General features: G+C 66.5%; 32 protein-coding genes, 1 tRNA gene and 3 pseudogenes. 21 read left to right on the forward strand and 15 right to left on the reverse strand.

The window, feature by feature from the left end; translation table 11 throughout:
- The 3 genes from VQ03_RS03825 to VQ03_RS03835 all read left to right on the forward strand — a co-directional run.
- The coding region (locus tag VQ03_RS03825) for an ABC transporter ATP-binding protein (protein ID WP_048449542.1) at window positions 1-917 on the forward strand (917 nt) is incomplete at its 5' end.
- 111 nt (window positions 918-1,028) lie between these two features.
- Window positions 1,029-2,042 (forward strand): extracellular solute-binding protein, encoded by a 1,014-nt coding sequence (locus VQ03_RS03830; RefSeq protein WP_425350028.1) that lies wholly within the window; start codon window positions 1,029-1,031, stop codon window positions 2,040-2,042.
- A 117-nt stretch (window positions 2,043-2,159) separates the two neighbouring features.
- Window positions 2,160-3,836 carry an ABC transporter permease gene (locus VQ03_RS03835; RefSeq protein ID WP_048449560.1) on the forward strand — a complete coding sequence of 559 codons (1,677 nt, stop codon included), beginning with the start codon at window positions 2,160-2,162 and terminating at the stop codon, window positions 3,834-3,836.
- A gap of 3 nt (window positions 3,837-3,839) precedes the next feature.
- On the opposite strand, the gene VQ03_RS03840 is transcribed toward VQ03_RS03835, so the two are convergent.
- The gene (locus VQ03_RS03840; protein ID WP_048449561.1) at window positions 3,840-5,192 is read right to left on the reverse strand and encodes an extracellular catalytic domain type 1 short-chain-length polyhydroxyalkanoate depolymerase; all 1,353 of its coding nucleotides are present in this window, start codon (window positions 5,190-5,192) and stop codon (window positions 3,840-3,842) included.
- A gap of 32 nt (window positions 5,193-5,224) precedes the next feature.
- A complete protein-coding gene (locus tag VQ03_RS03845) occupies window positions 5,225-5,689 on the reverse strand; it encodes a CopG family transcriptional regulator (protein WP_083467760.1) in 465 nt (154 codons plus the stop codon).
- Window positions 5,690-5,908: 219 nt separating this feature from the next.
- Between VQ03_RS03845 and VQ03_RS03850 the strand changes: the two genes are divergently transcribed.
- The 8 genes from VQ03_RS03850 (at window position 5,909) to VQ03_RS31475 (ending at window position 16,140) form a co-directional block, all read left to right on the forward strand.
- Complete coding sequence (locus VQ03_RS03850; protein ID WP_053078389.1) at window positions 5,909-7,204, forward strand: adenylate/guanylate cyclase domain-containing protein; 1,296 nt, start codon at window positions 5,909-5,911, stop codon at window positions 7,202-7,204.
- Between the two features lie 11 nt (window positions 7,205-7,215).
- Entirely contained in the window at window positions 7,216-8,139 is a 924-nt protein-coding gene (locus VQ03_RS03855) for an amidoligase family protein (protein WP_048449543.1), read from the forward strand.
- 195 nt (window positions 8,140-8,334) lie between these two features.
- Entirely contained in the window at window positions 8,335-9,363 is a 1,029-nt protein-coding gene (gene trpS, locus VQ03_RS03860) for a tryptophan--tRNA ligase (RefSeq protein WP_048449544.1), read from the forward strand.
- A gap of 202 nt (window positions 9,364-9,565) precedes the next feature.
- Window positions 9,566-10,591: an LLM class flavin-dependent oxidoreductase gene (locus VQ03_RS03865; RefSeq protein ID WP_048449545.1), complete on the forward strand. Its 1,026-nt coding sequence runs from the start codon at window positions 9,566-9,568 to the stop codon at window positions 10,589-10,591.
- Window positions 10,592-11,065: 474 nt separating this feature from the next.
- Window positions 11,066-12,262 carry a metallophosphoesterase gene (locus VQ03_RS03870; RefSeq protein WP_048449546.1) on the forward strand — a complete coding sequence of 399 codons (1,197 nt, stop codon included), beginning with the start codon at window positions 11,066-11,068 and terminating at the stop codon, window positions 12,260-12,262.
- Between the two features lie 700 nt (window positions 12,263-12,962).
- On the forward strand, window positions 12,963-13,862 hold the full coding sequence (locus VQ03_RS03875) for an alpha/beta hydrolase (RefSeq protein WP_048449547.1): 900 nt from the start codon (window positions 12,963-12,965) through the stop codon (window positions 13,860-13,862).
- Between the two features lie 61 nt (window positions 13,863-13,923).
- Entirely contained in the window at window positions 13,924-15,582 is a 1,659-nt protein-coding gene (locus VQ03_RS30840) for a Tle-like phospholipase domain-containing protein (protein WP_053078390.1), read from the forward strand.
- 297 nt (window positions 15,583-15,879) lie between these two features.
- Complete coding sequence (locus VQ03_RS31475; protein ID WP_245291951.1) at window positions 15,880-16,140, forward strand: hypothetical protein; 261 nt, start codon at window positions 15,880-15,882, stop codon at window positions 16,138-16,140.
- Window positions 16,141-16,884: 744 nt separating this feature from the next.
- On the opposite strand, the pseudogene VQ03_RS34445 reads toward VQ03_RS31475, so the two are convergent.
- Window positions 16,885-17,193 (reverse strand): annotated as a pseudogene (locus VQ03_RS34445) (SOS response-associated peptidase); the annotation flags it as partial.
- Between the two features lie 823 nt (window positions 17,194-18,016).
- Between VQ03_RS34445 and VQ03_RS31480 the strand changes: the two are divergent.
- Both VQ03_RS31480 and VQ03_RS31485 read left to right on the forward strand, forming a co-directional pair.
- Window positions 18,017-21,064, forward strand: coding sequence for a DUF4214 domain-containing protein (locus VQ03_RS31480; RefSeq protein ID WP_167376054.1), 3,048 nt, complete (start codon window positions 18,017-18,019; stop codon window positions 21,062-21,064).
- A gap of 389 nt (window positions 21,065-21,453) precedes the next feature.
- Window positions 21,454-21,639: pseudogene (locus VQ03_RS31485) on the forward strand (helix-turn-helix domain-containing protein); the annotation flags it as partial.
- Here VQ03_RS31485 and VQ03_RS35215 read toward each other — a convergent pair.
- A complete protein-coding gene (locus VQ03_RS35215; RefSeq protein WP_053078391.1) occupies window positions 21,549-21,740 on the reverse strand; it encodes a hypothetical protein in 192 nt (63 codons plus the stop codon). The pseudogene VQ03_RS31485 and the gene VQ03_RS35215 overlap by 91 nt on opposite strands.
- Before the next feature lie 802 nt (window positions 21,741-22,542).
- Between VQ03_RS35215 and VQ03_RS32660 the strand changes: the two genes are divergently transcribed.
- Complete coding sequence (locus VQ03_RS32660; RefSeq protein WP_048449548.1) at window positions 22,543-32,268, forward strand: FG-GAP-like repeat-containing protein; 9,726 nt, start codon at window positions 22,543-22,545, stop codon at window positions 32,266-32,268.
- 198 nt (window positions 32,269-32,466) lie between these two features.
- Here the strand turns inward: VQ03_RS32660 and VQ03_RS31530 are convergent.
- Window positions 32,467-32,730, reverse strand: a pseudogene (locus tag VQ03_RS31530) (IS701 family transposase); the annotation flags it as partial.
- 1,078 nt (window positions 32,731-33,808) lie between these two features.
- Here VQ03_RS31530 and VQ03_RS32670 point away from each other — a divergent pair.
- A complete protein-coding gene (locus VQ03_RS32670; protein WP_157063942.1) occupies window positions 33,809-34,534 on the forward strand; it encodes a hypothetical protein in 726 nt (241 codons plus the stop codon).
- A gap of 19 nt (window positions 34,535-34,553) precedes the next feature.
- Here VQ03_RS32670 and VQ03_RS03905 read toward each other — a convergent pair whose 3' ends face one another.
- On the reverse strand, window positions 34,554-35,453 hold the full coding sequence (locus VQ03_RS03905; RefSeq protein WP_245291952.1) for a GIY-YIG nuclease family protein: 900 nt from the start codon (window positions 35,451-35,453) through the stop codon (window positions 34,554-34,556).
- A gap of 225 nt (window positions 35,454-35,678) precedes the next feature.
- Here VQ03_RS03905 and VQ03_RS31535 point away from each other — a divergent pair, with 225 nt between their 5' ends.
- Window positions 35,679-36,359, forward strand: a complete 681-nt coding sequence (locus VQ03_RS31535) for a ribonuclease H family protein (RefSeq protein WP_083467755.1) — start codon at window positions 35,679-35,681, stop codon at window positions 36,357-36,359.
- Between the two features lie 869 nt (window positions 36,360-37,228).
- Here the strand turns inward: VQ03_RS31535 and VQ03_RS32675 are convergent.
- Complete coding sequence (locus VQ03_RS32675) at window positions 37,229-37,366, reverse strand: hypothetical protein (RefSeq protein ID WP_157063943.1); 138 nt, start codon at window positions 37,364-37,366, stop codon at window positions 37,229-37,231.
- Window positions 37,367-38,071: 705 nt separating this feature from the next.
- Between VQ03_RS32675 and VQ03_RS03910 the strand changes: the two genes are divergently transcribed.
- The 4 genes from VQ03_RS03910 (at window position 38,072) to VQ03_RS03920 (ending at window position 45,065) form a co-directional block, all read left to right on the forward strand.
- Window positions 38,072-38,629, forward strand: a complete 558-nt coding sequence (locus tag VQ03_RS03910) for a recombinase family protein (RefSeq protein ID WP_048449551.1) — start codon at window positions 38,072-38,074, stop codon at window positions 38,627-38,629.
- Window positions 38,630-39,166: 537 nt separating this feature from the next.
- Window positions 39,167-40,726, forward strand: coding sequence for a type I restriction-modification system subunit M (locus tag VQ03_RS03915; protein ID WP_048449552.1), 1,560 nt, complete (start codon window positions 39,167-39,169; stop codon window positions 40,724-40,726).
- Window positions 40,723-41,889 carry a restriction endonuclease subunit S gene (locus tag VQ03_RS31540; RefSeq protein WP_083467756.1) on the forward strand — a complete coding sequence of 389 codons (1,167 nt, stop codon included), beginning with the start codon at window positions 40,723-40,725 and terminating at the stop codon, window positions 41,887-41,889. Before VQ03_RS03915 ends, VQ03_RS31540 begins: the two co-directional genes overlap by 4 nt.
- Before the next feature lie 56 nt (window positions 41,890-41,945).
- A complete protein-coding gene (locus tag VQ03_RS03920; protein ID WP_245291953.1) occupies window positions 41,946-45,065 on the forward strand; it encodes a type I restriction endonuclease subunit R in 3,120 nt (1,039 codons plus the stop codon).
- A 68-nt stretch (window positions 45,066-45,133) separates the two neighbouring features.
- On the opposite strand, the gene VQ03_RS03925 is transcribed toward VQ03_RS03920, so the two are convergent.
- The 4 genes from VQ03_RS03925 to VQ03_RS32680 form a co-directional block, all read right to left on the reverse strand.
- Window positions 45,134-46,873 (reverse strand): site-specific integrase, encoded by a 1,740-nt coding sequence (locus tag VQ03_RS03925; RefSeq protein ID WP_083467757.1) that lies wholly within the window; start codon window positions 46,871-46,873, stop codon window positions 45,134-45,136.
- Between the two features lie 97 nt (window positions 46,874-46,970).
- Window positions 46,971-47,060 (reverse strand) — tRNA-Ser (locus tag VQ03_RS03930).
- A gap of 564 nt (window positions 47,061-47,624) precedes the next feature.
- Window positions 47,625-47,849, reverse strand: a complete 225-nt coding sequence (locus tag VQ03_RS03935; protein WP_157063944.1) for a hypothetical protein — start codon at window positions 47,847-47,849, stop codon at window positions 47,625-47,627.
- A 29-nt stretch (window positions 47,850-47,878) separates the two neighbouring features.
- Entirely contained in the window at window positions 47,879-48,307 is a 429-nt protein-coding gene (locus VQ03_RS32680; RefSeq protein ID WP_157063945.1) for a hypothetical protein, read from the reverse strand.
- A 394-nt stretch (window positions 48,308-48,701) separates the two neighbouring features.
- On the opposite strand from VQ03_RS32680, the gene VQ03_RS03940 reads away from it, so the two are divergent.
- Complete coding sequence (locus VQ03_RS03940; protein ID WP_048449556.1) at window positions 48,702-49,079, forward strand: VOC family protein; 378 nt, start codon at window positions 48,702-48,704, stop codon at window positions 49,077-49,079.
- A 93-nt stretch (window positions 49,080-49,172) separates the two neighbouring features.
- Here VQ03_RS03940 and VQ03_RS03945 read toward each other — a convergent pair whose 3' ends face one another.
- From VQ03_RS03945 to VQ03_RS03960, 4 genes are all read right to left on the reverse strand, one after another.
- Complete coding sequence (locus VQ03_RS03945) at window positions 49,173-50,603, reverse strand: adenylate/guanylate cyclase domain-containing protein (protein ID WP_053078393.1); 1,431 nt, start codon at window positions 50,601-50,603, stop codon at window positions 49,173-49,175.
- A 92-nt stretch (window positions 50,604-50,695) separates the two neighbouring features.
- Complete coding sequence (locus VQ03_RS03950) at window positions 50,696-51,700, reverse strand: peptide ABC transporter ATP-binding protein (protein WP_048449566.1); 1,005 nt, start codon at window positions 51,698-51,700, stop codon at window positions 50,696-50,698.
- A 20-nt stretch (window positions 51,701-51,720) separates the two neighbouring features.
- A complete protein-coding gene (locus VQ03_RS03955; protein WP_048449557.1) occupies window positions 51,721-52,761 on the reverse strand; it encodes an ABC transporter ATP-binding protein in 1,041 nt (346 codons plus the stop codon).
- Window positions 52,762-52,770: 9 nt separating this feature from the next.
- The coding region (locus VQ03_RS03960; protein ID WP_048449558.1) for an ABC transporter permease subunit at window positions 52,771-53,417 on the reverse strand (647 nt) is incomplete at its 5' end.

Below are 53,417 nucleotides of genomic sequence, written 5' to 3' on the forward strand. Positions count from 1 at the left end.
GCACCCTGCTGCGGGTGGTGGCCGGGCTCGAGGCGCCGGATGCCGGCACGGTGCGGCTCGACGGGCGCCTCGTCGCCGGGCCGGGAACCGCCGTGCCGCCGGAGCAGCGCGGCGTCGGCCTGATGTTCCAGGACTACGCCCTGTTTCCCCATCTCACCGTGCGGGAGAACATCCGCTTCGGCCTCAAGGGCCAGCCGCCCGCCGCCCGCGAGGCGGCCGACGAGCTCCTGGCCCAGGTCGGCCTTGCGGCCCATGCCGACAGCTACCCCCAGACCCTGTCCGGCGGCGAGCAGCAGCGCGTCGCCCTGGTGCGGGCCTTGGCGCCGGGGCCGCGGCTGCTGCTCCTCGACGAGCCGTTCTCCAACCTCGACCGGCGCATGCGCGACCGGGTGCGGGAGGACACCGTGGCGCTCCTGCGCCGCACCGGCACCACCGCCCTGATGGTGACGCACGATCCCGAGGAAGCCCTGGCGGTGGCGAGCCGCATCGCCCTGATGCGCCGCGGCCGCATCGTCCAGGTCGCCACCGGCGAGGCCCTGTACCGCTGCCCCGAGAGCCTGTTCGCGGCCCGCTTCCTCGCCGATGCCGCCGAGATCCCGGCCCGCATCGCCGCCGGGCAGGCCGAGACGCCGCTGGGAGCCGTGCCGGCCCCTCACCTGCCGGAGGGCGCGGCGGTCCGGGTCTGCCTGCGGCCCGAGGCCCTGCGGGTGGTGGAGCCCGGCACGGGCATCGCCGCCCAGGTCACCCGCCGCACCTTCCTGGGGGCGGCCTGCGTCGTCCATCTCGGGGTGCCGGGGGTGGAGGGGCCGCTGCGCGCCCGCCTGCCCGGGCCGGGATCCTACGGGCCGGGTGACGCCGTCGGGGTGACGCTGGTGCCGGATTCCGTGCTCGTCCTGCCCGACGAGGAGGCGGCCTAGTCCCGAGACGTGCGGGAACTTACATTGAAACAACTAAAATCTAGCGTGCTTGCTTTTGTTTCGGGATTGCTTCTCAAGGGGATCGCCATTCTCGGGAGGCGCCCCTTGTCCCTGTCACGCACCGCGCTCGCGCTCCTCGGTCTCGTCGCCCTCGCGGCTCCTGCCCGGGCGGAGAGCGAGGTCAACCTCTACACCACCCGCGAGCCCGGCCTGATCCGCCCGCTCCTCGACGCCTTCACCAAGGCGAGCGGCGTGAAGGTCAACACGGTCTTCGTCGACAAGGGCCTGGCCGAGCGCGTCGCCGCCGAGGGCGCCCGCTCCGCCGCCGACATCGTGATGACGGTCGATATCGGCAACCTGATCGAGCTCGTCGACCGCGACCTCGCCCAGCCGGTGCGCTCGCCCACCCTCGAAGCCGCGATCCCGGCGAGCCTGCGCGACCCCGAGGGGCGCTGGTTCGCCCTCTCGACCCGCGCCCGGGTGGCCTATGCCGATCCCGACCTGCGCGACCTCGCCGGGCTGACCTACGAGGACCTGGCCGACCCGAAATGGAAGGGCAAGGTCTGCCTGCGCTCGGGCCAGCACCCCTACAACACCGCGCTCATCGCCGCCTACCTGGTCAAGCACGGCGAGGCCAAGACCGAGGCCTGGCTGCGCGGTCTGAAGGACAACCTCGCCCGCAAGGCCGGCGGCGGCGACCGCGACGTCGCCCGCGACATCGTCGCCGACCTCTGCGACGTGGGCCTGGGCAATTCCTACTATGTCGGCCTGATGCGCAGCGGCCGGGGCGGCCCGGAGCAGAAGAAGTGGGGCGAGGGCATCCAGGTGGTGCTGCCGACCTTCCAGGGCGGCGGCACCCACGTCAACGTCTCGGGCGCGGTGGTGGCGAAGTCCGCCCCGAACCGCGACAACGCCGTCAAGCTGCTCGAATACCTCGCCTCCGACGAGGCGCAGGGCCTCTACGCCAAGGCCGATTACGAGTACCCGGTGAAGCCCGGCGTCGCGGTCGACCCGCTGCTCACGGCTTTGGGCCCGCTGAAGATCGACACCACCCCGCTCGTCGAGATCGCCCGCAACCGCAAGGCGGCGAGCCTGCTCGTCGACAAGGTCGGGTTCGATCGGTAAGGCCCAGGCGGCCCCGTCTCCGGGGCATCCTCCACAGCATCCAGGACAGCGGAGCGGGCGACCACCGTGGAAGGAGGAGCTTTCGTGCCGTCGCGCCCGCCGGCGGCCCTGCGCCGGATGGGGCTGCCCGCCCGGCTCCGCTCCCCTGCGGCCGGCCGGCCGCACGGTCCCTGGCTGAGGGCCTGGACCCTCGCCGCCGGCCTCACCGCCCTCCTGGTCCTGGCCCCGGTGGCGTCCCTCGCCGTCGAGGCGCTGCAGGGCTCCGGCGGGCTCTGGCCCCACCTCCTCGCCCACGTCCTGCCCCCTTCCCTCGTCGAGACCGGCCTGCTGCTCGCCGGGGTCGGGGCGGTCGTCGTCGTGGTCGGCACCGGGGCGGCCTGGCTCGTCGCCGCCTACGAGTTCCCGGGGAGGCGCCTGCTCGACTGGGCGCTGCTGCTGCCTCTCGCCGTGCCGACCTATATCGGGGCCTATGCCTATCTCGACCTCCTGCACCCGGTCGGCCCGGTGCAGAGCGCGGTCCGCGCCCTCCTCGGCTATGCCCGTCCCCGCGACCTGATCCTGCCGGACCTGCGCTCGCTGCCCGGCTGCATCCTGCTCCTCGGCTTCGTGCTCTATCCTTACGTCTACCTGCCGACCCGGGCGCTGTTCCTGATGCAGTCGGCGACCCTGGTCGAGGCCGGGCGCAGCCTCGGGGCCGGGCCGGGAGCGGTGTTCCTGCGGGTCGCCCTGCCGCTGGCGCGGCCCGCCATCGCGCTCGGCGCCAGCCTGGCGCTGCTGGAGGCGCTCAACGACATCGGGGCGGCGGAGTTCCTGGGCGTCCGCACCCTCACGGTCTCGATCTACGACACCTGGGTCAACCGCTCGGACCTGGCCGGCGCCGCCGGCCTGGCGCTGGTGATGCTCGCCGCCTGCCTCGGCCTGATCGCGGTCGAGCGCCGGGCCCGGCGCGGGCGGGGCTATGCCGGGGCGGCGCAGCGCCCGCGGCGGATGAGCCGCACGATCCTCGCCGGGCCGGCGGCCCTCGTCGCCCTGGGAGCCGGCCTCGTGCCGGTCGCCCTCGGCTTCCTGGCGCCGGCGAGCTACCTCGCGGTCGAGGCCGTCAGGCGCCTGCACGTCGCCGGCCTGTCCGGGGCGATCCTGTCGGAGAGCCTCAACACCCTGCTCTATGCCGGCCTCGCGACGCTGGTGGCCACCACGCTCGGCCTCCTGGTGGCGGCGGGGCCCCGGCTCCTCGGCGGGCGCTGGCGCGGGATGCTGCTGCGCTGCGCCACCTTCGGCTACGCGATACCCGGCGCGATCCTGGCGATCGGCCTCCTGCCGCCGCTCGCCGCCCTCGACGGCCTGCTCGACGGGGCGAGCCGGGCGCTCACCGGCCTGCCCCTCGCCGCGATGGGCCTCGGGACCGGGGCGGCCCTCGTCTACGCCTACGTGGTGCGCTTCCTCGCCGTCACGACGGGCAGCAGCGAGGCGGGGCTCGCCCGGGTGCCGCGCTCGCTCGGCGACGCCGCCCGGGTGCTCGGCCGGGGACCTGCCGGCGCCCTGGCGCAGGTGCACCTGCCGCTGACCTGGCCGGCGGTGCTGGGCGGCGCCCTCCTGGTCTTCGTCGATTGCGTCAAGGAACTGCCCGCGACCCTGATCCTGCGCCCGCTCAACGTCGAGACCCTGGCGACCCACCTCTACGGCGAGGCCGCCCGGGGCACCTACGAGGACGGCGCCGTCGCCGCCCTCCTCATCGTCGCGGTCGGGCTCCTGCCGGTCGCGCTGCTGCTGCGGGTCTCGACCCCGAAGGCGTGAGGGTCAGGGCGTCCCGGCGCGGGCATGCTCCAGGAAGAACCGCAGCATCTCCGCGCTGGCATCGGGCCCGCGCGGCTCGGTGTAGGAGCCGTCGGGGCTGCCGCCGGACCAGGCATGGCCGGCCCCGTGCAGCACCCAGGATTCCACCTGCCCCTTCCCTCGCGCATCCGCATGGACCGTCCTTGTATAGGCGATCCCGCCCGGCGCCTCGCCCCGCGTCACATTCCGGGTCAGGGCCGCCCCCGGCATCGCCTGGGCGACGACCTGCTCGCCGTTGAGCGGGTTCACCGTCCGGTCGCCGTCGCCGTGGAAGACGATGGTCGGCACGGCCGGGCCCGGCCGCTTCGGGGCGGCGGCGCCCTGGCCCATCGCCGCGAGGGCCGAGGGCAGGTCCCGGGCCGCGCCGCAGGCCAGGCCCGAATGGATGCCGGCGGCCGCGAACACGTCCGGATAGGTCGCGGCCAGGATCGCCGCCGCCGCCCCGCCGGCGGAGAGCCCGGCGACGTAGACTTGGGTAGGATCGGCCCCGAACTCCTCGACCACCGCACGCGCGATCCCGGCGATCAGCGCCGGCTCGCCCGCGCCGCGGCCCTGGTCGCCGGGCTGGAACCAGTTCCAGCATTTCTGCGCGTTCGCCGACCGCTCCTGGCGTGGATAGACGACGATCGCGCCCTGCGCCTCGGCCTGCTCGTTCATCCGCGTGCCGAGGGCGAAGTCGTCGGGGTCCTGGGTGCAGCCGTGCAGCATCACCACGACCGGCAGGGCTTGCCCCGCGTGGCCGCTCGGCACGTAGACCTTGTAGGTCCGGCTGCCCGCGGTGCTGGAAAAGCTCCGCTCCTCGAACCGGGCGCCCTCCGGCACCGGCACCGGCCGGCGGGGCTTCAGGCCCTCGCCCAGGCCGTTTGCCAGATGACCCGCCAGGTTGCCGGCCAAGTTGCCGGCCAGGTTGCCCGCCAGTCCGCTCGCCAGACCGCCGGCCAGGCCCTTGCCGAAGACTCCCTCGGCCAGCCCGCCGGGCGGGTGAAAGGTCTTCAGGGCCTCAGGCAAGCCCCGCAGGGCTTCGGGCATATCCCGCAAGGCCTCGGGCATATCCCGCAGGACGTCGGACAGGTTCGGCGCGCCGGCCTCTCCCGGGACCGTCCAGGCGCCGCCCGGCTCGCCCGGGGCCACGAGGTCGATGGCGGGCTCGGCCCCCTGCGGGCCGGACGAGCGGGCGGGCTCGGCCGGCGCCGGTCGGCCCTGGATCAGCGCCACCGCCTCGGTGAGCCGGCCGGCGCGGGTGAGGCGGGTCACCTCGGCCATGTCGACGGCGGGGCCGAAGGGGCCGCCGCCGGGAAAGCCCTTGAATGCGGTCATGATCATGATCCTGTGCTGGGAGAGAGGGTCGGTCAGGCGATGCGGTCGGCGAGTGCCGCCTTGACGGCGGCGCTGGCGTGGAAGGCGCCCAGGACGTGGATCGACGCGATGGCCGCCCGGGCGAGTTCCGGCGTGACGTCGTCGGCGATGCTGGCGAGGCCGAGGACCTGGATGCTGAGCGGCGTCCCGGCCGCCCGCGCCGCCTCGAGCTCCGCCTTCGTGATGTGCGTCAGGCCGAGGCTGAGCTGGCGGCGCGCCACCGACTGGCGCAACGCCTCCTCCTGCCGGTCGAGCTGGTTGCGCACGGCCGTGCGGATGAAGTCGGCGCGGTTGGCGTAGAACCCGTCCCGCACCATCAGGTCGATGCGGCCGAGATCGACGAAGCCGAGATTGACCGTCACCTTCTCGCTGTCCGGCAGCTTGGGTCCGGGCAGCTTGGGTCCGGGCAGCCCGGGCTCGGCTACCTTGGGCCGCGTTTCTGGGCCATCTTCCGCCATCGCCATCTCCAGACCATCCAACCGGATGGTCTGGAGATGGATACGGGTGAGGCTGCCCGCAAGGGGCTCCGGGCAGGCGGAACGATGGGCGGTCCGGCCCGTTCGGCATTCCGGCACCGGCGGCGTCGCGACCCGGACCATTCGGGGGTCTTCGCCGGCGGCGGGCGAAAACCATCTTGCCTCGACGCATCCCCGTGCCCCGCGTAAGGCTGGCCCAGCATGAGCAGACGACATCCGAGCCCGCCGGACCGGGGTGGGGCGCCGCGCCTCGCCGAATACGAGCCCAACCTGGCCGAAGGTCTCGCCGCGGGCACCGCCACGCGCGTGCTGGCGATGCGGCTGGTGATGCTGCTGGTCCTGGCGGTCTCGGCCCATCTCAGCGACGGCGTGCTGCATGCCGGCAGCCACTGGTTCATCCTCGGCGGCTACGCGGCATCCTCGCTCTGGCTCGCCGTCACGGCGCGGCGGCGCAACAGCGGGCGCCTGGCCTGGATCGCCACCCTCCTCGACGGGGCGCTCGCGGCCTACATCGTGCTCGAATACATGATGGCGGCGGCCGAGGCGGCCGACGAGCCCGGCACGCTGGCGAGCCGCCTGCCGGCCTTCCTGCTGCTGCTCGAATCCGGCCTGACGCTGAGGCCGCGCCACACCGTGGTCTTCGCCGCCCTGGTGGCGGGGGTGTGGTCCGGGGCGCTCGGCCTCGGCCTGCTCGATCCGGGCCTCGGCCTGCCGCCGGCGGCGCCGCACGTCTTCGGGCTGCTCTCCTTCCTGGTGGCGAGCGCCTTCGTGATCGAGGGGTCGCTGCGCCTGCGCCGGGGCTTCGCCACGATGCTGCGCCTGGAGCACGAGCGGGCGACGCTGGCGCGCTTCGTGCCGGCGGGGATCGACCTCGTGCGGCACGACGGGCCGACGGCGCTCCGGCCCCGCCACGCCTGCCTGCTCGCCCTCGACATCCGGGGGTTCTCCGCCCTCACCCGGTGCTGGGGCGAGGCGCGGGTGCTGGACTGGCTGCTGGGCGTCCGCGCGCTCGCCCACACGGCGGTCACCGACCATGGCGGCCTCGTCGACAAGTATGTCGGGGACGGGGTTCTGGCCCAGTTCGTCGGCGGTGCGCCGGCCGAGCAGGCGGCGGCGGCCCTGGCCTGCGTGCAGGAGATCGAGGCGCGCATGCACCGGATGAACGAGGCCCGCCGGCAGGAGGGCCTGCCGTGCCTCGCCCTCACCGCCTCGCTCCATGCCGGCGAGGTGCTGGTGGGGGTGCTCGACGACGGGTTGCGGGCCGAGTTCACGGTGCTCGGCCCGGCCATGAACGCGCTCGCCCGGGTCGAGGCCCGGGCCAAGCGCGAGAACCTGTCCGTCGCGGTCTCGAAGCGCGTGATGCGGCTCCTCGGCCCGGCCGCGCCCCCGGCCCGCCGCCTGCCGCGCCGACCGGGCGAGGAGGATTGCCCGGACCTGTTCGGCCTGGATCCGGCCCCCTCGCCCGCCCCCCTGCCTGTCCCGGCTTCGGCCTCGTGAGCGCCTCCCGCATGACCGAATCGTCCAAGGCCGGCTTTCGCCTGCCGCCCCGTCCCCTGCGGGCCGACGGGACGCCGCGCCGGGTCGGCGTCGAGATCGAGTTCATGGGCCCCTCGGCCCGGGTCGCCGCCGCGGCGCTCTCCGCCGGCCTCGGCGGGCGCCTCGCCGAGGAGGATCCGCACGCCTTCCGGCTCGAAGGCACGGCGCTCGGCGACATCCGGGTCGAGCTCGACCTGCGCGCCGCCCATCCGCAGCGCCGGGCGCCGGCGCAGGGTTCGGCTCCCGGCCTGCCGGTCCGCGCCGCCGGCCGGTCGCTGGCGGCCCTCCTCGGCCCGGTGGTGCCGCGCGAGCTGATCACCGGCCCCCTCGCCCTCGATCGCCTGCCCGAGGTCGACCGCCTCGCCGCCCTGCTGCATGCCGCAGGCGGGCGAGGGCGCGGGGCGGTGCTGCTCGGCTCCCTCGGGCTCCACTTCAACGTCGAGCCGCCGGACCTCGACGCCGCCACCCTCACGGGCCTGCTCCGGGCCTACCTGCGGAGCGAGGCGGACCTGCGCAGGGCCACGGCGGCGGGCGGCTTCCTGGCCGCCCGGGGCCTGCCGCCGCCCTTTCCCGCGCCCTACATCGCGCAGGTGCTCGACCCGGCCTACCGGCCCGATCTCGACGCCCTGTCCCGAGACTACCTCGCCGCCAACCCGACCCGCCACCGCGGCCTCGACCTGCTGCCGATCCTCGCCCATCGCGACGAGGCGGGCGTGCGGGCGGCCCTGCCGCCGGACGAGAAGGTGAGCCCGCGCCCGGTGCTGCATTACCGGATGCCGCAGGCGCATGTGGGATTGGCGGGCTGGAGCCTGGCGCCGGCCTGGAACTTGTGGGTGGGGGTGGAGGAGATGGCGGCGGCGGGGAGCCCGCAGGGGGCGAGGCCGGATCCCGCTTGAGCGGCCTGCGGATCCCGCTTAAGCTTGTTCCGATGACCGAGAGCCGCTCCCCCCGCGCGACCGTCTGGTGGTGCTTCCGTTAAGGAAGCGGCCCGTCGTCATCTTGTCACGACCGATGCCGCCGTCTGGTGGGCACGGTCGTTCTGGTTCTACCGGCATCCCTCGGCGCGGCGGCTTTTCTCCGAAAGAGCCCCGATGTCCGTCGAAGCGCCGTCCAAGCCCGTCATCCTCACCGGCGACCGCACCACCGGCCCCCTGCATCTCGGCCATTACGCCGGCTCGCTGCGCAACCGCGTGGCTTTGCAGCACAGCCACTGCCAGTACCTGCTGCTCGCCGACGCGCAGGCGCTGACCGACAATGCCCACAATCCGGGCCGCATCGCCCGCAACGTGATCGAGGTCGCGACCGATTACCTGGCGGTCGGCATCGATCCCGCGATCACGACGATCTGCGTGCAATCGGCCCTGCCGGCGCTCGCCGAGCTGACCCTGCTCTACCTGAACTTCGTCACGGTGGCTCGGCTGGAGCGCAACCCGACGATCAAGGACGAGATCCAGGCCCGCGGCTTCGGCCGCGACATCCCGGCGGGCTTCCTGTGCTACCCTGCCGCCCAGGCCGCCGACATCACGGCGTTCCGGGCGACCCTGGTGCCGGTGGGCGAGGACCAGGCGCCCCTGATCGAGCAGGCGAACGAGATCGTCCGCCGCCTCAACCGGCACGCTGCCGACAAGCTCGGCCACGACCTCCTGCCCGAGGCCCGGGCGCTGATCCCGGAGGTCGGCCGGCTGCCGGGCGTCGACGGACGGGCGAAGATGAGCAAGTCGGGCGGCAACGCGGTGCCGCTCTCCGCCTCCGACGCCGAGATCGCCGCGGCGGTTCGGCGGATGTACACCGATCCCGGCCACCTGCGCGCCAGCGATCCCGGCCGGGTCGAGGGCAACGTGGTGTTCACCTATCTCGACGCTTTCGATCCCGATCCGGAGGCGGTCGCAGGCCTGAAAGCCGATTACCGACGCGGCGGCCTCGGGGATTCCGCGCTCAAGGGCCGGCTCGCGGGCGTGCTGCGCGACCTCCTCGGGCCGATCCGCGAGCGGCGGGCGGCGATCGCCCGCGATCCGGACCGCGTGATGGACGTGCTGCGGACCGGCACCGCGCGGGCCCGGACCGTCACCGCCGCCACGAGGGACGCGGTGCAGGACGCGCTCGGATTGTTCCGGCTCTAAACGCCCACCGTCCCGCTCGAGGGAACCGCCACCCTCCGGGTTCATCCCGGCCTCCGCTGCGGGTCCGCGGGATGACGCGGAGGGTGATCGGAGGCGGCGGAGGGGAACGGCGCGGGCGTCGAGCTTCCTATGCGTGGTTGCAAGCCCGTCCTTGCGCCTCCGCGCATTTCAAACCCGAACGACCGCGTCCATCTTCCCCGCCATGACACAGACCCTGCAATTCGGCCTCGACACGTTCGGGGATGTCACCGCCCGGAACGGCGAGCTTCAAGCCCACGGCCAGGTCATCCGCGACGTCGTCGCGGAGGGCGTCCTGGCCGACCAGGTCGGGCTCGACTTCTTCGGCATCGGCGAGCACCACCGCGAGGATTTCGCCGTCTCCTCGCCCGAGATGGTGCTGGCGGCGATCGCCGGGCGCACGGAGCGCATCCGCCTCGGCTCGGCCGTGACGGTGCTCAGCTCCGACGATCCGGTCCGGGTCTACCAGCGCTTCTCGACCCTGCAGGGCCTCTCGAACGGCCGTGCCGAGGTGATCCTCGGCCGCGGCTCGTTCACCGAGTCGTTCCCGCTCTTCGGTTACCCGCTGGACCAGTACGAGACCCTGTTCGAGGAGAAGCTGGAGCTGTTCGCCGCGCTGCTGGCCGGCGGGCCGGTGACCTGGCAGGGCACCACCCGGGCTCCGCTCGACAACCTTTCCGTCTTCCCGACGCCGGAGACGCCGCCCACCACCTGGATCGGCGTCGGCGGCAGCCCGAACTCGGTGGTGCGGGCGGTCCATCACGACCTGCCCCTGATGCTCGCCATCATCGGCGGCGAGCCGCAGCGCTTCCGCCCTTACGTCGATCTCTACCACCGGGCCTGCGCCCAGCTCGGACGGACGGTCCGGCCGATCGGCGTCCATTCCCCGGGCTATGTCGGCGAGACCGATGCGGGCGCGCGCGACGAGTTCTTCGCCGATTACAAGCGCATGCGCGACCGCATCGGCGCCGAGCGCGGCTGGCCGCCGATGACGCGCCAGGAATTCGACCGCGAGGCCGATCACGGCTCGCTCTATATCGGCGGGCCGGAGACGGTGGCGAGGAAGATCGCCGCGACGGTGAAGGCCCTCGGCCTCGGCCGGTTCCAGCTGAAGTACAGCGCCGGCCCGCTGCCGCACGACCGGCTGATGCGCTCGATCGAGCTCTACGGCACCAGGGTGGCGCCGCTGGTCCGGGAGATGCTGGGCTAAGTGCACCTCACAAAACTCCCGCTGCGCTGACGCGGCTAGAGCGAGGGACGACAGCGATCGGGAGTTTCGTGAGAGACACCAAGCAGACTTGCGTTGGCAGGCCACACGGTACACGCCACAGCAGGTTGCGCGATTGGGGGAGCGACGGCTGCCGCGCCAGCAGAACCCTCCCCCCCTCTGCGGGGGAGGGTTCATGCTCTCGGCCCTCGCTCCCCCACCGCGCAACCTGCTGTGTCGTGTACTGTGGGCAGGCCAACGCTTCGTCCGCTTGGCTTCTTGTTTTGTCGCAGATTTTTGCCGCAAAACCGGTGGCCGCTTTTGCGGAATCTGCTCTAGGTCCCCGCCTCACCGACGGGCCGGCCCGGCGTCGGATCGCCTCATGCCGGTCCCTGCCGGTCCCCGTCACGCCCCTCCCCGTCGCGCCTTCTGGCCGGTACGGGAGAGGCGGACCGGACCGACCACAGGAGACCCGCCATCTTCCACCTCATCTTCGCGACGCCGTGCCTCCTGGTGATCGCCCGCTGGCTCGTGCCCCTCGGCCTGCCGCTCGCCGCCAAGGGCGCGCTCGCCGTGCTGCTGCTCCTCGCCTCGCAGTTCCACCTCTGGAACCGGCTCTCCTCCGGCTCGGTCTTCGCGCCCGAATTCCCCCGTGCGGTCGTGCTGCTGCTCAACTGGGCCTTCGGCGCGATCCTGCTCCTCGCCGTCCTGCAGGTCGCGCTCGATCTCGGCGCCCTGGCGGCGGCACTGCTGCACCGGAGCATGGTGACCATCCCGGACGGGGTGCGGTTCGGGGCGGCCGGCCTCGCGGCCTGTCTCGCCGCCCTCGGGGTCGCCGGCGCCGTGCGGGTGCCGCCGGTCCGGGACGTGGAGGTGGCGATTCCCGGCCTGCCGCCCGCCTTCGAGGGTTACCGGCTGCTCCAGCTCACCGACCTGCATCTCGGCCGCCTGTTCCCGGCTTCCTGGGCGCGCGCCGTGGTGGAGCGCGCCAACGCGGCCGGTACGGACCTGATCGTCGTGACCGGCGACTTCATCGACGGCTCGGTGGCGATGCGCCGGGACGACGTCGCGCCCCTGCGCGACCTGCGCGCCCCGGACGGGGTCTTCGCGATCCCGGGCAACCACGAGTACTTCTTCGATTACCGGGCCTGGATGCGCCATCTCGCCGGCCTCGGCCTGCGGATGCTGCCGAACGCCCATGCCGTCCTCGCCCGCGGCGAGGCGCGCCTGGTGCTCGCCGGCGTCACCGACGCCTCGGCCCCGGCCTCGGGCGAGGCCGGCCCCGACCTCGCGGCGGCGCTCGCGGGCGCCCCGCCCGGTGCCCCGATCCTGCTCCTCGACCACCAGCCCCGGGCCGCGAAGCGGGCAGCCGCGCGCGGCGTCGCGCTCCAGCTCTCCGGCCACACCCATGGCGGCATGATCCTCGGCCTCGACCGGCTGGTGGCGCGCGGCAACAACGGCTTCGTCTCGGGCCGCTACGAGGTCGAGGGCAAGCCCCTCGCAGGCGAAAGCGTCCAAGGCGAGACCGTCCAGGGCAAGCCTCCCCGAGGAATGACCCTTTACGTCGGCAACGGGACCGGGATCTGGCCCGGCTTCGCCCTCCGCCTCGGCCGACCCTCCGAGATGACCCGCTTCACCCTGCGGGCCGCGCCCCGGGCCGACGGCCGCAGCTGACCGCCGGCCTCTCGCGACGCCCGCCTGCCCGACCTGCTCCGCCCGAGGCCCGCTCGACACGGGCGGGGGCCCCGCGCCTCGGACGAGGGAGCCGACCGCCGCCTCGGTGAGGAGGCCCTGCGCCCCGGAGGCCGTCTCGCATCGACGAAGGATGCCGCCTCGCTTCCGCCCGGACGCCGATCTTGATCGTCATCATGCAGGGTGGTGGCGAGCATCATCGGGATGATCCGGGAAATCCATCCCTCCTTCCAAAGTGGTAGTCCGTCGCACAAAGCAGACGAAGACGTCTCCCGGTCTACGACGACGATGGTGCAATTTTGCAACTTGTGTCTCGGAACAAGAGCCGAAATATTCATCTCGGTCGGAATCTCGTCGTGCCGACCGGGCTGTCGAAGGCGACAATCGACAGAATAGTCATGAGAGGGGCCGCAATGATCCGCAGCAGCACCTGCATGCCCGATGCATGGCTGGCGCTGCGGGTGCGGACCGCTCGTGCCGCCGATTCTCGCCATGGCCTCGACCCGCGGCCCGTGCCGCCCATGCGCATGGGACCGGATGCGCATGGCCGCGGGACAAACCGCCGGTGCGCGGACCATCGACCCCGTGGCGATGCGAGGAACGGACGGCGCCGGCCCTCCGCCCGCGGAGCCCGGGGCGGGCGCGCCGCCGCGGCCTCCCAACCCCGTCGCGAGGAGCCCCGATGTCGATCGCCGAACTCGAGCGCATCCGCGCCCGCCTCGCCGCGCGGCCGCGCCCCGGAGACCTCGCGGCCCGGCGCGAGCGCCTCGACGGCCTGGGCGCCGATTACGTCCTGCCCCCCGACGTGACGGTGGAGCGCGTGACCGCCCGGGGCGTGCCCGCCGAATGGACGGGAACGGCCGCCGCGGATCCGGCGCGGGCGCTCCTGTTCCTGCACGGGGGCGGCTACATGGCCGGCTCGCTCGCCAGCCACCGCCACGTGATGGCCCGGGCCGGCCGGGAGGCCGGCCTGCGCACCCTCGCCCTCGCCTACCGGCTCGCCCCCGAGCACCCCTTCCCGGCGGCGCTCGAGGATGCCCTCTCCGGATACCGCTTCCTCCTCGAACGCGGCATCGCGCCGGAGCGCATCGCGCTCGCCGGGGAGAGCGCGGGCGGCGGCCTCGCCCTCGCCACCCTGCTGTCGCTGCGCGAGGCCGGCCTGCCGCCGCCGCGCTGCCTGTGGCTCTCCTCGCCCTGGGTGGATCTCACGCTCGCCGGCGGCACCCTGGCCAGCAAGGCCGCCGTCGATCCGCTCATCAGCCGCGCCTACCTGGCCGAGCTCGCGGCCGCCTACCTGGCCGGCGCCGATCCGCGATCCCCGCTCGTCTCGCCGATCCAGGGGGATCTCGCCGGCCTGCCGCCGATGCTGATCCAGGTCGGGTCCGCCGAGGTGCTGCTCGACGACGCCCTCCGGCTGGCGAGCGTGGCCGGGGCGGCGGACGTGCCGGTGACGCTGCAGGTCTGGCCGCACATGATCCATGCCTGGCACCTCTTCCACCCGGAGCTGGAGGAGGGCCGCGCCGCCCTGCGCGCGGCGGGGTCGTTCATCCGGTCGCATCTCGACGGTGCGGGGGATCCATGACCGGCCGCGCCGCACCCTCGCCGATCCCACCCGCATCCCCACATCGCCCGGAGGCCCTGCCATGACCGCACCGACGTTGAAGAACTACTTCGATGTGTCGAGCTGGATGTACGGCGAGGACGACAGCAACGCCCAGCCGCCGCTTCCGGCCGGCCTCCAGACCTTCGACTACGCGCCCGGGCAATTCGACAGCGGCCTCGACGGCGAGACCGGGTTCCATGCCGCCGCCTTCGTCACCGGGGGCGACGCCCCCACCGTCGTCATCGGCTTCGAGGGCACCGACGCGTCCGGCCTCCTCCAGCGCCCGGACTTCCTGGCGGCCCAGATCGAGGCGGATCTCGCGCTCTTCTTCGGCGACCGGCCGGAGGCGCTCACCCAGGCGGTCGGGTTCGCCGAGACGGTGGTCGCCGCCGCCCGGCAGCGGGGCATTCCCCAGGACCGCGTCGTCGTCACCGGCCACTCGCTCGGCGCCGCCGAGGCCGCCTACGTCGCCACCCAGCTCGGCCTCGGCGGCGTCACCTTCGCGGCGCCCGGCCTCAACCAGCAATACATTGTCTCGCCGGGCAACAACCTCGCCAACTACGTCACCTACGGCGATCCGGTCGGCAATTACAGCGCGACGCCCAGGAACTACGAGGGCGCGTTCCTGTTCGACAAGGACATCCGCCGCGTCGGCGAACCGAGCTACATCAGTGCCTCCGGCGAGATCGCCGGGCAGCTCGAGCGCCGCCTGCTGATCACCGCGACCGAGAAGTTCGACGTCACCTCCGGCAGCTTCGACCCGGCCCTCGGCCTCGCCGAGGTGGGCGCGCTCGCCGCCGCCTTCCATCCGCTGACCTTCTACGGCGACCAGTTCTCGCCCTCCCTCAATTCCGGCGCGCCGGTCCAAGTCGATGCCAGCCGGATCATCGGCGGCACGGAGTACCTGCAGTTCTACGGCGACCTCTTCGACCGCAGCGGCCTGGTCAGCGATGCCTTCTACACCCTCCGCTACGCCGACGTGCGGGCGGCGGGGCTCGATGCCGAGGCGCATTACGGCACCTATGGCTGGCGGGAGGGCCGCGACCCGAACCCGTTCTTCTCCACCCTCGGCTACCGCGCCGCCAACCCGGACGTGGCCGCTGCCGGAACCGACCCGCTGGCCCAGTACCATGCCGCGGGATGGCGCGAGGGCCGCGATCCGGGCGCCAATTTCGACACCCGGCTCTACCTCGACCGCAATCCCGACGTGAAGGCGGCGGGCCTCGACCCGCTGGCGCATTACCTCGATTACGGTCGCTACGAGGGCCGCGCGACCTATACGGCGATCGGCCAGGCCGCAGCCCTCGCCGCCGCCGGGGGCTTCGACGCGGAATACTACCTCCTGAGCAATCCCGACGTGGCGGCGGCGGCCCTGACGACGGGTGATTCCCTCGCCTTCGCGCGAACCCATTACGACACCGACGGCTGGCGCGAGGGACGCGACGGCAACGCGCTCTTCGACACCGAGGGCTACCTGGCGGCCTATGGCGACGTCAAAGCCGCGGGGATCGATCCCCTCGCGCATTACGCCACCTATGGCTGGCGGGAGGGCCGGGACCCCTCGCGCGCCTTCGACACCGACCTCTACCTGGCGCAGAACCCCGACGTGGCGCAGGCCGGCCTCAATCCCCTGCTCCACTACCTGTCCTACGGGATCTACGAGGGCCGCACGGCGCCGGCGGACGGGGCCTTCAGCTGATAGAGGCTCGGCGACACGGCGCTCACTGCCCGCAGCGGGAGGCCGGCCGATACCCCGACCCCCATCGCGAGATGCGCCGGGTTCCTCTGGGATCCAGTGGACCCTCCTTCCATCGATCGCGAGCGTGCCGACGGCTGCCGGCACGCTCGTACCATTAGCCACACGCTCGTACCTTTAGCCAATTGTGTGCTATTTGTTAATTCTGGGAAGGGGGGTCCACAATATGACAGTGTCCGCATTGATTGGATCGTAGGTAGTTCGATGACCCCACGCACCTCCCGGTGTGAGCCTCTCTTGGTGAACACGGCCAGCCCTGATCAGCAGGGCTATCTTTTATTCGTGGACGAGAAGCTGGTCGGTGTCGTGGCCCGCATCGAACGTCACGAAGACCTCGACAAGACGCTTTGGGGGCGCTGGTGTTTAGAGGCCGCATTCGGTCTGTGTCATCGCGCAGGCGGTACCCTCACCTTTGCGACGCCTGAGGATGCTCTTGAATGGGCCGTCCAGCGCGTTGACATGCATGAGCGGAACAGGATGTCGCCGTCGAAGGCTGCGTAGCATCAAAGGCCGATTGGCCTATTCTGTTCGGCTATCGCTGGAATTTTCATTTAATATTTGACGTTCATTGTGTGGCGAGGCGTGAGTTCTAGGCCCGTATAGTCCGCCTCCTCGCCCTCGTGATCCCTGCTTCATCCGCCCGACGTCGGGATCCTCTCAAGGCCGATCCCGGCCTCTCTGAGCGTGCCCCGGACCTCGTGCCGGAATTGTGGAAGGAGGCCCCTTCCCGTCCCCGTCGAGCGTCCCGACAAAGCCGCGCTCGTCGTCGACTCGCTGCGAGAAGACGTCTGGGAGATAGCCGAGAGCATCGGGCTTCGATTCGGAAAACGGGCTCTGCTCTCCCCTCCGCCCCGCATTGCCTCTGCGAACGCCGGAAACCCGATGTGCCTGAAGATCGGGATAGACCGCATGACCCGCTTTCCGGTCTCGGCCTTCACCCGTCTCTCATCCGCGCCACCGGCTCCCGGCTCGCCGGTGTCGTCAATGTTCTGGCGGCGTACCAGGCGGGTTTCGAGGCCCGTCGCAAGGGGGCCTGTCGCACAGGTGGCGGCTAAACCCCTTGCATGTCAACGTTTTCTCGACGGTTCAGAGACTTGGCTATAGCGTGGCGGAATGGGTGGGATTCAAGCGCTTAGCCCCAGCAATCTCAGTGTTTGATGCTGAGGGGCGCTATGTCAGCGCTCCGAATTGCTGTTGGACGTTTTGTTGCACGGAGCCCGCCCCTTCCCTGCCGGCTTTCCGGCATTATCCGACCAGGTCGCGAGAGAGCGGGGGAGCAACCTGATCTCGGATCCCATCCTGGCGCGAACCTCGGGCCACCTCGGCCATCGTCTCGTCCGCGAGCGGGCGCTGCAGCTGCAGCGCTTCCTCGACGGGCACCTCAAGCCACGTGCGCCACTCCTCTGCAGCGGTGAGAAGCACCGGCGCTGCCTTCGGGTGCACAGGCCCCACCACACCGTTCGCCTCCGTCGTCAGGAACGAGAACAGCCGGTGCTCCTCTGGCGCCGGCTCGTCCCGCTTCGGACCTCGCACGCCCGTCCAGGGCCGCCTGATGGTTCCCGGTCAAGGCCGAGCTTCGGGGCCGCGCGGCGCGGGGACGGCGGAATCAGGAGATCGGGATGCGGGCGACCTTCATGGTGCAGACGGTCGAGGTGCACCGGAAGCGGTTGCCGCCCGGCAACGGGACGTGGTGCCGACGGAAAGCGGGGCGTTGAAGCGCACGATTGGCCCAGACGCTGACGATGCACGACCATCGAACTGAACGTACCTCCTGAAATGGAGATTGTCTCGCGGTGACTTGGGAGCGGCTGCACGGGAGCCAGCCGATGTGACCAGCGCCTACTCCTTTAGGCGCAGGCCCTATGCCGGAATAGGTATACTGGCGCATAGAATCGCCTACGTCATTTCGAATTTGTCTCGTACATGCTTCTAATTCCGCCACGTCTCTGAATAGAAAAATCGTCCCATCTGCATCGGATGGCGTGGCCGACCTGAATAGCATGTGGTTTCATCGCTAGCGATGCAAAGTACGGCGCGTGATTATGAATTAGCGGGTATTTTATTCATAGATTGCCATGGTCTAACCATATCAAATTATTTTTAAGTCGATCTCCAATAACGCGATTTTCTAAGCTTGTGATTATTGCCAGCCTCTTGCGGGCTTGAAATTACCCCGTTGACTCACCTTCAAATTTCAGCTTATCTCATTGATTAAATGCAGTGTTCTTTCAAAAAAGATTATGATGCGAATGAAATATTATATAAACAATAGTTATTATAATATATATCTGTAATTATAAATCGATTATGATGTCAATTCACGAGAAGCAGCAACGATCTATCACGATAACTGTCAAACAAAGGGAGAAACATAGTTATGGTACAGAATGTAGCGCCTATCAACATCAACACAAATTCTCCTTATAGATTATCAGTTGTACGCTCTGACAATGGCGTTGCAGCAATGAATTTTTATTATAATGATGAGCTAAAATATTCGTCGGCGAGGGCTGGATGGGACGACGCAATCCCCTGGGAGTCCGGAACTTATTATGCGTCACTCAGCAGTAGGGATTTCGGAAGCGGCCCTACTACTATGTTCGATTTCATTCAAGATCCTATCGGCCGGCAAGCTGTCCAGTTACACACCGCACAGTCCGCAAGCTCTGGCAATGCGATTTCAGCGAGTTCTTTCGGCTGCCTTGTCGCGGATCTTCCTTTCTTGAACAATATCGCAGCCTTTATGCGCGATAGTGCCGAGGGCGTACAAAATCTTCAGATCGATGTATCCGGTGATTTTCCTGTCTTTACATCCATCCGCTCGACACAGACAGAAGCGGAGGAAGGAACAAGATTTGAAATAAATGTCAATCTCAACCAGTCGATCTCTAAAGACATCTGGATGAATATCGGCCTTGTGCCAGGTTCAGTCGCCGACGACGATGATTACAAATTTGTAAAAAATCCGATACCAAATTCGACTTCCGATGATTTAAGATATTTAGGAAACGTATCAAACGCAGCGTTGAAAACAGATAAATTCGAATCGGGTTATTATGTAAAAATACCGAAAGGACAGACAACTGGTTCATTCGTACTTGATGTAGTCTCCGACAATGAATCTGAAGGCGACGAATTAGCTCGTTTTCAGATCAAAGATTACGCAATCAACAGTCCGTTCGCAAATGGAAACGAGCGTCTATATTCAGATTATGTGAATAAGCCCAAGATATTAATAACATCAGCCGGTCCCCCCAGCGTGGCCGATGTAACCTTTAAGGATCAAGGCGATTTTCCCGTTAGCGCGAGCGGCGCGAATTTCATATTCCGCCGGGTTGTGCCGGTCAAGTCTGGAGATGCGATCACCTATAATTTCCAGGCTTACTCCATCCCGGATGGCTTAAAGATTTTTGATGGGGCAACAACTTATGCTGATACCGGCGGCCTGATCTCGGGCGGCAAGGCTGGAAATTTTACAATAAGCAACTCCACTAACGGATTTTTGACCATAGTTGTTTCGGGAAATGTCGATCCGGGTACTGCGTGGGAAGTTTTTGTTGATCGCAGTGCGGGATCTACCGCGCTAAGATTCGCTCCGCTAAATTCTAATTTTTCAATCTCGAATTCAGCCTCGACACCATTCATAGCGAGCGATGGTGTGGGTGGTGCGACCGCTCCAGCCGTTGCGTCACTACAGCCCGCGCAACAGGTGCTTGGAGCCTTTGACGCTAGCACACCCGCGACCTTTCAACTCAATTTGGTCGCCGGCAAAACGTATGCTTTGACAGCTATTTCGAATGATCCCGAAAATGTCGATCCTGTCATAAGGCTGATAGGCGCTAATGGTGAAAACTTTGAATACCGAGACACGGCATCATCGATAAATTCGGCGGGTTATTTCACGGCGACCACCAATGAGACTGTGACGGCGGTTGTATCCGATACATTCGGGCGCAGCGGATCCGCAATAGTCAATTTCAATGAAATAAATCTGAATGACCTCAATGCATTTTCTCTAGGTTTGGAGAGCGATCTTATCCTCGAAGGCGGCGGCTTAGAAGCTGGATCTCTTGGAATAGACATTACGAGACTCGGAAATGCCGGCGCACCTGCGGCTGTAAGTTGGCGTCTCGTGCCTACTGGCACCTCACCCTTAAGCGCTGAAGATTTCGGTGGGGCTCTGCCTCAAGGCACGGTAACTTTTGCGGCAGGGCAGCAGACGGCCTTCGTCAGCTTGGCCCTTCCCGCTGATGGTCGTTACGAAAGTGTAGAATCAGGGACTATTGAACTATTTGATCCTGTTGGAGGCATTTTATCGACCTTAGAGCTGCATGGACAAGATTCATTTCGCCAGATATTTGCGGTCGATAGCTACGATGTGCCGATAACAGATCTTGGATCTGCACTTGACGATCAATTGATCGGCGGGCCCTTGAATGACAAACTTTTCGGCGCAGGGAGCGGGGACGAAATCTCTGGCCTTGGTGGCAACGATCTACTAAGCGGGGGCACTGGCGATGATACAATTGATGGCGGAGAAGGAATAGATACAGCCGTATATGACAGTTTCTGGAAGCAGAATGTTGTAGCCGGTGATCTGGCCGAGCGCAACATCAGTGGACCAGAGGGAACTGACATAGTGAGATCCGTCGAGATATTGAAATTTACCGACGGTAGATTTGTATCTGACGTCACAGATCCGGTAGCGGCGGTCTATAGGCTCTACAAAGCCGCCTTACAAAGGGCGCCAGACTCCATCGGCTTGAACAGCTGGTCCTCTGCCCTGACGAGGGGCGTAGGAATTTTTGATATAGCGTCGGGCTTCCTGAACTCCTCAGAGTTCCAGCAGAGATATGGCAATTTGACCAATGGTGCCTTTGTCCAGCGCTTGTATCAGGATGTCTTGGGTCGGGAGCCCGATTCATCGGGTCTCAACGATTGGACGCGCGCTCTTGATGCAGGATCCATTAGCCGATCTGAAGTTCTGGTAGGATTTTCAGAGTCTCCTGAGCATGTTGGGCGGACAACCCAAGAAGTCGAGGCTGGAATTTGGGATGTTGACGACTCTATAGCCTCAGTGGCACGGCTATACTATGCCGCGCTCGATCGGACGCCGGATGCTGCCGGCCTTAAGAATTGGGGTGATCTCATTTCGACGGGAAGAACCTTGCGGGAAGTTGCGGATGGACTTGTTAACTCGCCCGAATATCAAGCTAAAAATGGTACGGTCGATAATGCGCATTTTGTTGAATTGCTGTATAACAACGCCCTTGATCGAGTTCCGGACTCTGGCGGTCTTTCGAGCTGGGTAGGATTGCTCGATAGCGGCGCTTTGGACAGAGCCGGTGTCGTAGTAGGATTTTCTGAGTCTATCGAGCATCAAATAAAGACGGCAAACGATGTCAACAATGGCATAACTTTATAGCCGTGTTGTACTCGCTATTTTCTGTCCTATTTAGGGCGCAAATGGATCGGTTCGCCATCTCCAGAAAGCGGTGATTCGGGAAGCTGAGCGTGGAACCGAAAACGACGAAGCCCGCCACGGGGTAACCCGGGCGGGCTTCTTCGTCTTCGGTCCCGACACCTGGGGGGAACACTCTTCCAACACCCCATCCATGACACGCCGTTTCTATGCGCACAGATCCAGCGATCGTGCAGTCCTGCAGCAGCCAAGCGTGCGAGACAAAGCCCCGCTGGGCGTCTGCCGGCGGGGCTGAGAGACTTCGACTTCGAGAAGAACTTCTTCTGGTTGAGGAGCTGATATCCGGTCCCGCAATATGGTGGTGCGACTGCTGCCGCGTGGAGGGACGCGCTATGGGACAGGTTCTCCACGGCAGCGCCACAACGACCGAGACGGTCCGTCGGGCAATCCAAGCTCGTCAAGAGAGCGTGAGAGCCGCCGCTAAGCGCTATGGGGTCAGCCCGACGACCGTGCAGGAGTGGCGCTCCCGCCAGACCAGCAGGGACGCTCGGATGGGGCCGAAGGAGCCCCGCTCCAGCAACTCGCGGCAGGCGGCGGGGAGTGGCAGGGCATGGCGGTCCACGGCCGTCGCCGAGAGGCCGTCGGCAATGATGAGAGCCGCATCGTAATCCCCCGGCACAAGCTCGGTGTGAGCCGCAGGGTCGAGCTGGCGGCCGAGGTCGGGGCGGCTTTGCCCGAGGATGGCCGGCTCGGGAGCGAGGGCGGCGGCGAGGCGGTAGTGTCGAAGGGCGCGTGAACGGCGTCCCGCGCCCGGGCATGGGCGTGCTGGAAAGCAAGCACGTGCCGCAGGGCCGGGGCGTCGCCGGTCCGCTCCAGCCCGCTGCGGGCCGGGCCGTATCGGACGATGTCGGGCAGGCCGATTGATCGTCAAATTTTCGAAACTGACGTTATTGTTTAGGTTAATGAAAAGTTAAGATATCTTTTAACCCTGCATCTGATCATCGTCCTGGGATTTCCTAGGGTAAATTGGAGAAATTATTGTCGGAGGCGAGAATTCCTAGGCGCTCGCGCATGTAGATCTGTCATTACAACTGGCGACACTATGAGATATGAAAAGCATGAAAGCAATCTGGACCACGTGAACCGAGTCAACGGGCTGGCGTAACTCGCTGCCGGCTGGGCTGCGTCATGGCCACGAGAGCTGAGCGGGCGGTGCTGGTCGGCGCAAGTGGCGGCAATTGCGTCACGCGTGAGAAAAGACGAGACGATCCGGATGACCATGGCGTTCATTCCTCCGCATGTCGTCAGCCATGTGGATGGCTCATCGGAACGGCCGACGTGGCGACCAATCACAACCGTAGGACCGATCTCGCTTGAGCGCCGGTTCAGCCGATGAAATTCCCGGCTCGTAAGAGCCGATCACGAGACCTTGCCGCCGCGACCGGCGTCGCTTCACGATTTTATCACGAAAGACTTTTCCGATGACGCTCCCGATGCCCAACGTCACCGCCATCACGATCACTCCGGTCTCGGGCACGGTCGGCATCGGCGCACAGATCGTGCTGACGCTGAGCACGGACCAGCCGGTCACCGTGAGCACGGCGGGCGGCACGCCGTCGCTGACGCTCAGCAACGGCGCGACGGCGGCCTATACGGGCGTCGACGGCAGCGGCAGGCCGCGCTTCACCTACACGGTGGCGGCGGGCGACACCGGGGCGAGCAACCTCACGGTGACCGGCCTTTCCCTCAACGGTGGCAGCATCACCGGCGGTGGTGGGAGCTTGAGCTTCGGAGCCTCGACCGACCTTCCCACCGGCGGCGGCTCCGCCTCGGTCGCGACGGCGGACGTGGACGGCGACGGCAAGCTCGATATCGTCGTCACCAACTCTGACGTCGACACCGTCTCGGTGCTGCTGGGCAACGGCAACGGCACCTTCAAGAGCAAGACCGGCCTCGCCACAGGCAGCGGCCCCTACGCGGTGGCGCTGGCGGACGTGAACGGCGACGGCAGGCTCGATATCGTCACCGCCAACTACAGCAGCGCCACCGCCTCGGTGCTGCTGGGCAACGGCAACGGAACCTTCGAGACCAGGGCCGACATCTCCACAGGCAGCAGCCCCTACTCGGTGGCGCTGGCCGACGTGGACAGCGACGGCAAGCTCGACATCGTCACCGCCAATTACGGCGACAACACCGCCTCGGTGCTGCTGGGCAACGGCAACGGCACCTTCAAGGCCGAGGTCCTTTTCGGCACAGGCAGCGCCCCCCGCTCGGTGGCGCTGGCGGACGTGAACGGCGACGGCAGGCTCGACATCGTCACCGCCAATGGCGATGACAACACCGCCTCGGTGCTGCTGGGCAACGGCAACGGCACCTTCAAGATCAGGACCGATCTCGCCACAGGCGGCGCCCCCCGCTCGGTGGCGCTGGCGGACGTGAACGGCGACGGCAGGCTCGACGTCGTCACCGCCAACACCGACGACGGCACCGTCTCGGTGCTGCTGGGCAACGGCAACGGCACCTTCAAGGCCAAGACCGACTTTGGCACAGGCGGTCGCCCCCGCTCGGTGGCGCTGGCGGACGTGGACGGCGACGGCAAGCTCGACGTCGTCACCGCCAACGCCGACGACAACACCGCCTCTGTGCTGTTGGGCAACGGCGACGGCACCTTCAAGGCCAAGACCGACTTCACCACAGACAGCATCCCCTACTCGGTCGCGCCGGCCGACCTCAACGGCGACGGCAAGCTCGACATCGTCACCGCCAACAACAACTTTGGCACCGCCTCGGTGCTGCTGAACACCACGGCGCCTGGCATCAGCCTGTCCACATCCAGCGTCGCCAGCGCGACGGGCGCGGCGACCGGCCTCGCCCTCGACGCGACCCGTCCGACGCTGGTCGCCGCGACGGTCAACGGCACCGCGCTGGTGCTGACCTACGGCGAGGCGCTGGACGCCGCCCATGGGCCTGGGCCGAGCGCCTTCACGGTGAGGGCGGGCGGCTCCGTGGTGAGCGTGTCCGGCGTCGCGGTGGATGGCGCGGCCAAGACCGTCACCCTGACCCTGGCCTCGCCGGTGACCGCCGGCCAGAGTGTCACCGTCGCCTATGCCGACCCGACAAACGGCGACGACGCCAACGCCATCCAGGACGCCGCCGGTAACGACGCCGCCTCGCTCGCGGCGACGCCCACCGTCAACCGCACCGAGGCCCGCGTCACCGCCATCACGGCGACCCCATCCTCCGGCTCGCGCGGCATCGGCGCGACGGTGGTGCTGACGCTGACCACCGACATTCCGGTCACGGTGGACACGACGGGCGGCACGCCGTCGCTGAGCCTCGGCAACGGCGCGGCGGCCGCCTATACGGGCGTCGACGGCAGCGGCAAGCCGCAATTCACCTACATCGTCGCGGCGGGCGACACCGACACGAGTGACCTCACCGTCACCGGCCTCGCCCTCAACGGCGGCAGCATCACTGGCGGGGGCTTGAACTTCGCGACCAAGACCGACGTCACCGCAGGCGACGGTCCCTACTCGGTGGCGCTGGCGGACGTGAACGGCGACGGCAAGCTCGACATCGTCACCGCCAACTACGGCAGCAACAATGCCTCGGTGCTGCTGGGCAACGGCGACGGGACCTTCAGGGCCAAGACCACCTTCTCCACAGGTTCCAACCCCGGCTCGGTGGCGCTGGCCGACCTCGACGGCGACGGCAAGCTCGACATCGTCACCGCCAACTCCTACGGCAACAGCGCTTCGGTGTTGCGGGGCAACGGCGACGGCACCTTCAAGGCCAAGACCAATTTCACCACAGGCGCCCAGCCCTTCGGGATTGCGCTGGGGGATGTGAACGGCGACGGCAAGCTCGATCTCGTCACCGCCAACTTCGGCAGCGGCGCCAACAGCGCCTCGGTGCTGCTGGGCAACGGCAACGGCACCTTCAAGCCCAGGACCGACCTCGCCACAGGCCCCTCCCCCGCGTCGATCACGTTGGCGGACGTGGACGGTGACCACAAGCTCGACATCGTCACCGCCAACTACGGCAGCGGCGCCAGCAGCGCCTCGGTGCTGCTGGGCAACGGCGACGGCACCTTCAAGCCCAGGACCGATTTCGCCACAGGCAACCAACCCAATTCGGTCACGCAGGGAGACGTGAACGGCGACGGCAGGCTCGACCTCGTCACTGCCAACTACGGCAGCAACAATGCCTCGGTGCTGCTGGGCAACGGCGACGGCACCTTCAAGGCCAGGACCGACTTCACCACAGGCTCTCTTCCCACCTCGGTCGCGCTGGCGGACGCGGATGGCGACGGCAAGCTCGACCTCGTCACCGCCAACTACGGCAGCGGCGCCAGCAGCGCCTCGGTGCTGCTGGGCAACGGCGACGGCACCTTCAAGGCCAGGACCGACTTCACCACAGGCTCCTTCCCCGCCTCGATCACGCTGGGGGACGTGGACGGCGACCACAAGCTCGACATCGTTACCGCCAACTACGGCGACAGCAGCGGCACCACCGCCTCGGTGCTGCTGAACGCCACCTCACCGATCGTCGGCCTGTCTGCCGCCAGCGTCGCCGGCGCGACGGGGCACGCGACCGGCCTCGCCATCGACGCGACGCCGCCCGCGATCGTCACGGTGTCGATCCCGAACGCCGCGATGAAGATCGGAGACGTGGTCACCGCCACGATCACGGTCGCCTCCGATACCGACACCGACACGCTCCAGTCCGGCACCATCGCCGGCTACACCCTCGGCGGCCTGACCAAGATCAACGACACCACCTATACCGCCACCTTCACGGTCACCGCCGGCCTTGATGTGGCGGCGAGCGCCGACCTGCCGGTGAGCCTGGTGCTCGAGGACGGCGCGGGCAATCTCAGCACCGCCTACACCACCGCCATCAGCCAGGGCGGCGATGCGATCGACACGACGCGCCCGACGCTGGTCTCGGCGACGGTGGACGGTGCCTCGCTGGTGCTGACCTACAGCGAGGCGCTGGACGCCGCCCACGGCCCAGGTCCGAGCGCCTTCACGGTGAGGGTGGGCGGCTCCGTGGTGAGCGTGTCCGGCGTCGCGGTGGATGGCGCGGCCAAGACCGTCACCCTGACCCTGGCCTCGCCGGTGACCGCTGGCCAGAGTGCCACCGTCGCCTATGCCGATCCGACAAACGGCGACGACCTCTCCGCCATCCAGGACAGTTCCGGCAACGACGCCGTGAGCCTGTCGGCGACCGGCGTCACCAACCAGACCCCGATTCGCGTCACCGGCATCGCGGCCAGCCCGGCCTCGGGCACGGCCGGCATCGGCGCGCAGATCGTGCTGACGCTGAGCACGGACCTGCCGGTCACGGTGGATGCGACCGGCGGCACGCCGTCGCTGACGCTCGGCAACGGCGCGACGGCCGCCTATACGGGCGTGGACGCTGGCGGCAAGCCGCAATTCACCTACATGGTGGCGGCGGGCGACACCGCCACGAGCGATCTCACGGTGACCGGTCTTGCCCTCAATGGCGGCACCATCACCGGCGGCGGGCTGAGCTTCGCGTCCGGGACGACCTTGGGCACGAGTTCCGGCTCCCAGTCGGTCAGTCTTGCGGACGTCAACGGCGACGGCAAGCTCGACCTCGTCACCGCCAATAGCGACCCCAGCACTGCCTCGGTGCTGCTCGGCAACGGCGACGGCACCTTCAAGGCCAAGACCGACTTCGGCACCGGCAGCAGCCCCTATTCGGTGGCGCTGGCCGACCTCAACGGCGACGGCAAGCTCGACCTCGTCACCACCAATAACGACAGCGGCAGCGCCTCGGTGCTGCTCGGCAACGGTGACGGCACCTTCCAGGCCAAGGCCGACATCGGTACGGGGGGCAGTCCCATCGCGGTGACGCTGGCGGATGTCGACGGCGACGGCAAGCGCGACATCGTCACCGCCAATTATGGCAACAGCGTCTCGGTGCTGCTCGGCAACGGCGACGGCACCTTCAAGCCCAAGGCCGATGTCACCACCGGCAGCGGCTCCCGCTCGGCGGCGCTGGCCGACCTCGACGGCGACGGCAAGCTCGACATCGTCACCGCCAACCAGTTCGCCGGCACCGCCTCGGTGCTGCTGGGCAACGGCGACGGTACCTTCAAGCCCAGAACCGACATCGTGACGGGTCGCGGCTCCCTCTCGGTCAAGCTCGCGGACCTCGACGGCGACGGCCGACTCGACATCGTCACCGCCAACAACGACAGCGGCACCGTCTCGGTGCTGCTCGGCAACGGCGACGGCACCTTCAGGGCCAAGACCGAGTTCAGCAGCGGCAGAAGCCCCTACGCGGTGGCGGTGGCGGATATCGACGGCGACGGCCGACTCGACATCGTCACCGCCAACTCCGGCGGCGCCAGCACCTCGGTGCTGCTCGGCAACGGCGACGGCACCTTCAAGGACAAGGTCGACTTCGGCACGGGCCGCACCCCCTTAGCGGTCGCGCTCGGCGACCTCGACGGCGACACCAAGCCCGACATCGTCACCGCTCAGATCGGCGGCAGCGCGTCGGTGCTGCTGAACGCCACCGCGCCGATCGTCGGCCTGTCCGCCACCAGCCTCGCCGGCGCGACGGGGGCGGCCACCGGCCTCACCGTCGACGCGACGCCGCCCGCGATCACCGCGGTGTCGATCCCGAACGCCGCGATGAAGATCGGAGACGTGGTCACCGCCACGATCACGGTTGCCTCCGACGCCGACATCGACACGCTGCAATCCGGCACCATCGCCGGCTACACTCTCGGCGACCTGACCAAGGTCGACGACACCACCTACAAAGCCACCTTCACGGTCACCGCCGGCACCGACGTGGCGGCGAGCGCCGACCTCCCGGTGAGCCTGGTGCTCGAGGACGGCGCGGGCAACGCCAGCACCGCCTACACCACGGCGATCAGGCAGGGCAGCGACGGAATCGACGCGACGCGCCCGACGCTGGTCTCGGCGACGGTGGACGGCACCGCGCTGGTCCTGACCTACAGCGAGGCGCTGGACGCTATCCAGGGCCCGGCTGCCGGTGCCTTCACGGTGATGGCGGGCGGCTCGGCTTTGGGCGTATCCGGCGTCGCGGTGGATGGGGCGGCCAAGACCGTCACCCTGACCCTGGCCTCGCCGGTGACCCCGGGCCAGACCGTCACCGTCGCCTATGCCGACCCGACCAGCGGCGACGACGCCTCCGCCATCCAGGACAGCGCCGGCAACGACGCCGCGAGCCTGTCGGCGACCGGCGTCACCAACAATACCCCCGTTCCCGACACCACGCCGCCCGTGATCACCGCCGTGTCGATCCCCGACACCACGATGAAGATCGGCGACGTGGTCACCGCCACCATCACGGTGGCCTCCGATACCGACACTTACACGCTCCGGTCCGGCACCATCGCCGGCTACAGCCTCGGCGACCTGACCAAGGTCGACGACACCACCTACAAAGCCACCTTCACGGTCGCCGCCGGCACCGACGTGGCGGCGAGCACCGACCTCCCGGTGAGCCTGGTGCTCGAGGACAGCGCGGGCAACGCCAGCACCGCCTACACCACCGCCATCAGCCAGGGCGGCGACCCGATCGACGCGACGCGCCCGACGCTGGTCTCGGCGACGGTGAACGGCACCGCGCTGGTTCTGACTTACGGCAAGGCGCTGGACGCCACCAACGGCCCGGCTGCCGGCGCCTTCACGGTGAGGGCGGGCGGCTCCGTGGTGAGCGTGTCCGGCGTCGCGGTGGATGGCGCGGCCAAGACCGTCACCCTGACCCTGGTCTCGGCGGTCGCCCACGGCCAGGCCGTCACGATCGCCTATGCCGATCCGACCCGCGGCAACGACGTCTCCGCCATCCAGGACGGCGCCGGCAACGACGCCGAGACCTTGTCGGCGACCAGCGTCACCAACACCACCCCGCTCCCCGGCCCGACGATCACCGATGCCGCCATCACGATCGGCGCCGGCTCGGGCCCGAACGGCGCCTACCGGATCGGCGACACGATCACCGCCACCTGGAACAACACCGCCACTGGCGACAACAATTCCGGCGTCACCGGCGTGACGATGGATTTCAGCCAGTTCGGCGCGGCCTCGCCCGTCACCGCCACGAATAGCGGCGGCCTCTGGACGGCGACCTACACGATCGCCGCCGGCACGCTCTCGGCGGCGAACCGTAACGTCTCGGTGAGCGCCACCGACAGCAGCGGCAGCCGCACCACCGCCGACACCACCAACGCCATGGTCGACAACCAGGCGCCGGCCGCGCCCGTCGTCACCTCGGCGGCCCTCACCCGGAACGGCGCTCCCATCCTGACCGGCACGGCGGAGACCGGCAGCACCGTCGCGGTCGCCGTGGGCGGGGCGAGCTACACCACGACCGCCACGGGCGGGGCCTGGTCGCTCGACCTCGCCACCGCCACGCCGGTCACCGGCACGCTCAGCCTCGACACGAACGGCAGCAACGCGATCTCGGTGACCGCCGAGGACGCGGCCGGCAACGTCTCGACAGCCGGGACGCAGACGCTCGTCATCGACACCACCGCGCCGACCGCGCCTGCCGTCACCTCGCCCCTGCTCAGCAACAGGGCGGCCCCGATCCTGACCGGCACGGCGGAGATCGGCAGCACCGTCGCGGTCGCCGTGGGCGGGGCGACCTACACCACGACCGCGACGGGCGGGACCTGGTCGCTCGACCTCGCCACCGCCGCGCCGGTCACCGGCACGCTCAACCTCGACACGAACGGCAGCAACGCGATCTCGGTGACCGCCGAGGACGCCGCCGGCAACGTCTCGCCCGCCGGGATGCGGTCCCTGGTCATCGACACCACCGCTCCAGGTGCGCCCGCCATCACCTCGGCAGCGCTCACCAAGAGCGCCGCCCCGATGCTCACCGGCACAGCGGAGGCCGGATCGGCGGTGACCGTCACGGGGGCTGGGGCGACCTACGCCACGACCGCCACGGGCGGAGTCTGGTCGCTCGACCTCGCCACCGCCACACCGGTCACCGGCGCGCTCGGCCTCGACCTCAACGGCGGCAACCTCGTCTCGGCGACCGCCGAGGATCTCGCGGGCAACACCTCCACGATCGGGACGCAGACCCTCGTCATCGACACGACCGCACCCTCCGCCGCCGTCCGGTTCGAGGATGCCGACATCAGCGCCAGCGAGCAGGCCGACGCCGCCTTCCTCGTCACCAGCCTTGATGCCGGCGACAGCTTCACCTGGACCATCACCTCCGCCGGCGGCGGCCAGATCTCCGGCAGTGGCACCACCAGCGCCGGCACCACCCGCGTCGGCGGCCTCGACCTGTCCGGACTCGCCGACGGTGCCCTCACCCTCACCCTCGGCCTCACGGACCCGGCCGGCAACGCCGCCACGCCGATCACCGCGGCGGCCCGGAAGGCGACCGGGACCGACCCGGATCCGGTCACCCCGCCGGGCAGGCAGACCATCGACGGCGCCACCGTCGAGACCGGCGTCACCACCGCCCCAGACGGCAGCAGCCTCGACACCGTGACCATCGCGGCGCCCGACGACAGTCGCGTCGAGGACCGCACCACTGCCAATGCCGACCTCGCCGACGTGCCGGTGGTGCGCGAGACCCTCATCGACCCGCAGACCGGACAAGCCACCAGCCTCGCCACCCTCACGGTCAGCGTCCCCACCGGCGTCGGCGTCGTGGCCACCGGCAACGCCGCGCGACAGACCCCCGACCAGGCGCTGACCGGCCTGATCGCCGCCATCAAGGCCCGCACCGACCCGGGCACGGCCTCACAGGCCGACCTGACCGACGGCGCCTCCGGCTTCCTCGGCGGGCTGTCCAGCGAGGCCCAGCTCCTCGTGCGCACCATCGACGTGCGCGCCCCGGGCGTCACCCCCGGCCAGCCGGTGCAGATGCGGGTCAGCGGCAACACCCTGGGCGCCACCACCACCCCGACCGCGCTGGTCTTCGACACCACGGCGGTGACCGGCCCGGTCACCGTCCGGCTCGACAACGTCGAGTTCGCCGCGGTGGTCGGCAACGCCACGCTGGTGGGCGGCGACGGCCGACAGATCGTCTACGGCGACACCAGCCAGCAATACCTGTATCTCGGCGCCGACGACGACATCCTGCATGGCGGCGGCGGCAACGACACCGTGGCCAGCGCCGGGGGCAACGACACGCTCTACGGCGACGCGGGCGAGGATCTCGTTGCCGGCGGCGAGGGCGACGACTGGCTGCGCGGCGGGACCGGCCGCGACACGGTGTTCGGCGAGACCGGCGACGACGTGGTGTTCGGCGAGGACGACGACGACTTCATCGGGGCCGGCTCCGGCAGCGACTTCGCGTCGGGCGGCTATGGCAACGACGAGGTGCACGGCGAGGACGGCAACGACGTGCTGTTCGGCGACGAGGGCCGCGACGGGATCTATGGCGAGGCCGGCGACGACCGGGCCCATGGCGGCACCGGCGACGACTTCATGCAGGGCGGGACCGGCCGCGACACGGTGTTCGGCGAGGACGACGACGACTTCATCGGGGCCGGCGCGGGCAGCGACTTCGCGTCGGGCGGCTATGGCAACGACGAGGTGCACGGCGAGGACGGCAACGACGTGCTGTTCGGCGACGAGGGCCGCGACGGCGTCTATGGCAAGGCCGGCGACGACGTGGTGCGGGGCGATGCGGGCGACGACTTCGTGTCGGGCGGCTACGGTCGGGACCTGGTCGAGGGCGGGTCGGGCAACGATCTGGTCTACGGCGACGACGACGACGACGTGGTGCTCGGGGGTGAGGGCGACGACGCGGTGCTCGGCGGGACCGGCAACGACCGGGTCTTGGGCGAGCAGGGCGCCGACACGCTGCTGGGCGGCGAGGGAGGCGACGACCTGAGCGGCGGCGAGGGCGACGACCTGCTGTTCGGGGGCCAAGGGGCCGACCTTCTGTTCGGCAATGCCGGCAACGACATCCTGGAGGGCGGGCTCGGCTCGGACGTGTTCGGGTTTGGTCGCTGGGACGGGTCGGACGTGATCCGGGACTTCGTGGTTGCGGGGCCCGAGGCGGACGTGATCGCATTCAACGGCGGCGTGGTGGCGTCGTTCGAGGCGCTGCAGGGGGCGTTGACGCAGGAAGGCGCCGACACGGTGATCCGGTACGGGGCGGGCGACGTGCTCACGCTGCAGAACGTGCAGGCCTTGAGCCTGAGCGCGGCGAACTTCACCTTCGCCTGAGACCAAAGCTCCCGGGCCGTTCCGCGATTGTGCGGCGGCCCGGGCGCCTTTGCTCACGAATCGCTCCGGGTTTCCCGGCAACGGTAATCAGATCGCGGCGGCTAGCATTACAATTGTATGGACCTCTTGATGTGAGCTTGGCGGGCAGCGGCTTGGTGAGCACGCCGCCAGGCTGACCAAGCGATGACGAGAGCCGGTTCAATGCGCCGTTGCGCGAGTCGCATCGCGACTCGCCGGATCTCCTGGAGTGACCAGGGCACGGGCGAGCTTGGCCCTTCGCTCGGTTTTTGGGGGCGGGCCGTTGGCCCGCTGGCGCACCCGCGCCAGCACTGCGAACGCCAGCATCACCAAGCTGACGTGCCGGTGCCAGCCATGCCAGGAGCGGGTCTCGTTGTGGTCCAGACCCAGTTCGGTCTTGCTGGTTTCAAACGCCTCTTCGATCGCCCAGCGCCGTCCCTCGAGGTCGTGTCCCTTGGAGTGGTGTCGCTGACCGAGAGCGGGAGAGCCCACCTGCGCGCCTTCCACAGCGCTGTAGCAGGCGGGATCTCCCACGGGGGTGGCCATCGGCGGTGACGGGTTAGGATCGGGTTGCTGATACTGCTCGAAGAGCTGCGACAGCATCACGGCCGGTACCGGCTCCTTGCCGAGCACCGCCGCACGGGTCGCCGGATCGTCCGCCGCGTTGCGCGCGGCCAGGGCGTCGATCCGCGCCAGGATCTCGGCGAGAGGCTGCGCCGCCACCTCCGCGGCCGGCATGTAACTGAAGCCGAGCTGCCGGGCGCGCTTACGCGCGGCCTCGTAGCGCGCCTTTGCCTCCACACTCTGGCCGCCGGCGAGGCCCTGCCAGTAGGCCTCCAGCTCGCCGTTCATCTGCGCCGCCGCACGCGCGGCACGCAGGCCCCGCGGGTCGTCCGCGGTCCGGATGTGGGTCGAGCGCTTGACAATGCCGCGCTTGTCGAGGGCGGCGAACGTCTCCGGGACGCGCCGGACGAAGTGCCAGAAGCCCTGGCGTCGCGTCAGAAACTCGGGCATCGGCGGGCAGCGATGTTGGACGTTGCGTTGGACGAAATCGTGCCCTGCCGTAAGGGCGCCCGTCAAGCAATGGCGCTAAGCATTTAATTTTGCTGCTAAAATAGAAAAACGACTTGGCGGAAGGGGTGGGACATTCCGAGCCAACATCCATAATCCAATTAAATCAACGGCTTAGGCTCTGTGTGATGCGCCACCTGTAGCGCAGAACTGTAGCACGGAAATCCGTTGATAGCGAGTTCGACGGAGAGAGAGGAAATCGAACCGGGAGGCTGTTCAGGCCCCCTTCCCTGCCTTCAGAACGCTGCCTTCGGTGAAGCCATGGGATGAGGCTGAGGGAGCGCCCTCAGATGGCACCACGAGCCCCGTAGATAGTGACTCGCTGTCTGCCTCTGCTTCTACCTCTCGTAACGAGGCTGGGATCTGTGCGGGTTGGTGCTGTCACAGGCGGCCTTGCGACGGCTGCGTGATCAAACTTCACCGATCACAATCTTCGGTGTATGACCGCCGAATGGCCGAAGGCGATTTGATCTCAACCCTCGTCACTCATACGTTTGCCCTTCTCACCGGGGGCGGCTTGAGCACTTTCCTGGTGAATCAGCACTTCACGAAGAAAGAACGAAAACGACAGGAATCGGAAGAAGCACGCAAGCTCGTCATTAGGCTTTTGCCGGCGCTACAAATCGCTCAACGGCAATATACTCGCTTCTTAAATGAGAGTATTTACCTTCACGATATCGATAATGAAATTCGCAACTCACAAATATCAACTATAGTTATCTGCAAGCCCGACGCGGATCTGGCAGCTATCATCGACAGTGCTGCCTTGCATCTCTTGGAAAACCGATTTTTGGTGGAGCTAGCGGGCCATAAAGCTCGAATGCTGAGCTTGGCTAGCGAACTTGACGAAAAACAATCCAGTCTCAATTACGATTATGCCTTTCCAGAAGACTTGGCTGTTGCAGCGAAGGATCATCTTGATCGAAATTTCGTAGATTTGATCCTCGCTCTGCACCAGCTCCGTCGGGATATGACCGTCACATATCTTGGTAAAAGCGCTTGGCCTGCTAGCGAGAAGCGGCTAGGTGCCGAATTGGCTAAGTTGCGGAAGCGAGTATACTCGGAGACGAGCTGGGGAGATCAATTTGGGAAGTTCAAGAACCGGCTCGAGCACACCTACTCGAAGTACCTCTACCGCTTCCGCCGCTGGCTCCGGGATTTTGGCATGACAAAATAGGCTAGAGGATGGGCGGTCCTCAGCCTTGAGCGCCCAGCTGAGCGTCCTGCCACTCCTTTAAGGTCTGACCGGTGCCGACGAGGCGCCACGCCGTACGTCCGTTCGAGTTGCTGTTCTTGATCACTGCCGCAGCAGCCGAGGCACTCATGAACGCAACATCTGCAGCGAACTCTAGGAATTGTGGATCAGCGGACGGCACCAGCCTTCCATCTTTAATTAGTTGATCACGCAGAGGGGCGTAGCTATTAGCGGCATATCCGCTCTTGGTTGTGGCCTTTGAGCCTGCGAGGACAGTAAGCTCCCCGTCGACCTCCACTGCTCGGGCTTCATAACCGTGCTTCCCGCTGGTGAGTATCAGATCGATCTGGGGGCCCAGCTGCGCCTTTGACTTATCGTTTGAGATTTCTGGCGCATGGATCTTGCCTTTAGGTCTTAGAAAATCGAAGCCGACCACAGGGAGAATGACCTCTACCTGAGAAATGAAAAACTCCATGTCCGCGATGTCGCTTTCGGGCAGAGCCTTGCGGCCGGGCTCGTTGCCGTTAGCGAGGTTTGCTCGGTCGGCACTCTTCGTCAGCTCCACGAAGCGGTGCTCAAGGTAGCGGACATGGGACTTTGTGAGGTTCGCGTCTTTGGACGTGACGATGCAGACTCGGCTCCAGAAGTCCTTTGATGAGTCCTTGGCGTGCGACTTAATGCGGTCGATGACGCTATCGCCTTCACCAACGTAGACCCGAGACTTGGTTGGCTGCTCAGGGTCATCCCCGACGAGAAAGTAGACCCCCGTGCGGGTTGCCTCATCGCGGCTTAAGGCTTCGCCCAGGCGGGACCTCGGGGCGACCAATGCGTGACCCGTCCAGTTCATGATCTCGGCGGTGAGGATCCCCGTAGGGGAGCCATCCGCTAGGTAGAGGCGCACGCTTCGACCCTGAACCACTACTGCCCCCACCCAAGTTCCTATCCTTGAGAATGGCGCGACACGGAGCTTGGCGGCAAGAGCTATCGTCGCTTCCGGCCGTGAATTGCTCTCGTCCTAATTTATGCCATCGCATCAATGGCTTGCGGGCAAGAGGCGGCATTTCGGTGCACTCAAGGAGAACTCAGTCGAGCTTGAGCCAAAAGGTTGCACTCACTGAGAACACTCTTGCAGAGAATCAAGATCATGAATCGACAAAAAACCAAACCGACATCGCGAGCCACGAGCGCCGCGAACTGTGTGGCAGCTAATAAAAATCGGGGGAAGTCGCAGTCTGATGCCTACCGGGCGTACGCAGACGGCTCATCGCTCTACAATCCAGGCCCCGCAGGGTGGGCCGTTCTCATCATCAAGCCCGATGGCACCCGAGAGATGTTGGTCGGCTCTGCCGCTCTGGCCACGAATAACGCCATGGAACTCCGGGCAGCCATTGAGGCGCTGAAGGCCATGCCCAGCAACGCCACAGGAGTGCTCCTGTCCGACAGCGAGTACGTCGTGAAGGGCGTTACTTCCTGGCGGAAGGGGTGGGAAGCCAAGGGCTGGAGGAACGCGAAGGGTCAGCCAGTCGCCAACGCGGACTACTGGCGAACCGTGTTCCAGCTCTCCGATCAGCACCCTGGGATCCGCTTCGAGTGGGTCCGAGGCCATGCGGGCGAGGAAGGGAATACGCTGGTTGATACCCTCGCCAGGGCTGAAGCCGAGAAGGTCCGTGCTGGGCCGCCCCCTGTAGGGCCTCAAGAAGCTACCCACGGGCTCATTCGCTCCGGGATCGGCACAGCCGGCGGCAGCGCGACCCGACGGGTGGCTTCCGAGGCTGATAGCGCCCGTTTGAAGAGGGCTGGTGCCTGACTGCTTGGAGCGGCCGGAACGCCCTCCTTGGGCGGTCCCCTACCAGCTACAGCACGCATTGGATGGGCTGGGTCCGACCCTGAGCTGATCGACCAACTACGTCAACGACTCTCAGTGCTCACCCATGCATCTGATTTTCGTAGGTCGATAAAAAATCTAAGACCACCTATTGACAATCAGACCGCTCTGATGCACGCGCCCGCGTCTTTAAGAGTTATCCTTATGGGTACCTCCAAGGGATCCCATTAAGCTCCCTCTCTATCTTTCTACCTCTAAGATCCATTCCTCTCAGAGTATCCCTTGAGGATCTCTAGAGGGCACCTCAACCAACCCTCAAGAAAGGCACGATGGTGCAGCCCCCAGGCATCCCTGGAGGGCTCGATACGTCGTGGTCAATCAACAAGCATGACCAACACAATCACGATCACCTGCAGACCCCTTCGCTCGTCGAAGGCGACCTCAAAGGCTCGCTACGCCACCTTCCACGAGGGGCAGCACCTCTGCGACTCCTCAACTCCGTTCCTCTCCTCGGCTCGCGCCCTGATGAGAATGGGAGCTGATCCCGATGCCATCCTCGCAATGCGTCACGAGGGTCACGCGACCGTGGCGCTCAAGGGCAAGCTCAACCGAGCGGCTCAGCTCACGGTCACGGAGGACGACACGAGAGGCCTTCGGCTCACCCGCTACCGAGATCCTGCCGATAGGATGCCCCACAGGGTGGTAGGGGATGGACCAAGAATGGCCGAGACCATCTCGGGAGCATCCACCATTCCCGCTGAGGCCTGCTGACGGCGGGAGGGCTACCCTGCCACCCCTGACATGCGGCGAGCTGAGGCGATGGACGGCTGCCTCAGCCTGCCATGTGCGGCTCAGCCCAACCGGGCGCGGGGCCACGAATCGGCATGGAAGCCGAGCGGGCTGATGTGGACCTGACCAACGAAGGGCACCCTGAGGAACAGCGAGGCCAATTCGATCTCTAGCATGAAGCCGAGCAAGCGGAGGGTCATTTTGATTTGTCCCTTGTGCGACCTGGATGAGCTCCGAGGTTGATGCTTATCTATCAGACACAGATCCATCTCTCAAGCTTGTAGACCAACTATACGATAATGGATTTATTGCGGAAGTGGATGGGATCATTTCCCCGGATGTTTGGTGAAAAATTGTGAGCCGGCATCGATCATTAGGCCCTGGCCTCACGTCCCCCATGGGCCCCTGGCTTTTGATGCTGGCTGGCCATCGCCCGACAACGTCAGATGCGGTAGCAGCCCGGAGGCGGCATGGAGGCGTGACCGTGAAGTAGTTCAAGCGGAACTATGCCCGAGGGCTCGGCTTCTCGACCTTCGTTGCCTTGGCATGGCTGAGCACTTCGCTCGCTGGCCCGGTGGTCTGCGCTGATGGATGGCCGTCACTCTCCATTGGTCGGCAGGGAGTCTGCTCCTGGCATGGGGGAGTGGGGTCGGATCCTCGGCTGCTCCTTATGCTGGCGAGTGCGGCTGCTGGTGTGTGGTCTGGCAACGCCTGAAGTGCGGCAGGCCTGTGCTGCCAGGGAGGACTGGAGGCGGCGCCTAGAGGTGACCGGCGGCGTCACGGAAGGGTACACCGCTGCGATACAGCGCAGTGATACATCTCTGCCTGTAACAGAACGGTTGACAGGAGGCTTATGGTACATCATCGTACCATGGTCTAGATCGTTATGTGACAGGATCACTCCGATGGCCGTCTACGGTTACGCTCGTGTCTCTTCCTCCGATCAGGATCTCGGCTTGCAGGAGGATGCGTTGCGGGCCGCAGGCTGCGAGGTGATACGATCAGAGAAACGGTCGGGGACCTCCACGGAGGGTCGGACGGAGCTGCAGACCCTCATGGAGTTCGCCAGGAAGGGCGACACCATCGTGGTCACCCGTATCGACCGGCTCGCCCGCTCCATCGCTGACCTCGCTTCCCTGGTGCGGGACATGGAGGCCAAGGGCGTGACCCTCCGCGCCACGGAGCAGCCCATCGACACCTCCACGGCTGCCGGCCGGTGCTTCCTGCAGATGCTCGGGGTGTTCGCTGAGTTCGAGACCAACCTGCGCCGTGAGCGTCAGATGGAGGGCATCGCCAAGGCCAAGGCTGCGGGGGTGTACGCGGGCAAGGGCCGCCCCGCCTCCGTTCCGGCCGAGAGGGTCCGCGAACTGCGGGATCAGGGCCTAGGGCCGTCTGCCATCGCCAAGGAGCTGGGCATCAGCCGCATGTCGGTGCATCGGGCTTTGAACCCGAAGGCGGCTTGAGGTGGCCTAGGGAGGAGGCGTGAGATGTTGCGGCTTTTCCCTGCCTCGGGATGTCTAACCCTTTTCGGTGTGGATTGCAGACAGCATCAAACTATTTATCGACGATCAAGGGAAGTCAAACTAGCAGGACGCCGTGGTTGCTGAAAATAGCCGCCAAGTGGGAGGGGCGTTGCCGATTTTGACTGTTCGTGTTTCTCTGAGGGGACTGCCACCAGAAGCCCTTCGAGCCTTAGCTGTGACTGCATCGGCAGCCTTGCTGTGGAGGCGGAATCCGAGGGGGCAGAAGCACTCAGCCGGCTTCTCGGCTCCCGAGCTTGTACATACAGCGATGGCAAAGGGAGGCGCGGAGGTTCGTCTAGAGCCGTGGAGGGAGAGGAAGTAGCATTTCGTGCGGTTCGCCGGGAGCCAGGATGGGAGCATTGGGCTGACTGAGCGGCGACCACTTACAACCGTCCGATGATGCGCCGGCACACTGGCGGTGGCACTCACGGTCACGCTAAGGTCGCAAAGCCAGAACCAATGCCTTCCGGGGGAGCCGTGGCAACCGACCTGCAGGACCTTTCACGCCGCCTATTCGCTACCGCTGACCAGCTCTGGACCAACAGCTCCCTGCGGCCAGACCAGTATGCCCAGCCGGTGCTGGCGCTGATCGCGCTTCGTCAGATGGAAGCCAAGTTCGACAAGGTGCACGCCGAGCTTGCTCCTCTGTTCAAGGGCCGGCTCAAGGCGACCCCTGCTGACTACCAAGCACGTGGTGCAGTGTACCTGCCGGAAAACGCTCGGTTCTCAAAGCTGCTCTCCCTGCCGGGCACGGCGGACCTTGGAGCGGCATTGAACGCGGCCATGAAGGCCGTAGCCGATCAAAACCCCGATCTCACTGGTGCCCTTCCACAAGGCTACGGCGGCCTGCCGAGCAGCGTGCTCCAAGAGCTGCTGCGCCTGCTGGCCCCCCTAAAGATCGAAGGTGATGCCTACGGGCTGGTCTTCGAGTACTTCATGGGTCAGTTCGCATCGTCCTTCATGCAGAAAGGAGGGGAGTACTTCACGCCTGCCTCCATCGTGAAGCTCATCGTGGAGGTGATCGAACCTTACCACGGGGCCATCTTCGACCCGGCGTGCGGGTCAGGCGGTATGTTCGTCCACTCGGCAGAGTTTGTACGTCGACATCATCGTGCGCCTGAAAGCGAAATTAGCGTCTACGGCGTCGAGAAGATGTCCGATACGCTGCGCCTCTGTCGGCTTAACCTCGCTGTGCATGGCCTATCTGGCGAACTGCGTGAAGCCAACAGCTACTACGACGATCCTCACAGGCTGATCGGCCAGTTTGACTTCGTCATGGCCAATCCGCCCTTCAACCAGCCAGAGGTGGACCGCGCAAAGCTGGTGAACGAGGCTGGGAAAGTAGACGCCCGCTTTTCGCTTGGACTGCCCACCGTCAACAACGCTAACTATCTCTGGATTAATCTTTTCTACGCCGCGTTAAAGCCCACCGGTCGTGCCGGCTTCGTGATGGCCAACAGCGCCTCGGATGCGGGCGGCAGCGAGCGCGAGTTGCGGCGGAAGCTAATCGAGACTGGCGCCATTGACTGCGTCGTCGCGGTCGGCCCGAACATGTTCTTCACGGTCACCCTGCCGGTGACACTGTGGTTCTTCGATAAGGGGAAGGCCAAGGGACCACGCGGCGACGAGGTGTTGTTTGTGGATGCGCGGCACCTGTTCCGTCAGGTAACGCGGGCGCATCGCGTCTTCGACGCTGACCAGATTGAGTTCCTGGCGAACATAGTCCGCCTCTGGCGCGGCGATCCCGTCGAGACCGAGGCTGGCAGTGCTGCCCGAATGACTGCCGCGTTCCCCAAAGGACAATACAATGACGTGCCGGGCCTATGCCGCGTAGCGACACGGAAGCAGATCGTTGCGCAGGACTGTAGCCTCAACCCCAGCCGTTATGTGGGTGTCGCACCCGGTCAGAAGCAGGAGAGCGAGGAGTTCCGCACTAAGCTCGAGGCGATGCAAGAGGAACTGGAAGAGCTGAACATCGAGGCGGCAAAGCTCCAGGGCTTGATCGCGCAGAACGTGGCGGAGCTACTTAAGGTATGAGTGACGGTGCTGATGACTGGGCTGATGTGCGTGTGGGCGACATTGGCCGCGTTGTAACCGGCCGCACACCGCCGTCCGAGCAGCCGGGGCTTTTTGGTCGCGCGTATCCATTCATTACGCCGGGTGATATGCGACAGGGTAGATATGCGCGACGGACAGAACGTAGCTTGTCACCAGATGGTGCCGCTCACTTAAGGCGTATTGAGCTACCCCCGAACAGCGTTTGTGTGTCCTGCATTGGCTGGCAAATGGGTGAGGTTATTATCACTGACCGCCCCTCGTTCAGCAATCAGCAGATCAATACTATTATCCCGAACGCAGGATACGAAGCATCATTTCTATATTACTCCTTCCGACTCCGGAAGCAGGAGCTGCTATCGCTCGGCTCGGCGTCCGGAGCGCGGACACCTATTATGAACAAATCTGGTTTCTGCGGCCTGAAAATCAGGGTTCCATCGCTTCCAATACAGCGTCGCATCGCCTCCATTCTTGGTTCCTTCGACGACCTTATCGAAGTGAACCGACGACGTATCGCGGTGTTAGAGGAGACGGCTCGGATTTTGTTCGATGAGTGGTTTGTTTACTTGCGATTTCATGGCAAAAAGGATACTGGACAGGTGCTGCCAGTGCGCTGGCGGGATGGGACCTTGGGAGATTTGTTGAGCCTGGCCTATGGAAGAGCACTGAAGGCGACTGATAGGATAGAGGGTGCAGTTCCTGTCATAGGTTCGAGCGGGGTTGTAGGGTATCACAATCAAGCCTTAGTGGAGCGTTCAGGTATCATCGTTGGCCGAAAGGGGAACGTCGGCTCCATCATTTGGAGTCCAAAACCATTCTTCCCGATCGACACAGTATTTTTCGTTGAAAGCGCTTATCCTTCTGCGTATCTCGTTCAGTTGCTGCGACGGATGCCATTTCAGAATAGCGACGCTGCTGTTCCTGGTCTGAACCGGAACGCTGCGCTCAAGCTGCCTGTTGTTATTCCGCCCCGGGACGTCGTAGACAGCTTCGAAAGCGTTGTTGCTCCAATGCAGGCTTTGGTTGATGCTCTCCATGAAGCGAACGTGCGACTTGGTGGTTCACGCGATCTGCTCCTCCCTCGCCTGATCTCCGGCGAATTGTCCCTTGCCGCGGCTGAGCGCGAACTAATGGCCGCTGCCTAATGTCGCCTACGAGCCTAAGCTCCCCTCTCTCAGCCACAGTTGCCAGCGAGAAGGCCGTGGTGGAGGTGCCGGCCGTCGAGCTGCTGCAGTCACTTGGCTGGCAGCATAAGGACTTGATGCAGGAGGAGCTGGGTGAGAACAACGTCACAGGACGCCTCTCCTACCGAGAGGTGCTCATTCCCGCTCGCGTGAGGGCTGCGCTTCGCCGGTTGAACCCTGTCCTTCCTGAAGAGGCGCTGCTCGATGCCGAGGCAAGGCTGATGGAGGATCGCTCCGCCATGCTGCCTGTGGCGGCGAACCGCGAGGTCTACCGGCTGCTGCGAGAGGGTGTGGCAGTGGAGCTGCGACAGCCTGATGGGTCCCTGAAGCCCGACCGAGTACGGCTGGTGGACTGGGCCGATCCGTCCGCCAACGACTTCTTCCTGGCCTCTCAGCCGTGGTTCGCCAGCGAGCTGTACACCAGGCGCCCTGATGCGGTGGGGTTCGTGAACGGCATCCCGCTGCTCCTCTGCGAGTGGAAGGCTCCGACCCAGCCCGTTCAGGAGGCTTACGAGGCGAACCTCACCGACTACCGGGACACGATCCCTCGCCTCTTCGACTACAACGGCTTCACGGTTCTGTCGAACGGCATCGAGGCTCTTATAGGCCCCTCACACGGCTCCCTTGACGCCTTCGCTCCTTGGAAGAAGCTGGAGGAGGACGGGCCAGAGAGCGTGGCGCTGGAGACCCTTCTCAGAGCGACGTGCGAACCCTCGCGCTTCCTCGATCTGGTGGAGAACTTCCTCCTCTTCGTTGATGCCCGTGGTGGCCTGAGGAAGGTCGTCGGCAAGTACCATCAGGTGCTGGGGGTCAATCGGGCCATCGAGGCCGTGCACCAGATCGGTGACAACCGAGGCCGGCTGGGCGTCTTCTGGCACACGCAAGGCAGCGGCAAGAGCCTGTCCATGGTCATGTTCGCCGAGAAGGTGCTCCGCCGCCTCGGTGGGAACTGGACTTTCGTGCTGGTCACGGACCGGAAGGAGTTGGACGAGCAGATCGCTGGCAACTTCGCTTCAGTAGGTGCTCTCACCAAGAACGTGGAGGAGTGCCAGGCCCAGACCAGGGCCCACCTGCGAGAGCTGCTGGCTGGGCAGGAGCGGTACATCTTTACGCTGATCCACAAGTTCTCGACAGAGCGAGGCGAACCAATGCCCGTCCTGTCTGAGCGAAGCGACATCATCGTCATCACGGACGAGGCCCACCGCAGCCAGTACGACCAGCTCGCAGCGAACATGCGCCGTGCTCTTCCGAACGCTGCTTTCATTGGCTTCACAGGAACACCGCTGATCGCTGGGCAGGAGGAGCGCACCCGGGAAATTTTCGGTGATTACGTCTCCGTATACAACTTCGCACAGTCCATCGCTGACGGTGCTACCGTTCCCCTCTACTACGAGGCCCGAAAGCCCGAGCTGCAGCTCAATTCGGAGGAGCTGAAGGACGAACTGGACAAGCTGCTGGACGAAGCTGCTCTCAACGATGAGCAGGAGGCTCGGCTTCAGCGGGAGTTCGGCCGGCAGTACCACCTCATCACCCGCGAGGACCGCCTGGACGAGATCGCCAGGGACCTCGTGCGACACTTCTCTGCACGCGGATATCTCGGGAAGGCGATGTTCGTGGCCATCGACAAGGCCACCGCGGTTCGCATGTACGACAAGGTGAGGGCGGAGTGGGCTGCGCTCATCGGCCTTGAGGAGGCCGACCTCGCGAAGGCACCTCAGGAATCTCGTGAGGCCCTTGAGCAGCGCCTGGAGTGGATGCGGTCAACTGACATGGCCGTGGTCGTCAGCCAAGGCCAGAACGAGATCGCCGACCTCAAGGCGAAAGGGTTGGACATCCTTCCTCACCGAGAGCGGATGTTGAAGGAGGACCTGGAGAGCAAATTCAAGGACGCTGACGACCCCCTCCGGTTGGTCTTCGTCTGCGCCATGTGGATCACCGGCTTCGACGTGCCGACCTGCAGCACGGTGTACCTCGACAAGCCGATGAAGAACCACACGCTGATGCAGACCATCGCGCGTGCCAACCGTCGAGCCCCAGGCAAAAGCGCGGGCGTCATCGTGGACTACGTGGGGGTGTTCCAGAACCTCCAGAAGGCGCTGGCCGTCTACGCCTCGAAGAACGCGAGCGGAACCCCGATCCGCGACAAGGACCAACTGGTCTCCGAGCTGACACACGCCCTCGCTGAGGCCCGAGAGTTCTGCACCAACCTGGGTGTCGACATCGACGCTATCCCCGCTGCTGACAAGCTCGCGAGGTTGGCGCTCATCAGCAAGGGGGTGGAGGCTCTCATCGCCCCTGATGAGCAACGACGCCAATTCTTCCGCCGCTCCGGAGCCGCTACGCGAGCCTACAAGGCGCTTCTGCCAGACGAGCGTGCCACCCCCTACCTAAAGCCCGTGGCCGCCATCCACGTCCTTGCTGAGGCTGTCCGCGCCAAGCTCGGTCCCGTGGACATCTCCGCCCTCTCGGCCAAGATAGAGGCGCTGCTGGATGAGAAGATCGAGGGCGTCGCGATCACCGCGCCTATTATCCAGGGAGACGACGCTGCCGGTAGGGTAGACCTATCGAGCATCGACTTCGAGAAGCTGGCCAAGCTGTTCGCGACCCAGCCCAAGACCGCCGGGGAGCAGCTGAAAGCCAGTGCTGAGAAGAAGGCTCAGGAGATGGCGCAGCGCAATCCCACGTGGGTGCACCTCGTTGAGAAGCTCGAACGGCTCGTGAACGACTACAACCTTGGCACACTTGCCAGCGAGACGTTCTTCGAGGCGCTCAAGAAGCTAGTCTCGGAGATGGAGGAGGAGGAGCGTCGCGGTGTGCGTGAGGGCCTGACGGAGGACGAACTTGCCATCTTCGATCTCCTCACGAAGCCTGAGCCCAAGCTGACAAAGACTCAGGAGGGCGAGGTCAAGCGGGTTGCCCGTGATCTCTTGGAGAAGCTGCAGGAGCACCTGCGTGTTGCCGGCTGGCAGCTTAGGGTGAGGCCCAGGGCGACCGTTCAGTCCACCATCCGTTTTACCCTGAATGACCTCCCAGAGGACCCCTACAGCGAGGAGGTCTGGGAGGGGAAGGTGGACGCCGTCTGGCAATTTGTTTTCACCCGGTACCAGTCCGGTGGAGCGTTAGAAGCCCGCGTTTGAGCGAGTGCGATGCTCTCGATCGCACTGGTGATCTAGTCAAGGTGCATTCCTACATTTCTCGACCCTACCTAGGACATGTTGAGCGCTTCAGCGTCGGTCCTACTGGAAAACGATTTATGAAGGTGGGTCAGATCCAGGCCTACGTATCTCACCTTCTCGATCTCTCGGTACAGCGTGGAAGCCTTAAGGCCCTTCCCGTAAATCGCTTCTTCGCCGTCGCTATCACGGCGCCATCCGCCCAACGCTCGAACCCGCTCAAGGCCAATCTCTGCCTCTCTGAGGGCATCCCGGTAGTTATGCCGAAAGCTGTGAAAGGAGACCCCCTTCACGTCCATGCTGAGCTTCCCGAGAAAGCGGCGCTTGTCGTTGAACCACTTCGAAAAGGGGCCCGAGAGGTAGCCGAGTGAGTCGGGCTTTAGCTCCGGGAATAGGCGTTTCTCTCCCTTCCGCCGCATTGCTTCTGCGAAGGCCAGAAACCCGATGCGCTCGAGCTCGGGATGCACGGGGACGAAGCGCTTGCCGGCCTCCGTCTTCACCCGCTTCTTGTCCGCGTCGTCTGCTCCTGGCTCTCCTGCGTCGTCAATGAGGATCACCGGCACACCATCCAGCGTCGTGACGTCGTCCACGTGGAGCTGGCAGCACTCTCCAAGCCTCATCCCCGTCCAGAGAGACAGGAGCGGCACCCAGAAGCGCCCGCGACTAACTACGTTTGGCCCTGGCTTGGCGTAGCCCTCCTCATCGTCCTGGCAGCCCGTGTAGAGCGGAGCGCTGAAAATGGCTTGGAGCTGTGCCGTGGTGAACGGCTGGCGAAGGTCGCGCTGGTCCCGGTCATCGGGAAGAGCCAGCCCCTCAGCCGGGTTTCGGACGACCCTCCAGTTCTTAACGCCCCATTTGAATAGGGCCGAGAGGTTGTGGAGGTAATTGTTGACCGCTGCGACGCCAATGCGCTCCAACTTTTCCGCATCCGCTACCTTGGCGGCATCCTCGAGGGACAGTTGCGGGAACCGCTGAGTGGCGTTCTTGGGCAGCCGCATGATGACACTGCGGATGCGTTCGCAGTCCATCCGGTGGATGCCATCCACGGGCGTCTCAGGGCCTAGCAGCTCCCTCATAGCCCGGAAGACGGTCTGATAGGTCTTCAGCGTGCCCGGGGTGCGGCTGCGGGTGGGGTCCGCGAGGTAGGCGGTGATTAGCTCCTCGACCGTGCAGGAGCTGGAAGTGGAAGCTGCTTTGGGCAGTGCCGGTGTGTCGACAACCTCCCCCTTGTTTCGCTGGAGATAGGCGTCAGCCCATCGCTTCTGAGCCTTGAGCATCGCAAATCCGAGGCGACGCCAGTCCTCAGAGCCTTCCTGCACAGCCAGCTTGTTTACCTTTAGCACGTCCTCGACCTCCATCCAGATCGTGTCCATGCTGCCTGTTGCAAGCTCCTTAGCGGCAAGGGGAGCCATATATTCTGCCGCCTTGATCATGCGCTCAAAGCGATCGGCTGAGACGCCCGCCGACCTCTTCCTTTCATCATCCTCAAGGAGCTTAGAGAGCCATGTCGCGGCCAGCCTATCGGCTTCAGCCTGCGAGATCGTGTCCACAGTCCCTGTCAGGCGCCGTCTAGCGGCGTCCAACTCCTGGTCGAACTCCACCGACCTCAGCCGTGCACGGCGTACAGCTTCGGTGCGATCGGCCGTCCCCAATGCAATCCACTTCTGCCCGCTACGCCCGCCAGGGACCACCTCACGCAACTCGGGAGGCACCCAAGCGCGGAACGAGTACGTGCCGTTCTTGCGGCGAACGAGGCGGGTTTCGAGGCCCATCGCGAGGGGTCACCTGTAGCAACAACCTGTAGCACAGGTGGACGCTAACCCCTTGTATGTCAACGGTTCTAGAAGGCGCAGACACTTAGCTAAGGTCTGGCGGAAGGGGTGGGATTCGAACCCACGGTGGAGTTGCCCCCACGGCGGTTTTCAAGACCGCTGCCTTAAACCACTCGGCCACCCTTCCAAGCCTTTGGCGGAGCTTGGCTTTTCGCCGCGCTGCAGGAGCCCCGGAAAGCCGGGGCGCTGCCGCTTTGCTGCCCCTTCACCGGGCATTCCTCTCTATGGCCTCCCAGAGCGCGACGTCAACCTGCGTGGCCGGGTCGGCCATGATCGCAGGGCACGGGCTGGCCCGCTGCCGAGCCCGTCCGCGCTGTCCGAGGTCCGTCGCACGCCTGTCGGGCTGCAGGACGGGCCTCGCCTGCGAGCGGGAGCGTTGCCGGACGACGTGGATACCGGTTCGTCATAGAAAACGCGGCAGAATCGAAGACCGGGAGCGGCGGCCGATTGCAGCGCGGTCGGGCGCTGCCCTAGGGGATCAACGGATTGATGACGGGAGCCAGCGCCAAGCCGAGGACGAAGGCCGCGACGGCCATGCGACGGAACTGGTTCGGCGTGATCATGGGACCCCCCGGGCGGCGGTCAGCCGGCGTTGCGAATGCTCATACCCGCCGGTGATTGCGTGCGTGTGTTGTGCGCCGACGCAACGTATTTCGTGGTGCGGTAGCGCACCGGCATCGCATCTGCGGTTTCAGATCATGTCGTCAGCGAGCAGCAATGCGATGCAGGTGATGGTGACGAGGCCGATCAGAATGAGAGTGTCGGCAATTTGCTCGCACGGCCGACTGAGCCTCGGTCGCCTCTCCGTGCGGACCGAGGCGTAGAAGGTCACCTGGTGGAACGGGAACAGCACCGCGGCGCTTCCGGCGTACGGGTCCAATTGACTCGGTCCGTCATGCTTCTCCAGCAGCGTCATGAGCCCGATCAACGTCCTGCGATTCGGGCTCATCGTGCGGAGATCACATACTCCTTCGTCGCCGTCGGGCAGCAGCGCGGATCGTTCGGGCCGAGCGTGGTCAACGTGACCTTGATGGTTCCCGGGCTGAAGCGAACCATTCTGGGTGCCGTCCCGTAGACATCCTGAATCTTCTTGACGAAGGAAAATCTTTTGCCGGTTCCTTTGAACAGAAAGACATCCAGGCTCGTCGAGTTTCCGCCATTGCGGTCGTCGTAATACGCGAACACGAGTGCATCATCCTTGCCGTCGGAGTTGTAGTCGCCGAAGAAGGGTGTTGTTTCAAGCGATCGGACTTTTCCGACCTTCGATTTCACTTGCATGCGCAGGTTCGCCTTGTCCGGGTTGTTCCATTGTGCCGACGCGCAATTCGGAAATATCAATCCGGCCGCAAGCGAAACGACGGTGACGTACTTCATCGCGGGTTCCATCTGGATGGTGAGATCGAAGGATGAAATGCAGGGGAATGCGCGGCGGCCTGGGTTTTCGTGCAAGTCCCGGCATCCATTGGGTGAGTCCCCGTTGCGAGCCGACCCGGGCCACCCGCCGCCGGCAGAGCTTCCATCGCCTCAGCCCGCGACGGGGCCGGCGCGGAGCGCGACGCGTGCGATAGCGGGACGGCGGTCACGGGCCTGACAGCCGATCCTGGATGACGGCGCCCTCGCGCGGGTCGTCCTGTCGGACAGCATCGCTGTGCGTCGATCGCGGCCGGTGAGCCCGGCCGCGGGCGGGACCGCCTTTCGCGCGGTGCCGAGCCGACGTACCGTGCGCGGTGGAGGCGGAGCGCGACGGGGCGCACCGGAGGAGACCCGCATGGGCTATGTTTACGACCATCTCCACCTGCGCAGCCGGGACGCGGTGGCGGCGGCGCGGTTCTACGTCGAGGTGCTGGAGGCGCGGGAGACCGGGCGTGAGGGCGGGGAGAGCCCGAGCCGGATCATCCTCGATCTCGGCGGGATGAGGATGTTCATCGAGCAGGCGCCCGAGGGCACCGGGCCGGCCGCCGTCCCGCCGCATCGCGGCATCGAGCATATCGGCCTGCGCGTCGAGGACATCGAGGCGACGGTGGCGGACCTCGCCGCCCGCGGCATCCCCCTGTTGTCGGGTATCACCGACATGCGGCCGGGCCTGCGGATCGCCTTCTTCGAGGGGCCGGACGGCGTGCGCATCGAGGTCCTGCAGCGCGGCTGAGGATGCGGCTCCGCCAAAACCTGCTTCGAGACCATCGCGCTTCGCATTGATGAAGGCGCGGTGGTCTCACGCCAGGCCCTGTTCCGGTGCGTCCTACTCTGCGACGTGGACCACGATCGGCTGGGTGCGGCCGCGCAGGGTCAGGGGGAGCGTGCGGGTGAAGTGGGCCGCCACCTCCGGCCGGGCGGCCGAGAAGCAGCATTCCGAGACGACGATGCGGCCGCCGACCTCGCGGGTGGCGGCTTCGAGGCGGCTCGCGACGTTGACGACGTCGCCGATCACCGTGAATTCGACCCGCTGGTCGGCGCCGATATTGCCGATCACCACCGGGCCGCAATGCACCCCGACCGCGACCCGCACCGGCGCGGCGCCGCGGGCTTCGCGCTTGGCGTTCCAGGCATCGACCTCGCGCTGGAGGTCGACCGCGCAGGCCATCGCCCGCGCGGCGCCGTCGCCGCGCCCGTCGAGGCCGCCGAAGGTCGCCATGAAGCCGTCGCCGAGGAACTTGTCGAGGGTGCCGGCGTGGCGGAAGACCACCTTGCAGCAGCGCTCGCGGAAGCCGCGCAGGAGCGCGAAGGCGCGCTCGGGCCCCAGACCCTCGCTCATCCCGGTGAAGCCGACCACGTCGGCGAACAGCACCGCCACCACTCGGGTCTGCGGCGCCCCGAAGCCCGCATGGGCCCGGGCCGTCAGCGCATCGGCGACGTCGGGCGAGACGTACCGGGCGAGGTCGGCGCGCACCACCTCGGCGCGCACCTGCGCCAGCATCGTGCCCCGCCCCCGCCACACCGCGATGGCGAGCAGCAGGGTGAACAGGCCGGTGACGATGGCTTGCGTCCAGAGCGGGGTCAGGCCGACGAAGGCCGGGTCGAGGAAGATCCGCAGGGCGGCGTCGGCGCTCAGGCGTCCGTCATGGACGATGTCGGCGAAGCGCACCGTGTCCTCGCGGCCATAGACCAGCCAGACGCCGAACGACCAGATCGCGGCGATCCAGGTCCCGGTCCAGAGCACCGCCAGCGGCCGGTAGGTCAGCGCCGCCTCGCCGAGCAGCAGCAGCAGGTAGAGGAATTCCGGGGTGCGCAGGCGGGTCTGGACCGGCCAGTCGACCCCGAGCCCGGCGGGCGGCGGCATGATGATCGCCGTGGTCACGAGCGCGATGTCGAGCACCGTGAAGGCGAGCTTGATCGCCCCCGCCCGCGGATGGTTGCGCAACCGGTAGGGCACGTAGCCGAGGAGGAAGAACAGGCCGGCGACGGCGAGGTAGTAGAGGTCGCGCGGCCAGGGCACCAGCACGAGGAGCCACAGCGACACGACCACGATGGCGACGGCCCGGGCCCGGAACGCGAAGGCGAGGCCGGCGAGCTCGGCGGCCCGCACGTTCCCGGCCAGGCGCCCACGGGCCGGGGGCGGCAGCCGGCCGGCGAGCCAGTGGCGCAGGCGCGCGACCCGCAGGCCGGCCCGGAAGGTCAGCCCGCGGGCAAGGATCAGGATTCTCGGCTGGGCCGTCGCAGCGTGCTCTGTCACGGATCCGGTCGCTGGCCTTCCGATTCCCTCATGGTAGTGCGGAATGCCGCACTGCGAAGCCCCCCGGGCTTGAACAGACCGTGAGCGGGGGGTCAGCCGGCGGCTTCCAGTCCCTGGCCCGCCGCACTCTCCAGGAACTCCTCGGCGTAGTGGCAGGCCACGGCGCGGCCGGCGAGCGTGCGCGGGGCCGGCCGCTCCTCGCGGCAGCGGGCGGTGGTGTGGGGGCAGCGGGTCGAGAACACGCAGCCCTTCGGGGGATCGAGCGGCGAGGGCAGCTCGCCCCGCAGCACGATCCGCCCGCGGGTCCGCGGGCCGATGCCCGGCGTCGCCGCCATCAGGGCCCGGGTATAGGGGTGGAGGGGACGCGCGAAGATCGCCTCCTTCGGCCCCTGCTCCATGGCCAGCCCGAGATACATCACCAGCACGTCGTGGGCGATGTGGCGGACGACGCCGAGATCGTGGGAGATGAACAGGTAGGCGAGGCCCAGCTCCGCTTGCAGGTCCGCCAGCAGGTTGAGCACCTGGGCCTGGATCGACACGTCGAGGGCCGAGACCGGCTCGTCGGCGACCACGAGCTTGGGCGACAGCATCAGGGCGCGGGCGATGGCGATGCGCTGGCGCTGGCCGCCGGAGAACATGTGGGGATAGCGCGCATCGTGCTCGGGGCGCAGGCCGACCTTGGCCATCATCGCCCGCACCCGCTCGCGGCGCTCCGCCCCCGACAGGCCGGTATTGATGGCGAGCGGCTGCTCCAGGATCGCCCCGATGCGCTTGCGCGGGTTGAGCGAGCCGTAGGGGTTCTGGAACACCAGCTGCACGGTGCGGCGCAGGCGGCGGCGCTCGGGCGCGGGCGTATCGACCGCGTCGATCCCGTCGAGGGTGAGGTCGCCGTCGGAGGGCGACTCGATCAGCGTCACCATGCGGGCGAGGGTCGACTTGCCGCAGCCGGATTCGCCGACCACCGCCAGTGTCCGGCCGGGCTCGATCGAAAACGAGATCCCGCCGACGGCCTGGAGCCGGGCCGGCTGGCGGAACAGCCCGCGGCGGATCTCGTAGGTCTGGCGCAAGGCGTCGGCGACGACGACGGGCGCGCTCATGGTGGCGCTCATGGTGGCGCTCATGGGATCGCCTCCGCGGTGGTGGACGTTCCGGCGCTTGCGCCGACAGGGTGGTCCTGGCGGATGCGGGCGTCCCGGGATGGATCGCCGAGCGGATAGTGGCAGCGCACGAAGCCGTCCTGCCACGGGCGCAGGGCCGGCCGCTCGTCGCGGGAATGCGCGGTGGCGTCAGCGCAGCGCGGCGCGAACAGGCAGCCGCGCGGGCGGTCGTAGAGCCCCGGCACCACGCCCGGGATGGTGGCGAGCCGCCCGCCCTCGCTGCGCTCCGGCAAAGCCGCGAGCAGGGACGCGGTGTAGGGATGCTGGGGGCTCGCGAACAAAGCCTCGGCGGGCTGCTCCTCCATCACCTGGCCGGCATACATCACCATCATCCGGTCGGCGGTCTCGGCGACCACCCCCATGTTGTGGGTGATGAGCACCAGCGCCATGCCGCGCTCGCGCTGGAGCGAGAGCAGCAGGTCGAGGATCTGCGCCTGGATGGTGACGTCGAGGGCGGTCGTCGGCTCGTCGGCGATGAGGAGCTTAGGGTTGCAGGCGATCGCCATGGCGATCATCACCCGCTGGTTCATGCCGCCGGAGAGCTGGTGCGGATAGGACGACAGCCGGCTCTCGGCCGCCGGGATGCCGACCTGCTCCAGGAGTTCGATCGCCCGCCGCTTCGCCGCCCGACGGTCGAGGCCGAGATGCTGGCGCAAGGACTCGGTGATCTGGAAGCCGATCGTGAAACAGGGATTGAGGCTGGTGGTCGGCTCCTGGAAGATCATCGCCACGTCGCGGCCGGTGAGGCGGCGGCGCTCGCGGGCGGGCATCCCGAGGAGGTCGGTCCCCGCGAAGGCGAGGCGGTCGGCGGTGACCCGGCCCGGATAGGCGACGAGGCCCATCAGCGCCATCATGGTCACGCTCTTGCCCGAGCCCGACTCGCCGACGACGCCGAGCACCTCCCCCTCCTCCAGGGTCAGGCTGACGCCGTCGACGGCGCGCAAGGCTCCGCCGGCGGAGGGAAACGCGACGGACAGGTTCTGGATCTCGAGGAGCGGCACGTTGAGGCCTCACCGCTTCAGCTTGGGGTCGAGGGCATCGCGAAGGCCGTCCCCGACGAGGTTGAAGGCGAGCACGGTGACCAGGATGATGAGGCCGGGGAAGGTCACCACCCACCAGGCCCGGAGCACGAATTCCCGGGCATCGGCCAGCATCGTGCCCCATTCCGGCGAGGGCGGCTGGGCGCCGAGCCCCAGGAAACCGAGGGCCGCGGCATCGAGGATCGCCGTCGAGACGCCGAGCGAGGCCTGGACGATCAGGGGTGCGGCGCAGTTCGGCAGCACCTCGCTGAGCATCAGGCGCAACGGCCCGGCGCCGCTGACCCGCGCCGCGGTGACGTAGTCCTTCGATTTTTCCGCGATCACGGCGGCGCGGGCGATGCGGACGTAATGCGGCAGCACCACCACGGCGACCGCCAGCATCGCGTTCATCAGCCCGGGGCCGAGGATCGCCACGATGACGATGGCGAGGAGCAAGGACGGCAGGGTCAGGATGATGTCCATCACCCGCATGATGACGATGCCGGTGGCGCCGCCGATAAAGCCGGCGACGAGCCCCAGCATCGTGCCGACCACGATCGACACCGTCACGACCGCGATGCCGATGGAGAGCGACAGGCGGGCGCCGTGGATCAGGCGCGAGAGGATGTCGCGGCCGA

It is taken from the genome of Methylobacterium tarhaniae, assembly GCF_001043955.1.
Lineage (GTDB): Bacteria > Pseudomonadota > Alphaproteobacteria > Rhizobiales > Beijerinckiaceae > Methylobacterium > Methylobacterium tarhaniae.

Excerpts from the sequence above, each read along its gene's own strand:
- VQ03_RS03835 (WP_048449560.1), top strand. The coding sequence starts at position 2,160 with ATGGGGCTGCCCGCCCGGCTCCGCTCCCCTGCGGCCGGCCGGCCGCAC.
- VQ03_RS03840 (WP_048449561.1), bottom strand. The coding sequence starts at position 5,192 with ATGACCGCATTCAAGGGCTTTCCCGGCGGCGGCCCCTTCGGCCCCGCC.
- VQ03_RS03845 (WP_083467760.1), bottom strand. The coding sequence starts at position 5,689 with ATGGCGGAAGATGGCCCAGAAACGCGGCCCAAGGTAGCCGAGCCCGGG.
- VQ03_RS03850 (WP_053078389.1), top strand. The coding sequence starts at position 5,909 with ATGAGCAGACGACATCCGAGCCCGCCGGACCGGGGTGGGGCGCCGCGC.
- VQ03_RS03855 (WP_048449543.1), top strand. The coding sequence starts at position 7,216 with ATGACCGAATCGTCCAAGGCCGGCTTTCGCCTGCCGCCCCGTCCCCTG.
- trpS (WP_048449544.1), top strand. The coding sequence starts at position 8,335 with ATGTCCGTCGAAGCGCCGTCCAAGCCCGTCATCCTCACCGGCGACCGC.
- VQ03_RS03865 (WP_048449545.1), top strand. The coding sequence starts at position 9,566 with ATGACACAGACCCTGCAATTCGGCCTCGACACGTTCGGGGATGTCACC.
- VQ03_RS03875 (WP_048449547.1), top strand. The coding sequence starts at position 12,963 with ATGTCGATCGCCGAACTCGAGCGCATCCGCGCCCGCCTCGCCGCGCGG.
- VQ03_RS30840 (WP_053078390.1), top strand. The coding sequence starts at position 13,924 with ATGACCGCACCGACGTTGAAGAACTACTTCGATGTGTCGAGCTGGATG.
- VQ03_RS31480 (WP_167376054.1), top strand. The coding sequence starts at position 18,017 with ATGGTACAGAATGTAGCGCCTATCAACATCAACACAAATTCTCCTTAT.
- VQ03_RS32660 (WP_048449548.1), top strand. The coding sequence starts at position 22,543 with ATGACGCTCCCGATGCCCAACGTCACCGCCATCACGATCACTCCGGTC.
- VQ03_RS32670 (WP_157063942.1), top strand. The coding sequence starts at position 33,809 with ATGGCCGAAGGCGATTTGATCTCAACCCTCGTCACTCATACGTTTGCC.
- VQ03_RS32675 (WP_157063943.1), bottom strand. The coding sequence starts at position 37,366 with ATGACCCTCCGCTTGCTCGGCTTCATGCTAGAGATCGAATTGGCCTCG.
- VQ03_RS03910 (WP_048449551.1), top strand. The coding sequence starts at position 38,072 with ATGGCCGTCTACGGTTACGCTCGTGTCTCTTCCTCCGATCAGGATCTC.
- VQ03_RS31540 (WP_083467756.1), top strand. The coding sequence starts at position 40,723 with ATGAGTGACGGTGCTGATGACTGGGCTGATGTGCGTGTGGGCGACATT.
- VQ03_RS03925 (WP_083467757.1), bottom strand. The coding sequence starts at position 46,873 with ATGGGCCTCGAAACCCGCCTCGTTCGCCGCAAGAACGGCACGTACTCG.
- VQ03_RS03935 (WP_157063944.1), bottom strand. The coding sequence starts at position 47,849 with ATGACGCTGCTGGAGAAGCATGACGGACCGAGTCAATTGGACCCGTAC.
- VQ03_RS32680 (WP_157063945.1), bottom strand. The coding sequence starts at position 48,307 with ATGAAGTACGTCACCGTCGTTTCGCTTGCGGCCGGATTGATATTTCCG.
- VQ03_RS03940 (WP_048449556.1), top strand. The coding sequence starts at position 48,702 with ATGGGCTATGTTTACGACCATCTCCACCTGCGCAGCCGGGACGCGGTG.
- VQ03_RS03950 (WP_048449566.1), bottom strand. The coding sequence starts at position 51,700 with ATGAGCGCGCCCGTCGTCGTCGCCGACGCCTTGCGCCAGACCTACGAG.